The organism is Amycolatopsis taiwanensis DSM 45107 (assembly GCF_000519205.1).
Taxonomy (GTDB): Bacteria; Actinomycetota; Actinomycetes; order Mycobacteriales; family Pseudonocardiaceae; genus Amycolatopsis_E; species Amycolatopsis_E taiwanensis.
The window spans coordinates 1-55764 of record NZ_JAFB01000026.1; the positions used below are offsets into that span (position 1 = coordinate 1).

Genomic DNA, 55764 nt, shown 5'->3' on the forward strand with positions numbered 1-55764 from the left:
TAGTGCCGCGTCACGCAACGTTGGGTAGGTAATCTGGGCGGCGGATCTTCGAGCCGACTGCGAAGTGACGTTTCGGGTGGCAATGCCGGTTGCGCCACCGGAGATAGCCGGCGATGGCGGCTTCCTGGGCGGCATGGGAGGGGTAGTCGCTGCCATCGAGGGCGAAGTAGCGCAGCGCGGTGAATTCGCACTCGACCCAGTTCAGCCAGGACGCGTTGCTCGGTGTGTAGACCAGCTCGATCCCGTGGTCGGTGCACCAGGCGGTGACCTCGGCTTTGCCGTGGGGTTTGTAGTTGTCGCAGATCAGATAGAGCTTCCCGGTGGGGAAGCGGCGGCGGAGTTGTTTGCAGAAGTCGAGGAACTGCGGCCAGCGTTTGCGGTCACGGAATCGGTAGAACACCTGACCCGAGGTGAGATCGAGCGCGGCGAACATCTGCCGGATACCGGCGTGACGGTTGTATGTGGCGCGCAGGCGTGCCGGCTGGCCGCGGCGGAACCAGCCGTGGCCAGGGCGGGGTTGCAGGTTCAACGGCCCGAACTCGTCGACACAGATCACCCGCCCGTCGACGGGTGGATGGTCATACAGGTTCAGGATGCGAGCCATCTTGGCGGCGAAGTCCGGGTCGCGGCTGGCCTTCCACGTTTTCGTGCGCTGCCAACTGATGCCGGCCTTGTTCAGGATGCGTCGCGCGGTCTCGGCGGAGACGGCCAGCCGGTGGTGTTCGCGCAGGTAAGCGACGAGTTTGGTGAGGCTCCAGGTGGTGAACGGTTGCCCGAGTTCGCAGGGAGCGCTGCGGGCGATGCGGCAGAGGAGTTCGCGGGCGGCCGGACCGAATTTAGCTGGTCGACCGCCGCTCCATTTTGGGTCCAATGCCGCGAACCCCTGCTGGTTGAACGCGTGGATCACCTCCCGCACGTAGTTCTCGGTCGCGGCGAACATGACTGCGATCTCACCGGCGGACCGGCCCTGCACCGACGCGAGCACGATCCCGGCTCGACGCAACCGAACCCGGTCCCGTGTCGACCTGGTGATCTTCACCAAGCGCTGTGCTTGTTCGGGCTCCAACTCGTGCACAAACACCTCGGGCTGACGAGCCACAGGCACCACCTCCCCCGAGCAGCCTGCCAGGCCCGATCAGCGCGTCGAACTATGGGCCATTACCTCGCCAACCTTCTGAGGCGCGGCACTAGGGTCTCCCAGACCCCTGTGTTCCCGTTCCAGGAAGCTGAGTTCCCGTTCCAGGAAGCTGAGTTCCCGTTCCAGGAGGCTGAGTTCCTAGCTCAGGAGCCCGTGTCCCCGATCCAGGACGCGAGTTCGTCGCAGTCGCGGGAGTGGGATGGTCCTGGCGGCGTGCCTGGCAACGTTGCCGGGGTGATCCGGCCTTCGGCATCTGTGTTCCCAAGCCGGAACTCGGGTGCCTAAGCCGGGAACTCGGGTGCCTGAGCCGGGAACTCGGGTGCCTGAGCCGGGGACACGCCAGTGCGGGCGTGTCCCCGGCTGGGGAGGGTTCTGGGTTCAGGTCGGTGAGTTCTGGGTTCAGGTCGGTGAGTTCTGGGTTCAGGTCGGTGAGTTCTGGGGCGGGGAAGGTGAGTTCTGGGTTTGTGACGGGTTCCGGGGTTCGGGCAAGAACGCCAAGATCAGCGCAATCCAACCGACTTCGACCCTGGCCCTAACACGGCAGCCCGACATCGGCCCAGACCTCGTAGCGGATTCTTCTCACTCGTCCATTAAGGATGGTCGTCGTCGGTGAATCCTGCGCGGGGACGCCGCTACGCGGCGGCGGGTGGCGGGATGGCGCCCGCCGTGAGCCCGCGCCGGCGCCGGTAGTAGTGCACCGTCAGGATGCCGAGCAGCGGGCCCCAGGCCGCGAGGGGCGTGTACGAGACCCAGAATGCGATGGTCTGCCAGCCGTGCATGTTCACACCCGTGCCGGGCGTGCCGTTGATGGTCCGGCCCATGGCCAGCATGAACAGCGCATAGGGGAAGATCATCAGTGCCGCGGCACCCAGACCGGCGGGGATCACGGCGGCCCGGACCGGGACCGGCCGTCCGCCCAACCGGGGAATCCAGCGCGGGAAGACCTCGCCCCAGGTGCACACCAGCCCCATGGTCAGAAAGGCCAGCGCCTCGCTGACGATGCTCAGGATGATGACGTACCCCCAGCCGGAGAACACCTCGACACCGCGCCCAGGCGCGTCCGGCGGCGAGAGGGCGGGATCGAGGACCGGGGCGTCGAAGGCGAAGCCGGCGATACGCCAAACGCACGATGGCAGCACGATCAAGGTCGTGGCGTAGGCCGCCCACACGGCCCACCGGGGTGCCTCGGCGACCGGCCGGCCGTGCAGTTTCTCCATGATGCCGCCAGAAGTCATGCGCGCTCCCCGTCAAGAGGGTGCGCGACGGATCGGTAGGTACCCCGCCTCGCACTGACGTCGCCACTCCCACCAGCCATCGGTGGTGGCGTTCGATCCCACGGGCCGCGCCGAGACGGACTCATCTCATCAGGTGTCACGCCTGCAGAGTTTCAGACCAATGCTGAGAGTCTGCTGTGGATCGACCGGGAGGTGCACGCCTTCCCGGCGCCTGGATGAAGGTTCCGCCAGGACCTGTGTTGAAGTCGGCTGGGGTGGGTTGGGCTGATCTTGGCGTTCTTGCCCGAACCCCCGGAACTCGCCCCGAACCCAGAACTCACCTCCCCGAACCCAGAACTCACCCACCCGAACCCGGAACTCACCCACCCGAACCCAGAACTCGCCCACCCGAACCCGGAACTCGCCCACCCGAACCCGGAACTCGCCCTGCCCAGCCGGGGACACGCCAGCAGCTGGCGTGTCCCCGGCTCAGGCGCCCGAGTTCCCGGCTCAGGCGGGCGTGTCCCCGGTCCAGGCACTCGAGTTCCGGCTTCGGAACACAGGGGTCTGGAGCGGGAACACAGCGCCGGCGCCACCCGCTATGACAAACTCGCCACCGCTAGGAAGCCACCGTCCACCCCGCTGCGATCAACCAATGGCTCTGATTGACATTGATACAGACCCTAGGCCCCACCCTCCGAAATTAGTCCATTAAGTACAGTCACGGTCCGCGATCCGCGCCCGTGAACGGTCGGCTGGTCGAATTTGAAGCACCGGCCTCGCAGCCCCACTGGTTCGTTGCGCGTCTGTGGTCGCGATCAACTTGGGTCAATGCAATGTGCTCATGAGAAGGACCATCAGGCTTGACCAGGATGTCGCCACCGCCGCCGAGCAACTCCGTCGAGAGCGACACAGTGGGTTGAGCCAGGCAGTGAACGAACTCGCGAGAATCGGCATAGAGCGCAGCAGAGCTCCACGGCCGTTCCAGCAGCGCACTGACACCTCGGGTTGTGCGTCGACGTCACCAACGTGGCCGAGACACTCGAACTCCTCGACGAGTTGAACGACGCCCGGTGATCGTTGACGCCAACGTCCTGCTGTACGCGGTCGACCGCGATAGCGCCCGGCGAACATCCCGCCGAGTCATTGCTGAGTGATGGCGGTTTCGATGATGCCGACCGCGGTGATCGCGCCGTAAGCCAGCAGGCGCAGCAGGCAGTGATCGGTATATGGGCCGGTGGTCCGCCAGCGAGCGACGTCGTCGTCGGTGATCTCGCCCGGGGCGAGCCCGGCCAGGATCGCGAGCGCGGCGCCGGGCCGGTCGTCCGGTCCGAGCAAGACCAGGAGTTCCGCCAGCCACTAGTAGATCAGTAATGGGGATACGGAGCTTCGGTCAGCTGGCGATGGAGATCGCGGCGCCGGTCGGAGCGGCCGGGTCGGTGAGCGAGCGCAGGACGTAGTCGGCCAGGTCTGCCCGGGAGGTGCGGAGTCCGCCCCGCACATTGCGGTCGATCGCGGTGCGATAGGTGCCGCTGGCGGGTTGATCGGTGAGTCTGGCGGGACGCACGATCGTCCACTCCAGACCGCTGGCGCGGACGATCTCCTCCATCCGGCGCTTGTCGGCGGCGGTGTGCTCGAGCACCTTGCCGAGGATCGGCTTGAGCAGGAAGCGGCTGAACGGTCCGTCGCCGTCGGTGGTGACCACCCCCGCACTCAGCACGACGAGCCGTCGCACGCCTTCGGCTCGCATGGCCGTGATGATGCTTGTCGCACTGTCGGCGCAGACCGTGGTCGGCACCCGTCCCGCCCGGGAGCCCAGTGCCGACACGACGGCGGCGCTTCCGCGGATGGCCGGGGCGATCGCGGTGGGGTCCATGACATCTGCTCGCAGCACCGTCAGCCGGGGATGCGTCCAGTCCAGCCGGGCCGGGTCCCGGACCACCGCGGTGACCTCGTGGCCGGCTTCACAGGCTTGCTGGAGTATCTGGCGGCCGGTGCCGCCGGTGGCGCCGAAGAGCGTGATGCCACCCGATATATCTGACATTCTGTCAAACATAACCACTTTTACTATCCTTGACAACATGCCAGAGCTAACCGCTCCCCGGCGTCGGCGACGCCGCACCGATGCCGAACGCAGCGCCAACGCGATCCTGCACGCGGCCGTGGAGATCCTCGCCACCCAACCGAACGCGAGTGTCGAGGACATCGCCACCGCGGCCGGCGTGAGCCGTCAGACCGTCTATGCGCACTTCAAGACCCGCGAGGCACTCATCAATGCGGTGATCGACGCGATCACCCGCGAAGCGGTGGCCGAAATGGACGCCGCTCGGTTGGACGAGGGACCCGCCGCGGAGGCACTGCTCCGCCTGCTCGACGCCAGCTGGCGAACCCTCCGGCGCTACCCGCTGATCCTGGGCGTCGCCACCCAGTCCGCCGACGCCGAAGCCGATCATCACCGCCACCGGGCGGTGGCGGACCACCTCGACCGCGTGCTCACCCGAGGCCGGCAATCCGGCGAGTTCGCCGGCGATCTCAACGCCCGCTGGCTCGGCACCGCCATCATCAGCCTCGGCCACGCGGCGGGAGATGCGGTGCGCACGGAACAACTCCCCCTCGACGAGGCCACCACCGCCTTGGCCAGAAGTGTCCTGCGGATCTGCGGCGTCAACCCACGCACGATCACGAAACTCGTCGACGCCACGCCGCGCTGAGGTGACGATCGCCGTGCTACGGTCGGCGGCGATGCGCACCGCGGATTCCCGGTCATGGCGGGAGATCATTACCGAGCGCGCCGGCTGAGCCAGGAAGCCGGCGTGCCGCACGCCTGCGCTCTCCGGGACCTGGCCGGAGCTCCCTCTCGATCCCAGCCGAGGAGACCCGCCATGCCCCCTGCAGTTGTCACCTGCGCACGCACCTTCGTCGCCCATGTCACCGACCATCTCGATGGAGCAGCACGGGTACTGACCTTGGTACGCGGACGGCGCTACCCGGTACGGAGCTTCGCCGTCGACATCTGTTCCGAAGCAACCGTCAGCGAAGTACGCCTCACCGTCGTACTCACCGCGCCGGACGCCGAACTCCTCGTCCGGCGCCTTCGTCGCATGCCGGCAGTACTCTCGGCCACGGCCGTCGGATTGCCCTCCGAGGCTGCGCCGGCCCCAGGGCAGGAACCTGCTTCGCTGCCCGTACTGCCACAGGCGGTACCGATAGCGGGCGATACTCCCGAAGCCGTAGTGGCAAAGTAGCTTCTCGGCCGACGACAGCGCACCGACCGGAGGCGAGACTGGCGGGCGTGCTCGAATCTGGTCTGAACCGCAAGAAGCTCGCACGCGGAATCACTCGGCTGTCCTGGGTGTGGCTGCTCGGCAGAGCGTTCATCCGCCTTGTCCGGAACCGCAAGCGAAACCGGCGCCGTGTCGTCCTGAGCGCCTTGGCGCTCGTGGTCGTTCCCCTTGGGGCATCGATGGCCATGGCGGCGACCGACCCGGCGATCGTCGATACCGATGACGGTGCGTTGCGCGGGGCCGTCGCCAGCGATCACCGCACGTTCTCCGGAATCCCCTTCGCCGCACCGCCGGTCGACAACCTCCGCTGGCAAGCGCCACAACCAGCCGTGCCGTGGCCGGGAATCCGCGACGCGACCCGGCCCGGCAGCATGTGCGCGCAAGCGGGCTGGGTGGATGGCAAGGCTGCGCAGATCGGTAGCGAGGACTGCCTGTACCTCGATGTCACGACACCGAGCCGCGGAACCGGCCTGCCGGTCATGGTGTGGATTCCGGGCGGCGGCTTCGTGCAGGGGGCCGGTGACCAGTACGACCCGGCGAGACTGGCCGCCACCGGCAACGTCGTGGTCGTGACGATCAACTACCGGCTGGACGCATTGGGCTTCCTGGACGATCCGGACTTCGGCGATGACCCGGACGCCGGGAACTACGGCTTGGCCGACCAACAGGCGGCGCTGCGCTGGGTGCGGCACAACATCGCCTCGTTCGGCGGTGATCCAGGCAATGTCACGGTCTTCGGCCAGTCCGCGGGCGCCTTCAGTATCTGCGCGCACCTGGTGGCACCGGCCTCACGTGCCCTGTTCGACAAAGCCATCATCCAAAGTGGACCGTGTGGCAACTCGTTCGTCACCGCTGATGTGGCGCGGAAGCGTGGGAAAGAGGTGGCGGCGCGGCTGGGATGCGCCACCGGTGATGTCGCCACGTGCCTGCGCGCCAAGCCGGTGAACGAACTCGTCGGCATCGACGGAGATCACGTGTTCACCTCGACCGACAGGTTGCGCGACATGCCATGGACGCCGGTCGTGGGCACCCCGGTACTTCCCGAACAACCACTGCAGGCACTGCGCGACGGCCACGCTGCCCGGGTTCCACTCATCCAGGGTGCCACCCGGGACGAGATGCGACCGTTCGTGGCCTTGGACTACGACGTCAAGGGAACTCCGGTGACCGAGGCGGAATATCCGAACATCATCCGGCAGGTCTTCGGCGCGAAGGCGCGACTCGTCCTCGAGAAGTACCCGCCGTCGAACTACCCGAGTCCCGGCATCGCGCTCGCCACCGTGCTCACCGACGCCGGGCGCAAGGTCGGTGCCTGCACCACGCTCCCGGCCGACACGGCGGCGGCCGCTCGTATGCCGGTCTATGCCTACGAGTTCGCGCAGGACGACGGGTTGACGATCGGCGACTTCCCGATGGGAGCGGCGCATTCGGCCGAGTTGCCCTACCTGTTCGACGGGTCGTTCGGGTCCGCGCCGCTGCCCCCCACCCCGGATCGGCAGCTCCTTTCGCAACGCCTGATCTCGTACTGGGCCCAGTTCGCCAAGACGGGCGACCCCAACAACTCCGAGGCACCACCGTGGCCGGCCTACCACCCCGGTCAGCCCCTGCTGTCCATCAAAGCCGGTTCGGACGGCATCGGCCTGGTGGACCTGGCCCGCGAACATCAGTGCCCGTTGTGGTCCTGACGAGCCTCGGTCTTTGGACCGCCAGCCGCGTCGGCGCCTGGCGGTCCGGTCGGTCGTCGCCACCCGATCACGTCCGACGAGCTACCGGCCCAGCAGGCTGATGCCGTAGGCGACGATCCACGTGGCCCAGCCGAGCCAGCCGATCAGGCCGACCCGCGCGATCTTGTTGGTACCGCCGGTGTTGTAGGGGCTGGCTGCCGCGGAGACGAAAAGCAGGGCAGCACTGGCGTAGCCGAGCCACGTCTGCCAACCGGCGATCAGCCCGGCGTTCGCTCCGGCGGCGGTGAAGCCGATCAGTGCCGCGCTCAGGAACACCTGGTTGAATCCGAACAGCACATTGCTCAGGCTCCACAGTCCCGCCACCGATCCGCGATCGCGCGCGGCGGCCGAGGCGAGACCGAACCGGAGCGCCTCCACGACGGTGAAGGTGGCGTTCTGCATGAGCACTCCGGCGAAGCCCACCAGCGCCCATGCCCCCGGGCCCGCGTCGCCGTGCCAGAGCACCGACAGCAACCCGGAGGCGAACACCGTGAGGAACAGCCACGTGGCCGGCGCCAACACCGACGGCCTTTTCAAGGCGTCGCCGACGGAAGCCAAGGCGGCCGTGACCTCATCCAGGCTCTGGCCCGAGTTCGGGAGCGGCAGCCCGCCACGGATGTAGCCGGCGTTGACGACGATCGCCACCAGCACGAACCCGATGCCGCCCAGGCCCGCCAGATCAGTGAAGCTCACGAGAACACCTCCGCGTGTCGTTTTACGGGTGCTATATTCAATATAGGCACCGTAAGACAAGAGAGGTCGAGCAGTGACCAAGCCGGAGCAGGAAGGTCGCCGTCGCTACGACTCGCTGCGGCGGCTGACACAGGCGCACCAGACCCGCGCCGGGATCGCCGACGCCGCCCGCCGGTTGTTCGTCTCGCACGGGTGGGCGGCGACCACCGTGCGGGACATCGCGCGCGAGGCGGGAGTCTCCGTGCCCACCGTCTACGCGGCCTACCGGAACAAGACGGGACTGGTCCAGGCCCTGGCCGATGCCGCGGACCTCGCCGCCGACCTGCCGCGGATGCTTGACGAACTGGAAACGGCCCAGGACCCCAAGCGGCAACTGGCCGCCATGGCGGGCTACGACCGGCGGCTGTTCGAACGCGCCGGCGACCTCATCGCGCTGATACGCGAGGCCGGCCGCACCGAACCCGAACTCGCCGACCTCTACGCTCAAGCCCGGCGACAAGCCGACCAGACCCGCATCCAGGTGTTCTCCGCCTGGCCGCCGAACACCCTCCGTCGCGGACTGGACATGTCTACCGCCGTCGACATTTACGCCACCCTGTGCAGCATCGACGTCTACAACACGCTCACCGCCGAACGCGCCTGGCCTCCCGATCAGGTCGAGCAGTGGTGGGGCGAAGCACTTGCCCGCGAACTGCTCGGCCGATAGGCCCGGCCATCGTCAGTCGGTGGCGTCGAGTTCGGCGAAATAGGCGTTGAGCGCCTTCCAGCCGTGCCAGGCCCTCGTCACGCCGAACTGGGCGTTGAAGCGCAGGGCGGCACGGACGTCCTCCCGGGAGGCGCCGCCACGCAGGGCCCGGCCGACGTGCGCGTGAAACGTCTCGTCCAACGTCTGGTAGTGCACATCGATGCTCAGGCTCGCGAATCCGCGCTCCCGTTCGGACAGCGTGTCCGGGCCATGCCCGGACCGCATCCTGGATTGCAGGTCGAAATGCTCGAGGAAGTGGGCGTCGAGCTCCATCAGCTGGCCGCGGACCACGTCCGGCAACGGGCTCGGCGCCGCGCCGGGTCCCGTCGTAACCAGTTCTTCGGCCAGCGGTTCGACCTCGGCGGGCGCGATGCCGTGCCGCGCCTCGAACTCGGCGAGCCGTTCGAACCCCGCGGTGGCCGCGTGATATCCGCAGTCGTAGGAGATGAAACGCAACAACGCCCGAACGTCCGAAGTGGACACGCCCTGTGCCAGACCGGTCCGGACATGTGCCTCGAACGCGAAGCCGAGGCTCGGCTGGCAGACGTCGGCCACCACGCACAGGAAGGTCTTCTCGCGCTCGGTCAACTCGGCAATGGCCCGCGCGTGCCCGGCCGTGGCGCCGACCATCTGGGCGAACATCGGGTCCACCTCGGCCAGCCGCTCCAGGTTCGTCGCGGCGAACGTCTCGATCGAAGTGCTCAAGGAAACTCCTCATCAAGAGAAAACAAGCGTAGCGCTACGGCTGTAGCCTTTTGATTAGGCTACAGCCGTAGCGCAATGCTTGTCCAGCTACACTTGCGAGGACATGAACGAGACCCGGAAGCCCGCTGCCCGACGGCGACCCAACGCGCGCGGGAAAGGTGAGCAACTGCGCGAGGAGATCATCGTCGCCGCGGCGCAAATGCTCGATGAACTCGCCGACGACGAGGCCCTGTCCCTGCGTGCCGTCGCGCGTGCCGTGTCGATCGCCGCTACCTCGGTCTACCTGCATTTCCCGGATCGCGACACACTCGTACTGGCCGTCCTGCAACGCTGTCACGAGGACCTGGTCAAAGCAGGCGACGCGGCGGCCACGGCTTCTGACAACCCGGCAAGCGCGCTACGCGCGCGGATCCTGGCGCAGGCCGCGTGGGCGCAGCACCATCCCGGCCTCTACAAGGTGCTGCACGAAAGCAAGGTGCACCGCCGGCTCGGCATGCCGTTCAAGAAGGTGCTCGTCGAGCGCACCACGACCGCCGTGCAGGCTTGCATGGATGCCGCGCTCGCCCCGGTCGACGACGCTGCCGTCGTCACTATCGACCTCCGCACCGCCGTGAACGGCATGCTGGCGCAGCGCATCAACGAGCCCGACTTGCCCTGGCCACCCGCCGACGAGCAGATCGACCGGTTCCTCACCAAACTCGTCGGGCTCACCCCACCGAAACCTGGCGTCGCCCGGTTGTCGTGATACCCACGGACTGTCGTCGACCACGAGATCTGGAGTCGTGCTCGTGGTGGCCCGCATGGGAGGCCGCTTCGGCATGCTTGCTCTTGTTCCAATGGAACAGCCCTCCATGGCGCAGACCCGTTCCTCCGAGGACCACCTGCCTGCCCACAGCGATGACCTTCACCGCGATGAGAACCAGGACGATGTTGGTGCCCCAACTGGCCCACGCCGAGGACGCCAGCACGCCACCGAGCAACCCGGCACGGCGACGGCCAGCGCGACGATCCCCGCTAGGAGGAGTACGTGACCGCGCCGGCGCGGTCACGCGCCAGTGTTGCTCGGCGCGGCAGGAGCGCCGTACGTGCCACCCCGGGCGAACCGGATAGTCCCCGATGTATCGGACCAATCAACGTGTTCGACGGCCAGCTTGCCGCCTTGGAGCAGGTGCGGCATCCGGCTCATCTGCTTGACGTGCTGGCAAACCTGGCCGAGGTAGCGGCTGGCCCGGTCGGTCGGGATGTGGGCGTCGGCGGTCGGCATGGAAGTCCTTGTCCGGAGATTTCTGGAGGATTGGTCTGGAGCGGGAAACTCTGACGCGGTTTCAGCACCGGGTCAGCGTCGCGAGCCAGGCGCGAATGCCGTCCGGGTCGGTGGTGATTTCCATCGTGGCCGGTTGCAGGTGTCGATCCTGAGCCTGCGCAAGGGCGTTGCCGGCCAGTTCGATTCCGATGGCCGCCGAGCCCAGCCCGGCGGTCAGGAGGACATGCTCGCCGGTGCCACAGCCCACATCCAGCACCCGGCCGGATATCGCGCCGGCTTCGGCCAGCTCCCACCAGATCCGCCGCCTCCACGACACCGCGCTCTGGCGATTCCTGCACCGCGACGAGAACCTCGCCGACGCGCAGCAGCGACTCCACAACCTGATCGCCGGCCTCATCGCCGACGCCGCCCGAGCCGGAGACCTCCGCAGCGATACCCCGCCCGCCGAACTGGCCACCTATTGCCTGCACGCCCTCAACGCCGCGAGCAGCCTACCCGCCAAGACGGCCGTCAGCCGCCTGGTCACCCTCGTTCTCGACGCGCTGCGCCCAACATCCGCGAAACGGTCAGCGCGCGGAGCGTGAGGCGTTCCGGCATCGATCTCAGACGATCACAAGGGTGGCAACGGCTGGACCGAAGGCACCGCCGAGCTGGTAGCAAAGAGTAAACAGGCTCAGCGCGGTGGCTCGGTGCCGCTCCGGCGTGTCCCGACCGGCTCGCGGCGCATACCAGGCCATCCCGGCAGTCGCCGCGAACACCGCGAAGGCGGTCGCCGCCGCGTAAGCCGGCGGCCAGCCCGTCACCGGTAGAGCCACGGCGATGGCACCGGCGGTCAGCAGGGTGGCCCGGCCGGGCGACACGCCGAGCCGGGACGTGTACCTCGTGAACAGCAGCGAGGCCATGGAGCCGACCGCCAGGGCGATCAGCGTCGCCACCCCGATCTGTTCGGCCGGCCAATGATGGTCCAGGAGCCGGGGCACTGTGTAGAGCAATGCGAAGTAGGACGTTGACAGGGCGCACGCCACCGACGCCGAGGCGAGGAACGCCCGTGACCGCAGCAGCGGTTGTGGGACGAAACCATCGGCGTGCCAACGGATGTGGCGGGCCAAGAGGATGCTCGCCAGGACCGAGGCCACCAGCGCCTGCGGCGGGAACCGGGGAATGAGAACCAGGGCGCTGGCCAAGCCCAGCACCAGCATGATCCCCAGCGGGTCCACGGGTGTCGCGTCGTCCTGACCGCGATGGGCGGGCACCCGGCTCAAGACGACAGGGACCGCGAGCAGCGCGACCAGCGACAGACACAACGGCAGTCGCCAGGAGATCTCCGAGAGCGTCGAACCGGCCAGCGGACCGAACGCACCGACAAGACCGATCCCGGCGGTGACCGCACCGGTCCGCCGGGTCGTTCCGGCCAGGCCGATGGCGAGGGTGACCAGACCGCCGCCACCGGCGGCTTGGGCGGCACGTCCGGCGAGCAGGACCGGCAGGACGGGAGCAACGGCCACGAGCAAGGTTCCGAGCAGCACGAGCGCGGCATTCACCAGGACAGCGGTCCTGGTGCCCCGAGCTCGCAGCAGCCCGGCGGTCACCGGAGTGCCGATCACCACGGCCCAGCCGAAGGCGGTGGCGGTCCAGGTCGCGTCGGCGACGGTGATGCCCAGATCCCGCGCCAGGCCGGGAATCACCGTGGTGGTGCTGTTCGCACTGAGCGAGGTCGGGGTGGCGAGCAGCGCGAGAACGAGAACTGGAATGCGCCTGTCGCAGGAGGCCTGATTGATCACCTCGTCAATCTACACCGACTAGTGCAATAGATACACCAATCAGTTTACTTTGGCTTGGCAGCCAGCAAGGCGCGGCGGCACCCGTAGGCTGCACCGAGTAGGTCCCACGCGAAGGGGTTCCCGATGAGCGGTCGCCAGCACGAACTGTCCGGCAGGCCGGAGAAGCGGCGCGCCATCACGCAGGCTGCGCGCAAGATGTTCGGGCAGGACGGCTACACCCGCGCCGGCGTCGACGCGATCGCCGCCGAGGCCGGCGTGTCCAAACGGACCATCTACAACCACTTCGCCGACAAGGAGCAGCTGTTCCTGACGGTCGCGCTCGAAGGAGCCGAAGAAGTCACCGCCGCCATCGCGCAGATCATGGACCGGCACCTGCGCAAGATCGTGGACCTGGAACAGGATCTGATCGACTTCTCTCTCGATCGCATCGCCGCGGTCACCGCCTTCCCCGACCATTTCGCGCTGGTCCGGACGATCGAGGCGGAAGCGACCCACCTCCCCCGGCCGATCCTCAAGGCATGGATCGACGCCGGGCCACAGACCGCGCACCTGCGCCTCGCGCCCTACCTGCGCCGGATCGCCGACCGCGGCCTGCTCGACATCGACAACGCCGACCGGGCCGCCGCGCACCTCACCCTGCTGACCATCACGGACGTGAACCAGCAGACCTTCTACGGCGCCGTCCGGCTACCCGAGGACGAGATCACCAAGATCGTCACCGCTGGGGTGCGGGCATTTCTCCGCAGCTACGCCCCCAGCTCCACGCCTTCCTGATCGACGGGTCAGATGCCGCCCGGCCACAGGCGGGCAACGAGGTTGCGGGTCGCCAGGCCGAACCGAGTCTTCGGCACGAGCAGCGCCGCGGCCCGGTTGAAGCCGCGTTGTTTCGGCGTGACGAGGGCGCGGTGGGTGGTCTCGTACTGGCGGAAAGCGGCCGCGTGATCCGGCTGGCCGGTGAGCGCGGTGGCCAGGATGTGCGCACCGGCGATGGCAAGGCTCGAGCCGTCGCCGAGCAGTGACAACGAGGAAGAGGCGTCGCCGAGCAGCGTGATCCGGCCCCGTGACCACGTGGGCAGATCAACCTGGCTGACGGCGTCGAAGAAGAGGTCGTCAGCGGCCTGCACCTGGGCGAGCAGCTGCGGGACACGCCACCCGAGGTCGGCATGGGCCTCGGTGACGATCCGCTTGTGCTGGTCCAGGTCACGGTGGTCGAAGCCCTTGACCTCGCTGCGGAAGATGAAGGCGACCATGGCTTTGTCGCGGGACGGGTGGATGCAGACCAGCCGCCCGGGAGTGTTCTGGATCAGTACGTCGTGCGGGTGGTCGACGGGCTCGCCAAGCGGCGTCGTCGCGACGTAAATGCCGGTGGGGCGGACGAAGTCGTACTCGGGGCCGAAGACCAGGCGGCGGACCGCCGAGTGCAGCCCGTCCGCGCCGATCACCAGATCGAAGCGGCGGGGCGCGGCACGGTCGAACGTGACGTCCACGCCGTCTTCGTCCTGGCGCAACTCCGTGATCGTGTCATCGAAGAGAAATTCCGTGTCGTCGCGCGCAGCGCGGTACAAGACGTCGGCGAGATCGGCGCGCGGTATCTCGATCTCGTCGCCGCGGGCCGCACCCATGGCCACCGTCGCCACCCGACGGCCGGCGGCGTTGAGCAGCCGCATTCTCCTGGTCCGGGTGGCGACCGCGCGCAGGCTGGGCAGGACACCCATCGCTTCGGCCACCGGCAGGGCAGGACCACGAACATCGACGGGGCTTCCGCTGGAGCGCTGGCCCGCGGACCGCTCCACGACGGTGGGCCGGAACCCATTGCGCGCCAACCAGAAGGCGAGTGTCGAGCCGGCCACGCCGGCTCCGGAGATCAGCACGTTGCGAGTTGTCATACCGAAGACGTTAACAGCAGTGAATGCAAAGTTGCAATCACTGCATATTTGCCGTGAATGCTGCTTCGCAGTGAGTGTCGTAAGCTGCTGGCATGGCTATGTCTCTTCGTGACCGCAAACGCGCCCGCACACGCCAAGCACTGATCGACGCGGCGACGGAGTTGTTCACGCGCAACGGCTACGACGAAACGACAATCGCCGACATCGCGGCTGCGGCCGACATCGGCGCCAGGACGTTCTTCAGCTACTTCGCCAGCAAGGAAGAACTGCTCTTCCCGGAATCCGACGAACGCATACAGGCGGCCATCGACGCCATCGCCACGCGCACCCCGGACGAAGGCCCGGCCGACGTGCTCCTGCGGGCGCTGCGCGACACCGGCAACACCAGCGACGACCTGGTCAGCCCGCTGGCGGCGTTGCGCCTGCGGTTGACCCAGACCGTGCCGGCCGTGCGGGGGCGTGCGCTTCAGCTACAACTCGATGCCCAGCGCGAGATCGCCCGGCATCTGGCCGAGGCCTTCCCGGACCAACTCGATCAGGTCGGCGCGGCCGCGCTCACCGGCGCGTTCATCGGGGCCATCGCCGGCGCGCTCCAAGCCCTGCTCGACGAGCAGGGCCAGGCCACCGATCCCGCCGCCCTGCGAGCCGCGGCCCAGGCCGCCACCGATTCGGCACTGGCCCCGTGGCGGCGGCACCTGGGCCGAGACTGACGACGGCCGGATCCGGTAAGTGAAGGCGCAGGGCTTCGGTGAAGGCGTCGGGCGGCGCTGTCATTAGGCTGGTGATGATCATGGTCGCTTCGGGCGGGGCGGCGTAGCCGGGCACCGGAGTGCCGAACCAGGAGGAACCATGCGCAGTGCAGCCACCACCCACGACACCGCCCAGGTCCTGTGGGAGAAGTGGACCGCCCTGTGGAACGGCGACCTGTCCCAGGCAGAGCAGGTCCTGGCCACCGACTTCACCCTGCATGTCGCGGTCGTCGGCGCGGACGAAGGCACCGTCCAAGGCACGCAAGGCCTGGTCGACTGGATCAGCCTGCTTCGCACCCTGTTGGGCGGACCGACCTTCACCGTCCAGGTCGGCCCGCTCATCGATGGCGACCTGCTCTGTGGCCGCTGGCAGATCCAGGGCCACTACGCGGGCGGAATGCCAGGCGCGACCGCCGCCCCCGGAACGCCCATCGCCTTCACCGGAACCGACATCCTCCGCGTCGACAACGGCCTCCTCGCCGAGTACTGGCTCAACTCCGACGTCCACGTCATGTCCGCACAACTCGGAATCATCGCCTGACCTACGACATCGCGATCCCACTGCGGGCGGCGCGACGAACCGGCACGGGCCATGAGCTTGTGTTCCACGCCAGTCGATTCCACCGCCTCGCGGAGATCTGACAGGTGGTTTGCCACACTCACCTTGCTCGATCTTGGTGAAATTGTCGTTCAGTGGCCTGCACAATGTCCGCCTGCTGACATTTGTGCTGCGCGCGTCGGTGCCGGCTGGTGGGGTTGTGCGTCGGCACCTGATCACGGACCTCGACCTGGGAGCGGCTGATGGCAGAGCGGAAACGGGATCGCGAGGAGGTTTTCGTCGAGTACACCAAGAGCATCTGCCCGGTGTGCAAGGTCGTGCTCGACGCACAGGTCAACATTCGCCAGGACAAGGTCTACCTGCGCAAACGTTGTAAGACTCACGGCGAGTTCGAGGCACTGGTCTACGGCGACGCGCAGGCGTACCTGTCCTCGTCGCGGTTCAACAAGCCGGGCACGATCCCGCTGACCTTCCAGACCGAGGTCCGCGATGGCTGCCCGTCGGACTGCGGGTTGTGCCCGGAGCACAAGCAGCACGCGTGCCTGGGGATTATCGAGGTCAATACCAACTGCAACCTCGACTGCCCGATCTGCTTCGCGGATTCCGGTCACCATTCGGGCAGACAGGCGGGCGGGTATTCGATCACGCTGGAGCAGTGCGAGCGGATGCTGGACGTGTTCGTCGAGTCCGAGGGTGAGGCGGAGGTGGTGATGTTCTCCGGCGGAGAACCCACCATCCACAAGCACATCCTCGATTTCATCGACCTCGCGCAGGCGAAGCCGATCCGCAACGTCAACCTCAACACCAACGGCATCCGGCTGGCGACCGACAAGCGGTTCGTCGCGGCGCTCGGGGAGCGCAACGGCCGGGGCGGCAAGTCGATCAACATCTACCTGCAGTTCGACGGCTTCGACGAGCGCACCCACCTGGAGATCCGGGGCAAGGACCTGCGGGAGCGCAAGCGGCAGGCGCTGGACAACTGCGCCGAGGCCGGGCTGACCGTCACCCTGGTCGCCGCGGTCGAGCGCGGGCTGAACGAGCACGAGCTCGGCGACATCATCGAGTTCGGGCTCGCGCACGCGGCCGTGCGGTCGGTGTCGTTCCAGCCGGTCACGCACTCCGGGCGGCATGTCGAGTTCGACCCGCTGACCCGGCTGACCAACTCCGACGTCATCGGGCTGATCGCGGCGCAGCGCCCGGAGTGGTTCGGCAAGGACGACTTCTTCCCGGTGCCGTGCTGCTTCCCGACCTGCCGCTCGATCACCTACCTGCTCAGCGAAGGCACCCCGGGACAGCCGGACTTCGGGGTGGTGCCGATCCCGCGGCTGCTGCGGGTGGAGGACTACCTGGACTACGTGTCGAACCGGGTGGTGCCCGACTACGCGATTCGCGAGGCGCTCGAAAAGCTGTGGAGCGCCTCGGCGTTCATGGGCACCGACACCACTGAGGAGAAGTTGCGTGCTGCGGCGGAGGCGTTGGACTGCGCGGATGCGTGCGGGGTGAACCTGCCCGATGCGCTGGCGAATCTGACCGACCGGGCATTCATGATCGTGGTGCAGGACTTCCAGGACCCGTACACGCTCAACGTCAAGCAGCTCATGAAGTGCTGTGTCGAGGAGATCACTCCGGACGGACGGCTGATTCCCTTCTGTGCCTACAACTCCGTGGGCTATCGGGAACAAGTACGCGAACAGATGTCCGGAGTGAAGGTCGCCGACGTGGTGCCGAACTCGGTCGAACTGCAACCGTTGCTGGTCGACTCGCCCTACGGCTCCAAGATTGCCCGCAACGGCAATGGGAACCGGTCGGCGATCGCGCCGGATACCACCAATGTGGGCCAGCGGGCGGTGCGGGAATGAGCACGCCGGCCGAGATCAAGGCTTGCTGCGCCGCCTCTTACGGCAACGACGCCGTGGCGCTGGTGCTGGGTGAGTCCTACCATCCCGGCGGGCCGGCGCTTACTCGTCGGCTGGCCGAGCGGCTGCGGTTGCGCGGTGGCCAGCGGGTCGCCGACATTGCCTCCGGTCCCGGCGCGACCGCGCGGTTGCTCGCGACGGACTACGACGTCGCCGTCGATGGTGTCGACCTTGGCGAGTCCACAGTGGAGCATGCGCATGCGGTGACGGCCGAAGCTGGGCTGGCCACCAAGGTGCGCTTCCACCTCGGTGACGCCGAGCGGATTCCACTGCCGGACAACACTTTCGATGCCGTGTTGTGTGAGTGCGCCTTTTGTACCTTCCCGGACAAGGCCACCGCCGCAGCCGAGTTCGCGCGGATACTGCGGCCTTCAGGCCGGGTCGGCATCACCGACGTCACCATTGCCGAGTCCCGGTTACCGGAGGAACTGACCACGTTGGCCGCGTGGGTCGCCTGTATCGCCGATGCCCGTCCTCTGGCGGAGTACGCCACGATTCTGGAGCAGGCGGGGTTGCGTGTCGTGCACACCGAGGCTCACGACCCGGCGATCGCGCGGATGATCGACGAGATCGACGCCCGAGTACGAGTGCTACGGATGACCGCGTCCGCCCGGCTGGCCGAGGCCGGGGTGGATGTCGACGCCGTGCTGCGGTACGCGGCGCTGGCCAAGCAGGCGGTCGCCGACGGGCTCATCGGGTACGCCCTGCTCGTTGCCGAGAAGCCCGTTCCGTGACAACACTGCGGTAAACCACACCCCGATTGTGCGGTTTACCGTGTACCGGCTGGTCTTCGCCCCGCATAGCCTCGCCTCCGTGATCGAGAAGCTCATCGAAGTACCGCGCCGGGTAGTCACCGGAGTGGCTGTGCTGCTGGTCGTTGGGGCCGTGGTGGCGCTGACCGTGATGGCCGAGGGCAGCGGTCAGCAACCGGTCCCCGTGTCCTCGGCGGACCGGTTCAGCGCCGAGCGGGCCATGACTGATCTCGCGCGGTTCGCAACCGAGTCACGCCCGTTGGGCAGCCCGGCCGGCGACCGGGCGCGGGACTACCTCGCCGGCCAGTTGCGGTCGGCCGGCTTCTCCGTGGAGATCCAGCACGCGATCGGGGCCGAGGCGTCGACCGGACTCGCGAGCTTTGGCCGGGTCGACAATGTGGTGGCCACCCTACCCGGCCGGCACTCGACCGGAACGGTCCTGCTGGCCGCCCATTACGACTCCGCCGCGATGGGACCCGGCGCCTCCGATGACGGCGCTGCGGTCGCCGCGATGCTGGAGGTCGGGCGGATGGTCAGCCGGCAGGGCGGGCTCCGCAACGACCTGGTGCTGCTGTTCACCGATGGCGAAGAGGACGGGTTGCTCGGTGCGGAGGCGTTCGTCCGGGAACACCCGTTGGCCCGTCGGGGCGGCGTGGTGCTCAACTGGGAGGCACGTGGCGTCAGCGGACCGTCGCTGATGTTCGAGACGTCGAAGGACAACGCGGAGCTGGTCTCGCTGTTCGCCGGCGCCGTGCCGCATCCCCGGGGCGATTCGTCGATGGTCGAGGTCTATCGGCTGCTGCCCAACAACACCGACTTCACCGCGTTGTCGGGGGCGGGCTTCCTCGGGTTGAACTTCGCCAACATCGAGAACTCGTCGTACTACCACACCGCCGGCGACTCCATCGACAATCTCGACCGCGGCAGCTTGCAGCACCACGGCGAGAACATGCTCGACCTGACCCGGTCACTCGGCGAGGCCGACCTGCCCGGGCTGCGGTCCGACCATGACGCGACCTACTTCCGGCTCTCGGGCGTCATGATCACGTACTCGAACGCGCTGGTTTGGCCGATCGCGGTGCTGGCTGTGCTGCTGGTGGCCGCGTTGGCGTTGGTCGCGCGAGTCCGGCGGTTGGCGAGCGTGCCACGGATGCTGCTCGGTGCCGCGTCGGCGGTGCTGCCGCTGGCCGGGTCGGTGCTGCTCGGGCAGGTCTTGTGGTCGATCCTCGTCGGGCTGCGTCCCGGTTACGACCTGATGGGCGGGTTGCTGCACCGCCCGCTGGCCTACCAGGTCGCGCTCGCCGCACTGGCCGCGACGGCGTTGCTCGGCTGGTACCTGCTGCTGCGCCGCCGCCTCGGTCCGGCCGCGCTGGCGACCGGTGCGCTGGTCTGGCCGGCCGCGCTGGGGGTGGTGTGCGCGGCGATGGCACCGGGTGCGTCGTTCCTGTTCGCCCTGCCGGCGTTGTCCGTCGCGACGGGTGCCCTGCTGGCGACGCTGCCGGTGCGGTGGTCCGCGTGGCCGGCCGTGGCGCTGGCGCTGGGGTCGCTGGTGTCCGCGGCGTTGCTGCCCGCCCTGGTCCACAACCTGTTCAACGGGATGGGACTGGCGTTCGGCGGTGCCGACGCGGCCGTCCTGGCGCTGTTCGGCCTGACGTTGCTGCCCGTCGTCGAACTGTTGTTACCGGCCCCGACCATCCGTAGCCGGGCTACCGTCGCGGTTCCACTGACGGCGATGGTACTGGCGACAGCCATGGTGGCTGCGGGACTGGTGGTGGACGGCTTTGACGCGAAACACCCTCAGCGCGCCCACCTCGCGTACGTGCTCAACGCCGACACCGGCGAGGCAAGCTGGGTCAGCGGAGAGGCCGACCCGACCGACTGGACCCGGCAGCACGTGAAGGACCACGACGTGTCCCGGCTGCCACCCGGCTATGCCCGAGGCCAGTTGTGGACCGGCCCAGCCGACCCGATAACGGCCGAGGGCCCGAAGGTCGAGGTACGAGCGCGCGAAGGTGACACCGTCACGATGCACGTGACCTCCCTACGGTCGGCGACATCGCTGGTCCTGCGAATCGATCACGGAATCGACAGGGCAACCGCTACCGCTCCCGGCATGACACCGGTAACCCTGGACATCGCCGGTGTACGCGCTAACACCTGGCCGGGAGAAATCCGCTTCCGCGACCTGCCACCAGAGGGAGTCGACATCGCCCTGCGCAGCCCTGGCACAACCCGGATCCGGGTAACGGCGATCGATGAAACCCACAACCTCGCCGACGCCCCAGGCATTTCCCCCCGCCCCGAGGACACTGTGGCCTCAACCCGAGAAGACGGCAATCTGATAGCGGTAGCACGAACCTACGAACTCTGAACAACCCCCAGCCATCGCGACAGCCGTCATCGGCGGACGGATAGGGGTGGACCGGTCGACCGCGAACGTGACCTCAGGTTCGGCGGCTCCAGAAGCCGCCGCCGGGGCGGGGTTCGGGTTCACCCTCGATCGTCACCTCGCGGTAGAACGCGACATGGTTATTGATCCGCCGGGCCAGTGGGCTCCGATGCCGGTAGGACCAGGAGGACTACTCAAACGCAAGATCGGCACCCATGGTGACAGGCAACGATGCTGCACGTGGGCGGGGACGCAAGCCGCCGTCATGGCCGGCCATCGGCCGACGACGAGAAGTCACGGCCTGGCTACCCGAACACGTTCTCAAGAACGCTGTCATGTCGCTGACATTTGGACATCGGCAGACGGGCATTGCGGGCGTGGCGCTGCCAGGCTGGACGTATGGCGTTGTCGAAGCTGCCGGCCGCGGCGATGGAGCAGACGATGCGGTTGCTTGGTACCGGCGCCCCGGCCGATTTGGCGATCCGGCACGCCGCGTGGGTCGCCCGCTGTGTCGGCCATGGTGAGGCGGCGCCGCTGGGGCCCGCCGACATGGAGGCGCTCGCCGCGACCCTGCGCGCCCGGACCTACGAGCGCGGTGCGGCCCTCTTCCGCGGCGGCGCCACCGCAGAAGAGGTGTGGATCGTGCAACGCGGTCGCGTCGAACTGTCGGTGGGTGCCGGACGGCGCCGCGCCGTCGTCTACGTGCTGCAGCCCGGTAACGTCGAGGGCGACATCCAGCATCTGCTCGACATGCCGCTTGCCTACACCGCACGGGCGCTGGACGAGGTGACCGCACTGGCACTGGACGCGGCCTCCTTCGAGAAGCTGCTGGCCGACCATCCGTTGATCGCCCGGCGCTGGCTGTCCAGCGTCGCCCAGCGGCTCGCCGCGAGCCAGAGCCGCATCGTCGGGCTGCTCGGCCGGTCGCTGACCGAGCAGGTCGCCCGGCTGCTGCTCGACGAAGCGGTCGACGGCGAAGTCCCGCTGCCGCAGCGCACGCTCGCCGCCATGCTCGGCGTGCAGCGCCCCTCCCTGAACAAGATCCTCAAGGAATTCGAACGAGCCGGCCTGATCGAGGTGCGCTACGCCGCCATCCACGTCCTCGAGGAGGCCAAGCTGCTCGCCATCAGCGGCTAGGGAAGTGGGCGCACGCATGGGCTACCCCGCCGACCGCCGGACCCCGGCGGAAACCACGCCTTGGCCCGGTTATCTGGCGCGCTACCACGACGATCGACCCGGCATCACCGAACGCATCCTGGAGCAGGCCACGGATCGGCGGCGGGCGCGGCCCTACTCGTGGCTGGTGGAACATCTTCGCGGCAGACGTGCGGTGATCCTCGACCTCGCGTGCGGCTCGGCGCCCACCCGGGAAGAACTGCCGGACGAGCGGTGGCTCGGCGTCGATCTCTCCGCCGGGGAGCTGGCGCTCGCCGTGGCCGCCGGTCGTGGCCCGGTCCTGCGAGGCCGCGCCGATCAGCTGCCGATCGGTGAGAACGCCGTCGGCGCGGTGTGCGCGGCGATGTGCCTTCAGGTGCTGACCCCGCTTGATCAGGTGCTGGCCGAGCTGAAACGGGTGCTGCGGCCCGGTGGGGTGCTGGTGGCGCTGGTGCCGTCCGGGATGTGGTTCGGTCGCGGGCTGCTGGGGTGGTGGCGGGTGCTGCGGGCGTTGGGCATCCGGTCGCAGCCGTGGCCCAACCCCGACGCCCGCGACGGGCTGCCGAAAATCCTGCGCGCACACGGATTCGTCGTCGATGCCAGCGAGCGCCGCGTGTTCCGGCGCGAGATCAATGATTCCCGGGCGGCGGCCTTGCTCGTCGACGGGCTGTACCTGCCCGGCATCGCGTCTGACCGGGTCGAAGCCGCGAGCGCCGCGCTGGCCGCTTGGGCGCGGCCGGGCCGTCGATTACCGTTTCCGTTGCGCCGCATCGTCGCTCACCTCCCCGTTGCGGGATGAGAGGAGAACTTGCATGTCGTATTTGCCGTCGCTGCCTGCGGATGCCGCTCTGATCGATGTGTTCCGGTCCTATCCGGACACTTCCGGGCCGTTGCTCGACTATCACGAGGTGCTGTTGCGCGGGCCGTCGCCGCTGAGCGTGGCCGAACGTGAACTCATCGCCGCCTACGTGTCCGGTCTCAATTCCTGCGGCTACTGCCACGGCGTGCATACGGCCACCGCGGCCAGGTTCGGCATTGCGGAGGAAACGTTGACGGCGCTGCTCGCCGATGTCGACACCGCGCCGGTCGACGAGCGGCTCAAGCCGCTGTTGGCCTACGTCGGTAAGCTCACCGGCACCCCGAGCCGGATGACCGACGCGGACGCCGACGCGGTGTTCGCCGCGGGCTGGAACGAGCGTGCCCTGCATGACGCGGTCTCGGTGTGTGCGTTGTTCAACTTCATGAACCGCCTCGTGGAGGGGCTCGGCATCACGGCAAGCTCGGACTACTTCGCCGCCTCGGCGGGGCGGCTTGCCGAAGGCGGGTACACCGGGCTCAAGAAACTCTTCGACCAAGCCCGGTGACGGTCGGACCGGACAGCCGGGCGGCGACGAACGCGCTCCTGGATGGGCTACGGCAGGGACGGTGGCGACCACGGGCCTGGACACGCTTCCTGGCGCAGGCTTCGCGGCGCTCGATCCAGCAAGCCCGGCGCAGGCCTCGCGCCCTGGTCGAAATCACCGTGCTGCACCTGGTCTTTGCCGTCTGCGGGAACCCGAAGCGTCCTTTGTGGATATTCACGAGCTGGGCGCTGGCCGCGACTCACCTCGGCATGCTCGAACACCGGCGATCCATCGGCATCGCCAACGTGATCACCCTGACCCGAGCCAATCTGCCCGCACTCACCGGCAGGCGGGCCACCCCGGTTGCCGCACTCGCCAGCGACCTCGCCGACGGGTGGGTCACCCCTGCCGCCGCACTCGCCAGCGACCTCGCCGATGGATGCCTCGCCCGCCGGCTCGGCACCCGGACCCCGTTCGGAGCCGCCGCGGATTCACTGGCCGATGCGGCCTTCTGGGCCTGGTTCGCGCTCCGGCAGGAACGCGAATCACGCCCAATGCTCATCGCCGCACTGCTGGCCTGGCTGGCTCCTGTCATGGCTGTCACCGCCGTCAGCGTCCGCCGCGGCCGGATGGTCGACGCGCCTCGCCCGGTGATCGTCCGGCCGGCCGCGATGATGCAAGCGGTCCTGACCGTCCGCGCCCTGCTGCGCCGGCGTGCGGCCACCCGCGCCAGCAAGTAGCCCCCGCCCGCACCCCGCGTGTCCCCCACTCCCGTCGCGCGAGTCCCCCGTTCCAGTAGCGCGAGTCCCACACTCCCGTCGCGCGTGTCCCCCACTCCCGTTGCGCGTGTCCCACGTCCAGTAGCGCGAGTCCCACATTCCCGCAGACCAGAACGTGGGACTCAGACGACGGGAAAGTGGGACATGCACGACGGGAAAGTGGGACATGCACGACGCGGAGGTGGGACTCAGACGACGGGAGTGTGGGACTCGCACGACGCGGAGGTGGGACTCGCACGACGCGAAAGTGGGACTCGCAGGACGGGAAGGGGGGACACGCACGACGGGAAGGTGGGACACGCGCCGGTCTTGGGTCGGCGGGGCCGGCTTGCCGGGCGGGTCACCGGGCCCGGCGGAGGCGCAAGAGGGCGCCGGTGAGCCGGCGCGTGACGGGAGCCTGCAGCGCCGCACTCGACTCGGCGACGGCCGCGTTCCAGACGCCATCGGACCAGGCCGGGTAGGGGTGGACCACCGAGGCGAGATCCCGCAGTCGTCCGCCGCGGGCGAGCAGGCCAGTGAGTTCGGCGATCATCTCCCCGGCTCGTGGCGCGACGATCGTCGCGCCGAGCATCCGGCCCTTGGCGTCGAGCACGACGTGGGTGAAGCCGTCGGTGTCGTCCTCGACGATCGCGCGGTCGACGTGCTCGTGCCGCAGCAGCCGGACCCGGACCGCGTCGCCGTGACGGTGGCGTGCCTGGCCTTCGGTGAGACCGACGTGGGCGATCTCAGGATCAGTGAAGGTCACCCAGGGGATTCGCTCGTGGTCGATGCGGCGCACCGGGGCCAGCAGCGCGTTGGTGGCGGCGATGTTGCCGTGCATGCCGGCGACGTGGGCGAACGCGGGTGCGCCGGTGACGTCGCCGGCAGCGTAGATGCGGCGGTTGCTGGTGCGTAGCTTGGCGTCCACGGCCACGTAGCCATGTGCGTCCAGACGCACCCGGGCGGCGTCCAACCCGAGCCCGGTGGTGCGCGGGCTGCGTCCGGTCGCGACGAGGACCCGGTCGACGTCGAGCATGACGTTGCCGTCGCGGCCGAGGAGGTCCAGCCGCACGCCGTCGGCCTGCTGGGCCGCCCTGGTCACCGTGGTGGAGGTCAGCACGCGGATTCCTTCTGCGGACAGCGCCGCGGACAGGGCGATGCTGGCCTGGGGTTCTTCCCTGGGCACCAGCCGGTCGCTGCCTTCGATGAGCGTTACCTGGGCGCCGAGGCGGGCGAACGCCTGCCCCAGCTCGCAACCGATCGGCCCGCCGCCCAGCACGGCCAGCCGCGCGGGCAGTTCGGCCAGATTCCACACGCTGTCGCTGGTCAACGGCTCCACCTCGGCCAGTCCGGGCACCGGCGGGAGCGCCGGGGTGGACCCGGTGGCGATCAGGGCGTGCCGGAACCGCAACGACATCCGACCCTCAACCCGCAATTGGTCCGAACCTATGAACACCGCTGCGCCCGCGATGACCTCGGCACCGGCCTCGGCCAGCGCCGCGGGTGAGTCGACCGGCTCGATCCGCTCGATCGCCCTACGGACGTTGGACATTACGGCCGTAAAGTCCACCTGCGGCTCGACGGGGGCGATGCCGAACCGTCCCGCCGTGCGCATGTTCTGCGCGGCATGGGCGGCGGCGATCAGCGATTTGCTCGGCACGCACCCGGTCCACAGGCAGTCGCCACCGGTGCGCCGGCGCTCCACCAGTACCACCCGCGCGCCGAGGCCGCCCGCGGTCTTGGCGGCGATGATGCCGGCGGTTCCGCCGCCGACAACGGCCAGGTCATACCCTCGCATCAAGCTGTCCCCTCCCTGCCGAGCTCCGCATTCATCACCGGCATCGGCCGCCGCGGAACCTCCCCTCACCGGCATCGTCCACACTGGACGGTTGTCCACACTGGACGGTTGTCCGCTCCCTCGGAAGTGCCTGCTCAGCGAAACGGAGCGGGTCGTGGGTCGGCCTTGCCGGACCGATCGCAGGCCCAACCATTACTTTAGGCCGAGGACCAGGCGAAGGTGCCCAACCAGGTCGTCAGCCCGAACAACGCGGCGTACGTGCCCACGGCAATGCCGACGACGGCGAGAAGACGCCACCGCCGCGTCCCGGCGACGCTGCACTGGTTACGGCGCCGCAGCGACATTCCAACCAACCCGACCAGTACGGCCAATCCACCGAGCCGGAACCACCACGCGTAGCCGTCGTAGCGGTCCGTCGCCCCCGCGAAAGCGGTTCCGGCGCTGACGAGGCCAGCAGCGCCAGCACGGTGGGGCCGACGCAGCACAGGATGCCCACCAGCCCGCCGTCAGGCCGATCCGCCACCTCGGCAGCCGGCCGGTCCTGACTTTGCCCGCCGTCTCACGGCTGGACGTGGTCATGGTGCTCCGTTCGCCGATCCTGCCAACCAACTCAACCCGGCCGTTCCGCGGTTGGCCACGAAACTGTCAGCCGGGCGACACACCTCGACAAGTCTTGCGCAAACCGGTCAGGTGCCGAGGAGTCGGTGCAGCGCGCGGCGAGCGCGGTCCGGGGCGGACCGATCATGGTTCAGCTGCAGGAAGTGGTTGAGGGCGAGCATGACGGCCCAAAGCTCGTAGACCAGTTGGTCGGGGTCCGTGTCCGGCGGCAGGTCGCCGAGGCTGACGGCGCGCCGGATGTGGATACGCAGGTCGCGTTGCCATAGCGCCTCCATTCCGGCTATGGCATCGCGTACCGGACCGCCTCGTCCGTCGAACTCCGCTGCCGCAGCGGTGAAGAAGCAGCCGCCGGGCAGGATGTTCCGCTCCAGATATGACACCCACGCCTCGCACACCGCACGTAGATGAGGCAGGCCGGGGGGCACGTCCCGGACGCGTTGCGGCACCTCTTGGGCGAACATCTCCGCCGCCGCGTCGACGACGGCGAGTTGGATGCTCTCTTTCGTGCCGAAGTGTCCGAGCACGCCGGCCTTGCTCATCTCCATCTCGGTAGCGAGCCGGCCGATGGTCAGACCCTCGAGCCCGTCCACCGAGGCGATCGCCAAACCGCGATCGATGATGCGCTGCCGAGTCTGGCGGGCCTCGACGACGGATTTCCGGGGGCTCATGCTTCCATATTTTAGATTACGACCGATCGGTTGCTATATTCGCCTCGGCACGTATCGCCTGACTGAAGGAGAGACCGTTGTCCGGATCCCGCCTCGTCGCTCTGGGGCACCACCAACCGGCCCGTGTGCTGGCCAACGCCGACCTGGAACGCATGGTGGACACCAGCGATGCGTGGATCCGGCAGCGCACGGGAATCGCGACCCGCCGGATCGCGGGCGAGGACGAGTCGGTCACCGACATGGCCGCCGAAGCGGCGGCCAAGGCGCTTGCCGACTCCGGTGTGGAGCCGGCCGAGATCGGCCTGATCACCGTCGCCACCTGCTCCGCAATCGACCGTTGCCCGTCGATCGCCGCGCAGGTCGCCGCCCGCCTCGGTGTTCCCGCCGCCGTGTGTTTCGACCTGAACAACGGCTGCGCCGGCTTCTGTACCGCCCTCGCCTGCGCCGATCACTCGGTGCGGGCCGGGGCCGCCCGGCATGCGTTGGTCATCGGCGCCGAGAAGATGTCGGATGTCACGGACTGGACCGATCGAAGCACCTGCGTGCTGCTGGCCGACGGTGCCGGCGCCGCGGTGATCAGCGGAACGGACGACCGCGACGCCGCGATCGGCCCGGTCGTGTGGGGAGCCGACCCGGCACGGGGCCATCTGGTGCGGATCGCGGACTCCTGGCAGCCGCGGTTCGCGCAGGAAGGCCAGGCCGTATTCCGGTGGGCCACCGGCGAACTGCCCGCCGTTGCCGAAGAGGCGTGTCACCGCGCGGGAATCGCCACCACCGACCTCGCGGGCATAGTCACGCATCAGGCGAACCTCCGGATCATCGAGTCGCTGACCCGGCGGCTTGCCCTGCGAGACGACGTGGTGATCGCCCGGGACGTCGTCGACTCCGGCAACACCTCCGCCGCGTCCGTGCCGCTCGCACTGTCCAAAATGGTCGAACGTGGCGAGTTGCCTTCCGGGGCGCCGGTGCTGCTGTTCGCCTTCGGCGGCGGCCTGTCCTGGGCCGGCCAAGTCGTTACCTGCCCCTGACTAGAGCCGGGGCGGGAGCGGTCAGCGGGCGGTGTACGCGGCCGTAACCGCCTTGTTCATCAGGTACTCGAGCAGGGTTTGCAGCACCCGCTTGGTCGATTCGCGGTCACGCACGTCGCACAGCTGTATCGGTACCTCCGGGTTGAGGTCCAGCGCCGCGCGTACCTCCTCCGGCTCGTAGATGTCCGCGCCGGCGAAGCAGTTCACCGCGACGATGAAGTCGATGCCGCGCGACTCGAAGAAGTCCACCGCCGGGAAGCAGTCCTCCATCCGCCGGGTGTCGGCGAGCACCACCGCGCCCAGCGCGCCGACCGACAGCTCCTTCCACATGAACCAGAACCGGTCCTGTCCCGGGGTCCCGAAGAGGTAGAGCACGACCTTCGAGTTGATGGTGATCCGCCCGAAGTCCAGTGCCACCGTGGTGGTGGTCTTGTTCTCCACCCCCGTCAGGTTGTCCACCGCCGCGCCGAGTTCGGTGAGCCGTTCTTCGGTGCGCAGCGGCTTGATCTCGCTGACCGAGGAGACCAGGGTGGTCTTGCCGACCCCGAACCCGCCCGCGATCAGGAGCTTGACGGCCTGCACGCCGTTGAGCTCGGGGTCGCCGACCGGATCAGAGTTTCCGTATGCCATCAAGTACCGCCTGCAACAGTTCGAGGTTGGGCCGCCGGCTGTTTTCGGAGGTGGCAGGCGGCGACCGGAAGATGAGATGCCCCGACTCGATCAGGTCGCTGATCAAGACCTTGACCGCGGCCAGCAGAAGGTTCAGCTGGGCCGCGATCTCCGCGACGGACATCGGTCTGCCCTGGCACATCCGCAGGATGTCGCCGTACTCCCGGTCCAGCGTCGCCACGTCCGACGCCGGCCGGACGGCCACCACGAGCGTGATGAGGTCGAGGTTGTGCAGATCCCTCCCGGCGCGGCCACGGGTGACCGCGAACGGCCGGACCAGCGGACCCGGATCGTCGTCCTGGAGCCAGGAGGTGTCGTCGTATTTCACGGCGTCAGTGGGCTCGAAGCCTCACTGTGGTGCACGCGCGGTGAGGCCGACAGGTTTGACCCGACCTGTTGCACGATCACATTCATTTGGTAGGCGACCATGCCCAGGTCGGCGTTGACCCCGGCGAGCAACGCCAGGCAGGCCCCCACTCCCGCCTCGGTCACCACCAGGTAGCCGTGCTCCATTTCGACCACGGTCTGGTGCACCACGCCCTTGTCGAACTGGCTGCCCACACCGCGGGCGAGACTGCGGAAGGCCGACGCCATCGCCGAGAGGTGCTCGGCGCCTTCGCGGTCCAGACCACTCGACCGGCCAAGGGTCAGGCCGTCGGCGGAGAGCACCACTGCCTTCTCGGCCCCGGAAAGCCGCTTGACCAGATCGTCCAGCAGCCAGTCCAGCCCGGCCCCATGGGGTTTGACTACCAAGTCTTCGTTCATCGGCAGACCATCCGTGTTCATCGATCTCATTTGAAGCTACTGCGCATTCTCGCGACTTTTCCGAGCTTGCCAGGTCCCCCGTTGGAACGCGGTCATGGCGGTGCGCGCCTGGTCCGGACTACGCAGCTGGGCGGGCGCGCCGGCCGCGGAGTCCGGTGTGGACGGTGGCTCGGCCTGGAGCTGTGGGGCCAGGTGCTCCTGGCGTCGCCGGCGAGGAAGCGGTTTCCGGCCGGACGAGGCGACGGCCACTCCGGCCCGGCTTGCGGACGGGGAGCGTTCCTCAACGGCCCGCTCGCGCGGAGCGGGCGGGAGACGGTCCGCCGACGGCTCCTCCTGCGGCCACAGCCGCGGGTCGTCGCTGGGTCGCGACATCCCGGGCGTCGGGTCCTGCGCCGGCCCCGGTACGAACAACGGAACCCGGGCATGGCGGCCCGGCCGGGCCGGGGTCGGCTCGGCCGAGGCGTCGTCCGCCGATGGCTCGTCCTTCTGCAGCTCGCCGGTGTCGAGGACCTTGGTCGGGATCAGCACGATGGCCTTGATCCCGCCGTAGGCCGAGTCCACCAGGTTGACCACGATCCCGTGCTTGCGCGCCAGTTGACCGATCACGAACAGGCCCAGGCTGCGCTGGCCGGCCAGCGCCATCTCCTGGAAGTCCGGTGGGTTGATCAGCCGCTCGTTGAGCCGCTCACGCTCTTCGAACGCGATGCCGAGGCCCTGGTCCTCGATCTCCACCGCGACGCCCTTGCCGACCACGTTGCCCCGCACCGCCACCGGCGAGTCCGGCGGGGAGAACGACGTCGCGTTGTCCACCAACTCGGCCAGCAGGTGCACGATGTCGGCGACCGCGGACCCGATCACCTTCGCCTCCGGCAGCCGGACCGCGCTGACCCGCGCGAAGTCCTCGGTCTCGGAGATCGCGCTGCGCACGATCTCCTCCAGGGCGACCGGCTTGCGCCATTTACGGCCCGGCTGACCACCGCCGAGGATCACCAGGTTCTCCGCGTTGCGGCGGGCCGCGGTGGTCAGGTGGTCGAGCTGGAACAGCAACTCCAGGTGCTCCGGGTCGTTCTGCTTGGCCTCGGCGACGTCCAGCAACTCCAGTTGCCGGTGTACCACGATTTGGCTGCGATGCGCGATGTCCAAAAAGACCTTGTTGAAGCCACCGCGCGTCTTGGCCTCCGCGGTGGCCGCCGCGATCGCCGTTCGCTCCGCGGCGTTGAACGCCTCGGCGACCTGTCCGATCTCGTCGCGGCCGCGGTCGATCGGCGTCACCTCGGTGTTGACGTCCACCTGCTCACCCGCATGCAACCGCTCCACCAGCGCGGGAAGTTTCACCTCGGCCAGCTCCAGGGTCTTCGAGCGCAGCCGTCGCAGCCGGCGCACCAGGGCGTTGGCCAGCCGGATCGATACCAGGAAACCGCCGATGGCCGCGACCAGCGCGATCGCGCCGGCCACGATCGATTGCCACAGCGTGGTGTTGGCGGCGTCCGCGGCGAGGTCCGTGCCGTAGTTGAACTGATCGTGCCACATCCGGAGCAGTTCATCCGCCACCTGGCTTTCCGCGTCGCGGAAGCTGGCCACCGTCATCGGCAGCGTGCCGGTCGTGCTCAGCGCGTCCTCCGCGGTGGTGGCCGTTCGCCAGGCGTCGCTGCTGATGAGCCGGTTGTAGATGGCCAACTCGCCGTCCGGGAGGCGGCTGACCTGGTTTTCGAGCTGTTGACGGTAAGAGCCGACGAACCGGGCGAGGGAGACCCGCTCCGCGAGCGTCAGCTGAGGGCGGGTGACCAGCACGGTGGCCACGCTGTTCGCGGAGCTGTGCGCCTCCATCACCCGGAACAGGTCGACGGTGGTGATGTGCTCGCGCGCGGCGCCCGGGTCGTAGGCGGTGCGGGCCGAGTCGGCGATGCCGTTCATCGGGGCCCGGCCGAGTCCGGCGAACTCCGCGTCCACCTCATCGGCGGAGATCTGGGATTTGTCGATGCCATCGCGGACCGCCGGCATCCGGAGGATCAGCGCACCGAACTCGGCGTTGGTCTTGGCCACGCTCTCGGGGTTGAGCTGTCCGGCGGTATCGGCCAGCCCTTTCATCTGGGAGAGCCCGATGTCGGTGTTCTGGCGTACACGCGGCAGATCGGCGCGCGCCTGGCGATCGCCGGCCACCGCACGCAAGCTCACGTCGCGTTCCTGCCGGAGCGTGGACTGCCAGGCGACGATCGGTTCGATCCCACTCTTGAGCAGGTGGGCCCAGTTCCGTGCGGCCAGACCGGAGGAGACCAGTGAACCGGCCACCACGGCGCCGGTGATCAGCAGCAACACACTGGGGATGAGCGCGATGGCCAGCACCCGGGTCCGGATGCTGCGCCCTCCGCCGATGCCTGTCAGATTCTTGAGTCGCGTGCCCGCGCGAGGCTGTGCGGGTGTCGATTCGCGCAAGTTACCGCCCTGTCCTGGCTTGAAACTCTGGTGTCAGCGGAGGCCGGACGTACGCGCCGAAATGGTTTTCCCTTGTCGTGCACGGGTTCTCCTCCCCGCGGCTGTGCGGGCGTGGCGTCCACAGGCACTCGCTCATCGCGGATTTGTTTGCGGGACAAGCAGATCCGAGGTAAAGTGATGGTGTCCGGCCCTCCGGGCTGATCGCTCAACGAAGTCTCGCAACTCTAACCGCGATGTCAAGACCGGCGATCATCGACCCCCGGAAAAATGGTTCGAGTGCCCTCAACTTGGTTTGTGCTTCCTTGACAGACCAATATTACGCACGTCTATCCAACGTATGATCCAGGTATGTCATGAGTCATGACGGGTACGTGCAACGGGTTACCTCACCGATTGGCCGAATCCGCTGTTATGTGTTGCGACCCAGGGATTTCCCGGCGCAGCGATCACGCAGTTGCTCGCCACGAAGGGCGTCAAGGTCGTGCCCGTCAAATGAGAACGATGGCCAGAAGAGGACGGCCTGGATCATCCAGGTACAACGGGGGAAGCGCGGTTTTTCCGCACCGACGTCGCGTCGGCGAACGGCCTCTGAACAATGGTCCAGGAAACCTTCTCTCAGCGCATTGACGTCGGGGCGCCTGCCGCAACTTGGTCGCCCTGGTCCGAAGTGGATCTACGCCCACGAAGCACGTTGGTCCTGTCAAGTTCTCCTTTTTGTTGAGACGAGTACGCGGGTGTTCACTCCCGATTGGCAGGCGCGGAAGCGGCCGACCACGTGGAAGGATTCATCCGGTTCCCCGTTCACGTACGTATTTTCGTTTGCAGAGCCTGAAGTCCGCCGGTCAGAGGAGATCGGTGATCGGTGGGAGCCCGACGAGTGCGCCCCCGTGGACCTCGTAGTTGACGTTGGTGGCGAAGGTCGCGTGCCTGCTGCCGGTGTTGGCATCCCGCCACATCCGCTGGAGCGGGTTCACCTCCGCGAAGGCCGACGATCCGTGCAGGTTCATCAACTGGTTGAAGGCGAGGCAGATCTCGTTCATCGCGTGTCCGACGTCCCCACGGACCTTCCGGCGTTCGTCCAGGGTCAGTTCGCGTGCCTCGGCCGCCGCCGCATCGATCATGCGAGTGGTCCGCGCGAGATGCAGTTCGGCACTGTCGATTTGCATCGCCGCTTCGCCGATTCCCTTGACGAAGACCTGCGACTCGATCTGGGTGGGGTAAGAGGTGTAGCTGATGGCCCGCTTGGGCGCCTTCGCGGTCACGAAGGCCAGGGCGACCTGAGCGACACCGACCATCGGCGCTGCCAGGCTGCTGACGAGCCCCGCCACTGGGGACGTGCGCAACATCTGAGGTGCGCTGGGATCCGTCTGCTTCGGCGACGCGAGGATGTTCTGCGGAGCGAGCATCCGGTGGTGGGGCACGAAGACGTCCTCCGCCACCATCGTGTTACTCCCGGTGCCGCGCATGCCGACCGTGTACCAGGTGTCCTCGATCGAGAGGTCTTCCGTCGGCATCAGTGCGAATCCGGCTCCTACCGGGGTGCCGCCGTCGTCCACGATCGGAGTCACCCCCATGCCCCACTTGGCATGCAGGATCCCGGACGCCCACGGCCAGCGACCAGAGACGCGGTACCCGCCGGCAACCCGCCTGGCCACGCCGCTGGGAGCGAAGATCGACGCCATGCCGGCGTCGGGGTCCGTCGCGAAAACCTCCTGGCGTGCCTCTTCGGAGAAGTGCGCGGCGAGCATCTTGGTGCCGTTGTAGATAACCGTGATCCAGGCCGAGGAGGCACAGGAACGAGCCAGGACCTTGGCCACTTCGGACAAGGTGCTGACGTCGACGCCGTAACCGCCGAACTCGACGGGTGTCATGAGCCGGAACATGCCCGCCTCGGTGAGCGCACGGATCGCTTCGCCGGTCAGCCTGCGCTGCGCGTCGACCTCGTTGGCCTGCGCCGCCAGGACTTCGGCGACGCTCGCCGCTCGCGCGACAACGTCCGCTGTGCCGGGCGCCAGCTGTCCGGTGCTCGTCATAAAAGTCCTCCATGTGGTTGGGTTTCGGCCGGCCATGTGCAAGGAAGCCGGACCTGCCGTGCGGCCGGCCAAAGAACGCAGGCGAGTAGATCCGCACGGTGCGATGTGGTCGAGGTCCAGGTCGGTTTCAAGTGGCCGGGTGCGCGACATCGCGCACTGGACCAGTCTCGGTCCGAACCAATCCGCAGCTTGAAGTCGCTGAAGTCATGACACCGTGCCGATGAGACCGTCGTGTCCATTTGAGACAGTGGGGTCCATCCCACCGGTGATCATTCCGGTCCTCCCGATCGTGGCCTACCGGCGAGCCCCACGGGAGATGGCGAAGCCGTCCGGCACCGTACCGTCAGGTAGGTGGTGCACGACCCCGGCCCCGCGATCAAACTCCCGGTGCTCGCTGGATATACCGTACGGGTCAGCGGCTTGGCGCACTCTGGTGTGCAACACAGACTCCGCGCGTGATCTTGGGCTCTGGCACAAAAGAGGTACACACCATGTCTGGTTCGTGGCTGACTAAGCTCTCCCCAGCGCATACGTCCGTCGATGTCGCTGTGACCATCGGCACCGACGCCGAGTCCGTCGTTTCACGCCTTGGCGAAGACGCCCTCCGGTGGGCGGATTTCGTGGGTTGCGAGGCTGCCGCGAGGGTCATCGACACCGTGCCCGACCTCGGGAGCAATGCGGCGCATCTTCGGCTGATCCGCCGCGCGATCGTGTCCACCGTCCTGCGGGGCCTGCTGCTTTTCGAGGAAGCGCAGATCGAGCTCATCACCGAAGAGGCCCGTGAGGCGGTTCGCGATTTCGCGCGCCGCGGTCTGCAGTTCACCGGGGTCTTCCGCGCCATCCGGGTGGGGCAGGCGTGCATCATCGAGCACTTCGTCCAAGCTGTCGCGGCTGCGGATCTTCCCCACACGGCAACCGAGATGCAACGGGTGCTTCACGTCCTGCTCCGCGCATTCGACTCGTTCGCCGGTGCCATCGAGGCCGAGTTCTGGAACGAGTACGAGAACGGGCTGGCCGCCACCGCCGCGGCACGTATTCAGACGATCAAGAAAGTCCTCTCCGGAGCCGTCGAAGGCCATGCGGCGAGCGAAGAACTCGGCTATCCGCTTGACCAGAGCCAGCTCGCCATCGTCGCCTGGAGCAGCGGGGAGCCCGGAGCCGCTACCGATGCGACAGTTCGGCGGGCCGTATCGGAACTGCTCGCTGCGCTGGGAGCACATCGCACCCTGCTCGTGCCAGTCGGCGCCGGCGCGGTTTGGGCCTGGGGCACGGTAACGGCCGCAGGCCGGCTCAAGACAGCGTCGGTGCCGGCGATCCCCCCGGACGTGGACATCGCCGTCGGCGAGCCCGCGGAGGGCACGGCCGGGTTCCGCGCGTCACACGCGGAAGCCCGCGCCGTCGAACGTCTGTTGCGGCTCGCCGCACGTCCGAACGGCAGCGGCGTGACGTTCCATCACGACACCGCCCTGGCGATTCTCATGGCAGCCGACCTCGACTCCGCACGGGTCTTCCTCCGGCGAACTCTCGGTGAGCTGCTGGAGGAGGACCCCCGTACGCAGGAGATCCGCGCGACGACCCGGTGCTACCTGGACGAGGGACGAAGCCTCGCCAGGACGGCCAAGCGGCTGCAGATCGCCCGGAACACCGTCACCTACCGGGTGCACCGAGCCGAGGAGCTGTCGGGGACCTCGCTCAGTACGCACCACCTGCTCGTGCACGCGGCTCTCGTGCTGAACGACTACATCGACACCTCAGCTGAGTAGCGGGGTGCGGATCGATGTCAGTGCGTACGCAGTGCGCGTAGGTACTCGCGATTCATGTTGGCGATGCTGAAGAACGGGATCTCCTTCGGACAGGCTGCCACGCATTCGCCGGTGTTGGTGCAGCCGCCGAAGTCCTCGGCGTCCATGGCAGCGACCATGCCAAGTACCCTCGACTCGCGCTCGGGCTGCCCCTGCGGTAGCAGATTCAGATGCGTGACTTTCGCCGCGGTGAACAGCATCGCCGAGCCATTGGGGCAGGCCGCCACGCAGGCGCCGCAGCCGATGCAGGTCGCGTTTTCGAAGGCGGCGTCGGCATCCGGCTTTGGCACGGGCGTCGAGTGTGCGTCGGGAGCCGCACCGGTGGGCGCGGTTATGTAGCCGCCGGCCTGGATGACGCGGTCGAATGCGGAGCGGTCGACCACCAGGTCCTTGATCACCGGGAACGCCTTGGCACGCCAGGGTTCCACGTCGATCACGTCACCGTCGTGGAAGGTGCGCATGTGCAGTTGACAGGTGGTCGTCTGCTCGGGGCCATGGGCACGTCCGTTGATGACCACACCGCACATTCCGCAGATCCCCTCACGGCAGTCATGGTCGAACGCAACCGGTTCTTCACCGGCGAGGATCAGCGACTCGTTGAGGACGTCGAGCATCTCCAGAAACGACATTTCCGGGGTGATGCCCTCGACCGGATACTCGACCATCTTCCCCGGCGCAGCGGGATTCGCCTGGCGCCAGATACGCAGGGTCAGTTTCATGCATAGCTCCGCTGGGTTTGGTGAACGTGATCGAACTGGAGGGCTTCCTTGTGCAGGATGGGGGTGTTCGAGATTCCGCCGTCGCCGTTGTACTGCCAAGCCGAGACATGGCTGAAGTGTTCGTCGTCGCGCTGCGCCTCACCGTTCGGCGTCTGGTGCTCCTCACGGAAGTGGCCACCGCACGATTCTTCGCGCACGAGCGCGTCGAGGACCATGAGTTCGGCGAACTCGAAGAAATCCGCCACCCGGTTCGCCTTTTCGAGTTCCTTGTTCAGCTCATCGCCGGAACCAGGCACCCTGACCGAACGCCAGAACTCGTCGCGCAGCTGGGGAATCCGCTCCAGCGCCTTGCGGAGACCGCTTTCGTTGCGGGTCATGCCGCAGTGGTCCCAGAGCAGCATGCCCAGTTCGCGGTGGAACGAGTCGACGGTGCGGTCGCCGTTGATCGACAGCAGCCGCTGGATACGTTCCTGCGCTTCGCTCCGTACCTTCGTCACTTCGGGACTCGCCGCGTCGACGACGTCGAGTTCGGCGCCGGCGAGGTAATGATTCAGCGTGGTCGGCAACACGAAATATCCGTCGGCCAGACCTTGCATCAACGCCGAGGCACCAAGACGGTTGGCGCCGTGGTCGCTGAAGTTCGCCTCGCCGATCACGAACAGCCCCGGGATCGTGCTCTGCAGGTCGTAGTCCACCCAGAGCCCACCCATCGTGTAGTGGACGGCGGGGTAGATCCGCATGGGTACCTGGTACGGGTCCTCCGCGGTGATCCGCGCGTACATGTCGAAGAGGTTGCCGTACTTGGCCTCGACCGCGGGGCGTCCCATGCGTGCGATGGCGTCGGCGAAGTCGAGGTAGACACCGAGACCACCCGGGCCGACACCGCGTCCGGCGTCGCACTGGTTCTTCGCCGCCCGCGAGGCGATGTCGCGGGGCACCAGGTTGCCGAACGACGGGTAGCTCCGCTCGAGGTAATAGTCGCGCTCGTCCTCGGGGATCTGGTTCGGCGGGCGGGTGTCGCCGGCCCGTTCGGGCACCCAGATTCGCCCGTCGTTGCGCAGCGACTCGGACATCAGGGTGAGCTTCGACTGGTGCTCACCCGACCGGGGAATACAAGTCGGGTGGATCTGTGTGTAACAGGGGTTGGCGAGATACGCACCACGCTTGTGCGCGCGCCAGATCGCCGAGGCGTTGCTGCCCTTGGCGTTGGTCGAAAGGTAGAAGACGTTTCCATAGCCGCCGGTAGCCAGAACCACCGCGTCCGCGAGATGGGTTTCGATTTTGCCGGTGATCAGATCGCGGGCGACGATGCCGCGGGCCCGCCCGTCGATGACGATCAGATCGAGCATCTCGGTGCGTGGGTGAATCTCGACGTTCCCGGCGTCGATCTGGCGCGACAGTGCCTGGTAGGCACCCATGAGCAGTTGCTGTCCCGTTTGGCCGCGGGCGTAGAAGGTGCGCTGAACCTGCACGCCGCCGAACGAACGGGTGTCGAGCAGGCCGCCGTACTCGCGGGCGAACGGCACACCCTGCGCGACACACTGGTCGATTATCTGCACCGACACCTGCGCCAATCGGTAGACATTCGACTCACGCGAGCGGAAATCCCCACCCTTTACCGTGTCATAGAACAGGCGGTACACCGAGTCGCCGTCATTGCGATAATTCTTCGCGGCGTTGATACCGCCCTGCGCCGCGACCGAATGGGCACGACGTGGTGAGTCCTGGAAGCAGAACTGAATGACGTGGTATCCCTGTTCGGCCAGGGTGGCACCCGCCGATCCGCCGGCGAGACCCGTGCCCACCACGATGATCCGGTGCTTACGGCGGTTCGCGGGATTGACCAGCTTGGCGTTGAATTTGCGCTCGTCCCATCGGTGCTCGATGGGACCGGCGGGGGCGGCCGTATCGGCGATCGGGTCGCCCAGCAGGTAATCGATCAAGTCAGTTCACCAATCCGATCATGACGCCGACGGGAACGAGCACGAACCCCACGGTGATGGCGACCGCCAGCGTCGAGCCGATCGCCTTGATGGCTTTGTCGCGGGCGGGGCGGTTGATGCCCAGGGTCTGCGAAGCGCTCCAGAAGCCGTGATTGATGTGGATGCCGAGCAGCACCACCGCCACGATGTAGATCAGGTTGAGCCACCAGACCTGGAAGTTCTGGACAACGTTGCGGTAGGGGCTGTTCGGATCGAAACCCGGGTGCACCACGCCCACCGTCAGGTCGAGCAGATGCCAGACGATGAAGAGCGCCAGAATGGTTCCGCCATAGCGCATGGTCCGGGTGGCAAAAGTCGCTTTAGGACGTTGCCCGTGCGCATAGCCGACCGGCCGGGCCCGCCGGTCGCGTAAGGACAACTGCGCAGCGGCCGCGATGTGCAACGCCACCGCAATCAGCAATACCGTTCGCTGGATCCACAGATACCAGGAGTCGTGGAGGACGGGCTCGCCGATGGTCCGCAGCCAGGCCCCATAACGGTCGAAATCGGCGGAGCCGAAGAATATCTTCAGGTTGCCGAGCATGTGCGCGATCAGGAAAAGCACCATGATCAGGCCGGTGACCGCCATGGCGGTCTTCTTTCCGATCGTGGTGCTCCACAACGAGCGCACGGCCCGGGTACGCAGCACGGTGCTGGTCATGCTATTTCCTCTGATTGCCGCGAGTTGACACAAGTGCCATGCCCGCACGCTAGATCGTCAGACAGCATTGGTCAAAGCTAAGGAACCTCTTATCACGATAGGCTTTGGCTATCATCCCTCCATGCAGTTCCACCAGTTGCAATCCTTCGTGGCGCTATGTGACACGCGGCACTTCACGCGGGCAGCGGCTCAGGTGGGCGTTGCCCAGCCGTCGCTGTCCCAGCAGATTCGCGCGCTCGAACAGAGCGTCGGTGCCCGCCTGTTCCATCGGGCCCGCGGCAACATCGCACTCACCGATGCCGGCGAGACATTGCTACCCATCGCCCGGCGCATCCTGGCCGACGCCGACACGGCCCGGCAGGAGATCCGCGCGCTGGACGAGTTGCACGCCGGCCGGGTGCGCCTGGGAGCGCCTCCGTCCCTGTGCACCGGACTACTGCCGCCGATCCTGGTGGCGTTCCGGCGCCGGCATCCGGTCATCCAGCTCATCATCCACGAGGGAGGTTCGCGCGACTTGCAGACCGAACTGTCCGAGGGCGCCCTCGACCTGGCACTGGTGATCGACTCGCGCCGCACCAACGACCCGGTGCTGGAAACCACGCCACTCTTCGTCGAAGAACTGGTCGTGGTGTCGCCGCTCGGCGCGCCACGACCGGTGCGCCGAGCCCAGATCGGCATCCGGGAACTTCAAGGACGACCGCTGGTGATGTTCCGGCCGGGCTACGACCTCCGTGAGTCGACCATCGCCGCCTGCCGCGCCGCGGGTTTCGAGCCCACCCTCGCCATCGAGGGCGGCGAGATGGACGCCGTGCTCGAATTCGTCAATGCCGGCATGGGCTTGGCGGTGGTGCCGGCGACCGTGGTCCGAGACCGGTTCCGTCGAACGCCGATCGCCGCCCCTGGCCTGACCCGCACCGTGTACCTGGCGCACCGGCGCGGCATGGCGCCGCCACGAGCAGCACGCGCCCTGCAGGAGGAGATCATTCGTTCTCTCGGCGAGGCCTCCGCGGCCGGACAGTTGCCGCCCGGAGTTCGCATGTCGGTGGTCAGTGCAGAAACCCCATAGACGGCCGTTTACCGCTCCACCACCTTGGCCGGTCGGCCCGTGCCGACCTGCTAGAGCCGTGGCTGACTCGCCCGAGCGCGGAGTAAATCGGTTTGCCGAGTTCGGGCCATGGCTTCAAGATCGCGGCGTGGTGACCACATATGAATGGCGGGGCAAGTTCGACCTTTCATCCTCGACACCATGGTGGCCGGACGGGCGCGGCACCGCGGTATCGGCACCGGGTTGATCGCGACCGCTGTGCACCATGCCCGTGCCGCCGGCTGTGATTGGCTACACGTCGACTTCGAGGATCACCTGAGCGGGTTCTACTTCCAGTCCTGCGGGTTCTCCCCGACCAACACCGGACTCATCGCCCTTTCGTGACGGGCCTTCAGCACCCCAGCGGTGAAACACGGAGCGCTGAAGACTTCAGGGCTGCGCCTGCTTCGGCAAGGTGAGGATTTCGGCTCCGTCGTCGGTGATAGCGATCGTGTGCTCACTGTGTGCCGTCCGGCAGCCTGTCGCACTTCGGAGCGTCCATCCGTCGGCATCGGTGACGAGTTCGGCGGTGTCCGCCATGACCCACGGCTCCAGTGCCAGCAGCAGCCCCGGACGCAGCTTGTAGCCGCGGCCAGGCCGTCCGGTGTTCGAGACGTGCGGGTCCTGGTGCATCGTCGATCCGATGCCATGACCTCCGAACTCGGTGTTGATCGGGTATCCTGCCTCGCTGAGGACCGTGCCGATGGCATAGGAGATGTCGCCGATGCGAGCCCCGGGCCCGGCAGCGGCGATCCCCGCGGCCAGCGCGCGTTCGGTTGCACTGATCATCGCGACGCTCTCCGGGGGCTTCGCGTCGCCCACGATGAAACTGATGGCAGCGTCCGCGGCGACTCCGCCTTTGGAGACGGCGAGGTCGAGTGTCAGCAGATCGCCGTCGGCAAGCGTGTAGTCGTATGGCCGTCCGTGGAGCACTGCGTCGTTGACAGCCGTGCAGATGTAGTGGCCGAACGGGCCGCGTCCGAAGGATGGCGCGTAGTCGACGTAACAGGACAGGGCTCCCGCCTCGACGATCATGGTCTCGGCCCACCGGTCGATGTCCAGCAGGTTCGTGCCGATCGTGCTACGGCTCTTCAGCGTCTGCAGGATGTCAGCGACCAGGGCGCCGGTATCCTTTGCTCGAGCCAGCAGGGTCGGGTTCAGGATCTCGATCATGCGGTGTCCTTCTCACACAGCCAATAACTATACCGGTCTTACTATACCGGTACTCGTGAAGCTCGATCCCGCGGCCGCGTTGGAGGAGTCGACAAGAGAGCAAGCCCCCGGCCAGTACGGTTAGGACGCCGCCCATGTCACGGGCAGGGTGGTGAGACCGCGAAACACCCAGCCGTACCACTGTTCCTCGCGGTTCGGATCGGTGCACAGGCCCGGAAGCCGGTCGTAAAGCAGGGGCACGGCGACCTCGCCGATGGAGATGCGGGCGGCCCAGTGGCCGGCGCACAGGTGCACGCCGCTGCCGAAACCGAGGTGCGGTTGTTTGGGCCTGGCGATGTCGAAGTCGTGTGGGCGTTCGAACACGGCGGGGTCGCGGTTGCCCGCGCCGACCACCACGCCCAAGGTTGCCCCGGCGGGAAGTTCGACGCCCTGCAGCACGGTGGCCCTGGTGGTCTCCCGGGGGTACATGCCGATCGGAGAGAGCCAGCGGACGGCCTCGTCGAAGACAGCACTCCACGTCGACGGGTTGGCCAGGACGCGCTCGCACTGCTCGGGGTGGCGGCTCAGCGCCCAGACGATGTTGGTGATCATGTGCTGGGGTTCGTTCATGCCACCGGAAATGGTGAGCTTGACGTTCGCACGGACGGCGGCATCGGACAAACCGCCATTGGACCACGCGGAGGTCATCGAGCCGTCCGGATTCCTGCGGTAGTACGGAACAAGCTCGTCGAGCAGGCCGTTGACCTCGTGCTGGGCGGCGTCGCACCGCGCCCAGATTTCGGGGTCGTCGTGGAGGTTTCCGATACCGGCGATGAACGCGTGCGACCACCGTCGCATGTCCTCGGGGCTTGCTCCGCGCAGGCCGAGCATATCGACCAGGTTGTGCGCGGCCAGTGGAGCGGCGTAGTCGCGGTTGAGGTCGGCGTCGCCGGGGCCACGCTCGATGAGCGCATCGAGGTAGGTCTCCGCGTTGCACCGGAACAAGGGAACCCACGCCTCTCGGATCCTTTTCGGACGCATGGCCGGGTTGACCGGCGCCCGCTCGGTGGCGTGCTCGGGGTCGTCCTTGCGCAGCATCGGTTGGGCGCCGAGCGCCCGCGCCATGGTCGCACCGCTGCCCGTCACACTGGCCGAGTAGGTCTCCTGGTCGGCTTCGATGGCCCGGCAGGCTTCAAAGGTGGTCGCGAGATAGCGGTTGAGCGCCGGGACCCACACCACCGGGCCCAGTTCGCGCAGCCGGTCGTAGGTCTCATGCGGGTCGCGAAGCATCGCAGCGGGGTCGACCCAGTCCGCGGTGGCCGCCGGGGAGGGTGAGGTCGTTGTCATCGGGAACTCCTGGTGTCAGCGCGGTGAGGTGAGTCGCTTGGCGTGGTCTTTGAGGCTGAACGCGGGATCGGCGACCTGCTCCGGCGTCGGGCACGCGCCCGCGGCGAGCAGGCGTCGGGCAGCCAGGTAGTCGGCGGGACGGTTCACTGATTCGACGGCGACCAGGCGGCCGTCGCGGAAGCAGCAGACCGAAAACCGTCCACTGTGGACATCACCGGAGATCACGGTATCGTCCCCGAGCCGCGTGAGGCCGGCGATCTGTAGCCGCAGCGGGCCCTGGTGGCTCCAGAACCAGGGCACCTCCGTGTAGGCCGACTCCGTACCGAGGATCATGTCCGCGACGTGCCGGCCCCCCTCGGTGGCGTTCTGCACGGACTCCAGGCGAACTCGGGTACCCGCCGAGGCATTCGGGAAGGCCGCGCAGTCGCCGATCGCGTAGACGGCGTGGTCGGCCGTCCGCAGGTGCTCGTCGACGACGATCCCGTTGTCCACCTCCAGCCCGGCCGCCCGGGCCAGTTCGTCGCGTGGCTGGATGCCCACGCCGACCAGCACCAGGTCGGCGGGATACTCGCGGCCGCTGGTGCCCACCGCGGCGGCCACGGAGCCGCGGTGCTCGACGAGCGCCCCCAAGCCCTCGCCCAGCCGCAGGTCGGTGCCCATGCGCCGGTGCGCACCGGCGAAGAAGTCCCCCGTCTCCGGCGAGACCGCACGGCCCATCGGCCGTTCGGCGGCCTCGATGACGGTGACGTCGACGCCGCGTTTGCGGGCCGCGGCCGCGAACTCCAACCCGATGAAGCCCGCGCCGACCACGACGACCGAGCGGGCGGTGCCCAGCGCCGCCCGGAGCTTTCCCGCATCGGAGAGAGTCCGAAGCTCGTGCACACCCGCGAGGTCGATGCCGGGGACGGCGAGGGTTCGAGTGGTGGCACCGGTGGCCAGCACCAGGGCCGTGTAGGGCAGTTCCTCGCCGCCATCGAGCACCACGACCTGCCGCGCACGATCGAGCGCGGTCACGGTCGCGTCGGTGCGGAGGTTGATCCGGTTCTCCACGAAGAACCGCTGTGCCCGCAGCGGCAGGGGTTGCGGATCTGATGTCTCGGCAAGGAAGTCCTTCGACAGCGGCGGCCGTTGGTAAGGCAGCGCACTCTCCTCGCCGATCACGGTGACAGCACCAGGAAAGCCCTTGTGGCGCAACGAATCGGCGACCTGTACCCCGCCGTGGCCTGCTCCGACGATGACGACCTGGTCCATCAGACCTGCCCGGCCGGCACGTCGACCTCGATCTCGTCGAGGTCCCCGCCAAGTGCGATCTGGCAGCCGAGGCGGCTGCGGCGGTCGTCGCGGGGTGCGACGGTGCAGTCGAGCATCTCGTCCTCGTCCTCGCTCATCCCGGGGAGCGCGTCAAGATGGGGCTCGCGGACGTAGACGTGGCAGGTGGCACACATCGCCTGCCCGCCGCACTCGCCGATGATGCCGCGTACTCCATTGTGGACGGCGGCCCGCATCAGGCTGGTGCCGGGCTCGGCCTCGACGACTTCGGCGAGTCCGCCGTCGTGGTGGAATGTCACCTTTGACATTGCGAGTACCTCCTTCATGAACAGCCTCAGCGACGCCAGAGCTTCTGTAAAGCCTGAGTTGCGGGATACGAACTTGAGTAAAACTGGGATTAGCCTGGCGCCATGACCGGGATCGGTTCGAAGTTCACCCTCCGGCAACTGGAGTACCTCGTCACGGTCGCCGACGAGGGGACACTGGCCGCGGCCGCCGGGCGCCACCACATCTCCCAGTCCGCCATCTCGCTGGCGATCACGGAACTGGAGCGTGCGCTCGGCGTCCAACTGCTGATGCGCCGCAAGGCCCGGGGCATCGAACTCACCCAGGCCGCCCGGCAGGTGCTGCCGGAGATCCGGAACCTGCTGGCGCACGCCGGTGAGGTGCGGTCCTCCGCGCGAAGCCTCGGCCAGTCACTCAGTGGCGACCTGGTAATCGGCTGTTTCCCGACGCTGACGCCGTTCCTCATGCCGGAGATCCTCCGGCACTTCCCCGCGCGCCACCCCGGGGTGACCGTGCGGCTGTTCGAGGGCTCGATGGCGGAGGTGCAAGGCCGGCTGCTCGACGGCACCTGCGAAATCGCAGTGGTGTACGACCTCGCGATCGGCATCGACATCACGACGCACGTGCTCTACCAGGTCCGGCCGTACGTCCTGTTGTCGGCCGATCACCGGCTCGCCGGCCCGGAACCGATCTCGCTGGCCGACCTGCGCGACGAGCCGATGGTGATGCTCGACATGCCGCCCAGCGCCGCGATGTTCCGGGAAGTGCTCGCCGTGGGCGGGATCGAGCCGAACGTGCGGTTCACAACCACGCATTTCGAGTCCGTACGTTCGCTTGTCGCGAGCGGTGCCGGTTATTCGCTGCTGTTGCAACGCCCGGCGCCGGACACGACCTATGCCGGGCCACCGCTTGTCTATCGAGAGATCATCGAGGAGGTACGGACGGTTGACGTCGTGCTGGCTCACGCGCGCGACGCGCGACTCACCCGTCGCGCCCACGCCTTCGCGGACTTCTGCCGCGCGACGTTCACCCGCGGACGGCCGGGGTGCCCAGGACCTCGTTGAACGGGTGCGTGTAGATCGAGTTACGCAGTTCGCAACACGCCCCCGGCATGGTGACCGTGATTTCCCCTACCTCCACCACACTGACGACGCCCACGTCTGCCCAGCCTTCTCAGGCGGCCACGGCCTCGGGCAACGTCTGCAAGGTCGGCGATCGAAAGGTGCCCCACCGGCGCTGAAGCGCGACCGGGACCCGATTCAGGGCTGCATCCTCGGGTCCTCGGTCGGATCCGCATACATCGGCGGGCAACCGTCCTCGACAGCGTTGGGACGCAGCTCGTAATGCCAAGGCTCATTGCCATAGATCTGACACAGCCCGTACGCGGCACCATGCTCGGACAGCCAAGCCGCGGCCTTCGGCGGGCCGATATCGACCGCCTCACCCTTCACATGAGCAGACCTCTCCGGAGTGGCCACCCACCGCGCGGCCTCCTCCTGCGAGCCGTACCTGACCACAGCGTCCTGCCACAACCGCTGCTGATACTCAGGCGACCGCCAGCCACTGTTGACCCGAAGCCCGACGCCGTCGGCTTTTGCGTCCTTCGCCGCCCGGCGCAACGCATCGAGGAGACCCGGGTCGAGCTTGCCCACCGCCGGTATCTCCTCGTCGAACACCGAGACCGCCGCCCCGTCGGGAACGACACCGTCACTCTCGTCCAGCGCGGCCCGCGTACCGGCCGACCGGCCTCTTCTGGCCGACGAACTCGACGGAGCCGACACCACGAGCGGCCGCTGCACGACGAACGCAGCGATCGCGACACCGATGATCGCCAGGCTGCCGAGCACGGTCCGGTGTGTACGACGGGCTGGCGCTGGCAATGATGCGCTCTGGTCCATACCTCCACTGAAGACGGAAAACCGTTGCCGTCGCGTATGCAGTTTTCGATACACAGGCGATACACGCCGATTCCCGGCCGGCTCCTCGATCCGCTTCTATTGCGAGGACGCCAACGCCGACGACGCACCCGCCGAGCCGAGCACGTTCCCCCTCGGCTTGGCGGGCTTTGGGGACGACTTCTCCGGCGTCCGGCGCTTCGCCGACCGCGACCACAAGAACATCACCCAGTGGCACGTCTACGACGCCCCGGCGGCACTACGCCGCGCACCTGGAACCGGAGCTGGTGACCTCCGACATCCAGGGCTTCTTCCGCCCCCTGCGTTGAGGAGATGCTCGCGGTGGCCGGTTGACCAGGCCACCGCGAGACCGGGCGGCTACGTCGACCCGAGTCGCGCGGGCACTAACTGAGCCGCGCTCGATAACACTTTGTCACGTAAGGCATTTCCACCGGATGCTTCGCGTCCAAGAGCGCGCGGACGCGCCCCAGCAGTTCTTCTCGGGTTTCGGGCTTCAGAGTGATCACATAGCTGCGGGAGGCGACCATGTCCAGGATCTGTCCAGGTGTCATCAAATGCTTCCAGCGAAAGTCCCGCGACTGAACGGGTTCGAAAGGCCTGCCCAGACGGTCCGCTTGGCGATCCTCCGTCGGCGCCTCGGCATAGCCGCGCAGGATCTGGTCCAGCTCGGCGACCCAAGGCTCTGAAACGTCACGATCGTTCCACACCAGGCCGAGCCACCCACCCGGACGCAGCACGCGGGCGGCCTCAGCGACCGCCCGCTCCGGATCAACCCAGTGCCATGCCTGGGCGCACACCAGGGCATCCGCGCTCGTGTCCGGCAACGGGATCGATTCCGCTGTCCCAGGCAACAGTGGCACCTCCGGGAGCACCCGCGCGAACTGCGCCCGCATCTCAGCCGAAGGCTCCACCGCTACGACCTTCCGGCCCGGCCGCCGCAACGCACGGGTCAGCTTGCCGGTACCCGCTCCGAGATCGACCACGGTTCGCGCGCCCACGGGTACCAGCCAGGTGACGGCATCCGTTGGGTAGGGCGGACGGCCACGCTCGTAGGCATCTGCCACAACTCCGAACGAGCCCGCCTGACGGTTTCTCTCGTCCTCGGCTTTGCTCATTGCCGCTATTATCCCTGCGCGGACGACGGGAGCGAGTGGCGAGCCTCGGCCACGGCTCGCTCCGGATGAAACACCTTGTCTGCACGGGGTAACCGTCAACAGACCCGTCAGCGCATTGAGGAGAGTTACGCCAGGACGCCTGGCAGACCACACGAGACTCCATAAAGCGCCCAGGAGACAGCCAACCCGCCTCAAAGATCACAAACCAGGCCTTCGACCGATCAGCCCACGAACCACAACCTGGCGCTGGTCACCAGCAAACCACACCACGCCGGGTCAGGAGGAACTCGCACCGTGGGGTTTGGGGGGCTCGGCCCCCAAACTAATGACGGAGGACCCGGTCCGCACTTTCCGCGAACACGGGTCCCCTGACGACGTGGGCCTAACGTGCCAGCATACGAACCGGACCAGCGAAACCAACCCAGCCATAGTGATGGGGGTCCGGGGGCTTGCCCCCTGCTGGGGGTGTGGGGGCTCGGCCCCCACAGGACAAGACGATGATCGCCAAGGGGGAAGGCGTGCCCGCCGAACAGGCGGGCCCCAAGATCGGGTGGAGCTGAGGGGAATCGAACCCCTGACCTTCTCGATGCGAACTGTCGGCATCCGGGTTTTCCCCTGGTCACTGGGGACATCGTGACTGCGATAACGGGCGTTGACGGTCACTGCTGGCCGGTGCCGTTGCTGTACTTTGCTGCTGTACAGCAACCGAACACGTTCTCAGCTTGGGAACCAAGGGTGACGTGCCTGAAAACCGACGCTGACCTGCGGTTGGGGATGTGCGCTGGGTATCTCCGTTGACCGTGGTTGACCGAGGCATGGTGTTGGGATGTTGCTGGGGCTTGCCCCCAGTCGGCTCGGACTGCGGGCCGAAAGCGAGCTAGGACGGCGAGTTTGTGGGACCGAAGAACTGTGCCACCTGGTTGAAGATCCCCGTTGCCTTCTGGATGGTTTGGTTGTCACCAATCTTCATGGGTTCGCCGAGCTGCGGATCGTAGGCGGTCAGCCCGGTCGCGGCCTCGACGATCGACGCGAGCGCGTGGACCTGCCTGACGACCTCTTCGGCCCCGTCGCCATCGCTCCAGTAGGGAACGGTCATCGACCACTCGCCTTGCAGGTAGCTCACGTCGATACCGGTCGGCGGGTGGGTCAGGCTCCAACTCGGCGGCCCGTCGACGATCGAGATCTCTCCTCGAAACAACTTCCGTGCACTGGCCGTGATCACGTCCCATCCGACCGGGAGGTCCTGGTTTGCAGGTTGGTTCTCCAGCGCCTCCATCGCGTCCTCCCAGGACTGGCCAGGCGAACGTTGAAGGAAATAGATGTCGTAGCTCATGCAGCGAGGGTACTTGCGTCGCGGGCTCTCACCTGCATGGTTCGGGCTGAAGTGATCTCCTCGCGGCGCGGGTTCATCCCTGCCGGGCCGGGTGGTGCCGGTCAAGGGTCTGCCGGAGGCCGCGAAGCGCCCTTGACCGGTGCCACCCGGTCTGGCAGCCCTCGGGCGCGCCGTGAGGAGGTCACCGGACGCTAGTCCGTTTCGCCACGCGCCAGGTCCTTTGTGGACCCCGACACTCGCGAACCGCTGACCGAGTGGGACCAGGCTGTAGAGGAGGTTGAGGAACCCGCGCACGTGGCCACCTTCGGACGGCAGGTCCATTCCAAGGGCATTCTCGGCGGCACCGAAGAAGCCGGGCGCCACATCGGCTATCTGACCAAGTACCTCACCAAATCCACGGGAGAGGTCGTCGAGGCCGATTCGGCACGGCAACGGGAGCACCACGACCGGCTACACGCCGAGCTGGCTGTGACGCCCTGCTCGCCAAGGTGCGCGGTCTGGCTGCTGTACGGCATCCAACCCCAAGGCGTCACCTCGCGAACCACGCCGGGGCACTGCAAGGGGCGGGCACATCGGCGGACCACGCTCCGCCTACCAGGGCGGCGGGTGCTGGTCTCGCGCAAATGGTCCGGCAAGACACTCGCCGACCACAAGACAGATCGCAAAGCCTTCGTGCGAGACATGCTCGCCGGAGTCGGCATCGTCAAACCCGAACAAGACAAGGCACGGCTCGTCTGGCGGAAGGTCCAGCCCGGCGACCGGGACGCCCCACCACGCGCGCATCTGCTCATGCGTGCGATCGCCGAACGAATCACCTGGCGGGCCGAGTACGACCGAGCGCTACTTGCGGCTTCCGGGCCGCCTGGCGGGGTTCCAGAAACTTCGGCAATTCCACAAGCAGCCTGACTACCTGGGAGACTAATGGAACAGATCTTCATCAAGCGGAAGTGGCACACCGTCGCCGAAGTAGCAGCGATGCTCGGCTACGGGCTCTCGAAAACCAAGATGCTCGTGGCGACCGGGCAGATTCGATCCATAAAGTATGGTCGAAACCGGCGCATCCTGCCGGAATGGGTTGACCAGTACATCAACGATCGCGTGTCAGAGGCGGCTTGACGTGACTGGGAAGGCTCGTGCGAACGGGGAAGGGTCCATCTTCCCTTACCGACAGGGATTCGCGGCCTACGTGTGGGTGCGTACGCCGATGGGTGAGCGGAAACGCAAGTACGTGTACGGCAAGACGCGCGAAGAGGTGCACGAGAAGCGGGTGAAGCTGCATCAAGCGGCCAAGGATGGCCCGGTCGCTTCCCGTGTGCCTCGCCTCGATGAGTACTTGCAGTACTGGCTTCATGAGGTGATCAAGCCTAACCGGGCACCACTGACGTTCGTGAACTACGAGTTGTTCGTGCGGCTCTACATCGCGCCCGGCCTGGGCGACCGGCGGCTTGACCGGCTCCAGGTCCGGGACGTGCAGAAGTGGGTGAACAGGATCCCGGACACCTGCCAGTGCTGCGCCCAGGGCAAGGATGCCCGGCGTGACAAGAAGCGTCAGCGGTGCTGTGCCCGCGGAGTGTGCTGCAAGGAAGCACCCTCGGCGCGCACAGTGTCCGACATCCGGGCGTGTCTGCGGTCCGCGCTGTCGAACGCTGTCCGGGAGGAGCTGATCAGCAAGAACGTGGCAGCGAACATCGTCTTGCCAGCGGTCCGTAAGCGAAAGGGCAAGGCATGGTCGAGTGAGGAAGCCCACCAGTTCCTGGAGTCCGCACGCCGCGATCGTGACCCGCTGTACGCGGCGTACGTGCTGATCCTGGTCCTGGGGCGACGTGGACTTCGAGGCTGAAGAGCTATCGGTGGCTCTCCAACTGCAGCGTGTTCAAAAGCGGTTGCTCCATCGAGAGACCAAGACGGAGGCGTCCGACGACGAGCTGCCGCTGGTCGGCATCTGTGCGGCAGCCCTGCGCGAACGGAAGCAGGAACAGCAACATCACATCAAGGCGGCCGGCGCGGCGTGGCAGCGATCGAAACTGATCTCCACCACCCGGTCGGGGACCCCGGTTGAACCTAGGAACTTCAACCGGTCCTGGGGCCCCGCGTGGCGCGGTCCGGGGTACGAAAGATCACCGTGCACGACGGCCGCCGAACCTGCGCGACCCTGCTCGTAGACCTCGACGTGCACCCGCGTCAGGTTATGCAGATCCTCCGTCACGCCGAGTTCTCGGTGACGATGGAGATCTATGCCAAGGCGTCGAGCAAGGCCACCAAGGACGCTCTGAAGCGGTTGGGGGACAGCCTCGACGGCTGAGGCCCGTTGCTGTACTTCGCTGCTGTACGAACGTCAAAGGCCCGGTTCGAAGATCGCGAACCGGGCCTTTGACCTGCTGTGGAGCTGAGGGGAATCGAACCCCTGACCTTCTCGATGCGAACGAGACGCGCTACCAACTGCGCTACAGCCCCTCGGTGAAGCCTGCGAAAGCATAGCAACCGGCTGGCGCACGATCAGATAGGGGGTCTACTCACCCACGGCACGGCGGAACGGGAGCTGGCCCGGGTCGTCCAGCTCGTGGAACTCCGGGTCCTCGTCGTCCACGTCGACGACCACGGCAGTCTCCCGAACCGGGGCGGGCGGGGCGGGTGCGCGCTCGACTCCGATCGGTTCGCGCCAGCCGTCGTCGGCCTCAGGCTCGGTGTACTCCTCGTCGATCGGGTGAGGAGCCGGGCCGCGCGCGCGGGTGTTGAACCGGGCGAGCCGCCGCTGGCGGATCTCGTTCTCGATGCGCACCTGCCGGCGCAGGTAGCCGAGGTAGCAGACCAGAACGAGGTCGATCGCGCCGTGCGCCCACCACAGCTTGGTGAACAGGACACCCGCACCGACCGCGGTCAGCACGGCCAGGATGATCAGGCTCAGCACCACACGCTGCCGGAACGCGTACTTCGCACGCGCCGCTATCTCGGCCGCCTCCGGGTCGAAGCCGCCACGGCCCGGCCGGTAGCGACGTTCGGAGGCCGGTTCAGGGCGGGACGGTGGACGCGCGGAGGGCGGCTCAGAGCGGGAAGGCGCGGGTTCGTCCGCGAGGGGCTCGTCGGGCTCGGCAACGTCTTCGTCCTCACCCACGGGGAACTCGTCCTCGGCGCTTCGGACCACGCGCGCGGCGAGTTCCGTGTCCGCGGTCCTCGCGACCGCCTGGCGCTTGCGCACGACCATGGGTACGAGCACGGCGAGCCACGCCGCCGCGAGCGCGACAATGATCAGCGAGCTGGGCATCCCCTCGTGTCACCTCCCCCGTTCCTGGCTACATACCGTCACGCTAGTCACACCAGTAACAGTTCAGGCGGAGCCACGCCGCTTCGGATCGGAAAAAGGCGTCACCAGTTTTGGTGAAACCGGCCCTTGTGTGCTAGGCGACCTCAGGCCCACTCGGCCCGGCGTTCGGCGATCAGCCGGTTCACCAGCCCGTCGCCGATCTCCTCGACCGTGATCGCGAAGCACAGGTGGTCCCGCCAGTCCCCGGCGACGTCGAGATAGCGTCGGAAGAGGCCTTCCTTGCGGAAACCGGACTTCGTGAGTACCCGCACGCTCGCCACGTTCTCCGGGCGCACGGTCGCTTCGATGCGATGTAGGCCGGCGGAGGCGAAGACGTGGTCGACGACCAGCGCAACGGAGGCGGTGGCCACGCCTCCGCCGACAACCGTCGAGGACACCCAGTAGCCCACCCACGCCGAACGAAGTGAGGCGCGGATCACGTTACCGATCGTGATCTGCCCCGCGAACTGCCCGTCCACGATGATCGCGAACGGCAGGCACTGCCCACGCCGGGCCAGCGACCGCAGCCCCATCCACTGCGGCGGCCAGGACCAGAACCCGTTGCGGTCCTGCCACGGACCGGGCGCGGTCGGCTCCCATCGCTCCAGATGTTCCCGGTCCCGCAGCCGGATCCGACTCCAGTCACCGGCATCTCGCAGCCGGATCGGACGAACCGAAACCTCGCCCGCGGCGACCCGCAGTGGTCCCAGCCTGGCCGGCCAGCCGGGATGGCGGGTCTCCAGGTTGTATGTCGCTGCCTGCACCGGACGTATTTACACCCGTTGGGCCAGAAAGGTCACGCGCACCATCTCACCGGCCGGCACCTCGGTGCTGTCCTCGTCCACGTTCACCAGGCAGTTCGCCTCGGCCAGCGAGGCCAGCAGGTGCGAGCCGGAGGTGCCGAGGGGCTGCACCAGGTACTCGCCGTTCCCCTCGTCACGCAGCAGTTGGCCACGCAGGAAGCCCTTGCGTCCCTGGACCGACGTGATCGGCGACAGCAGCCGCGCGCTGACCATGCGGCGGTACGGATTGCGGGAGCCGCGGGCCGCCCTGATCAGCGGCCGGATCAACACCTCGAACGCCACCAGCGCGCTCATCGGATTCCCCGGAATGAGGAAGGTCGGCACCAGGTCCGGGCCGAGCCGCCCGAAACCCTGCGCCGAACCGGGGTGCATCGCGACACGGGTGATGTCGAGCTGCCCCAGTTCCGACAGAGCCGTTCGCACCTCTTCACCGGCGGTACCCCCGGCCCCGCCCGCGACCACGACGACCTCGGACATCAGCAGCCTGCCCTCAACCACCTCACGCAGCCGTTTCGGCTCGCCCGGCACGATGCCGACCCGGCTGACCTCGGCGCCGGCGTCCCGAGCCGCGGCGGCCAGCGCGTAGGAGTTGACGTCGTAGACCTGCCCGGTCGAGGGGACGCGGTCGATGTCGACCAGTTCGTCCCCCACGGAAATGATCGACACCCGGGGTCGCGGATAGACCAGCACCTTCGACCGCCCCACCGCGGCGAGCAGGCCGACCTGAGCGGCCCCGATGGTGTCGCCGTGACGGACCGCGATGTCCCCGACCTGCACGTCCTCACCGGTTCGGCGCACATAGGCCGCCGAGGGCACCGACTGGCGCACCACGACGTTCGCCGGATGCCCGTCGGTGAATGCGGTGGGCACGACCGCGTCGGCGAGCGTCGGCAGCGGCGCTCCGGTCGCGACCCGCACCGCCTGCCCCGGCTGCAACCGGCGTGGCTGCCGGGAACCCGCCGGGATCTCCCCGACCACGGGCAGCTGCACCGGCTCGTCGCCCGCCGGGCGCAGGTCCACGCTGCGCACCGCATACCCGTCCACCGCCGCCTGGTCGAAGCCGGGCAGGGCGCGTTCCGCGACGACCTCTTCCGCGCAGAGCAGGCCCTGTGCCTCGGAGATCGCTACCCGCACCGGACGCGGGCGCACCGCGGCCTGCAGCACGAGTGCGAGTTGTTCGTCGACGGAGCGGAGCTCCTGCTCGGCCGCAGCCGGCTCGGACGTGGCGCGAGTCATCGGCTCTGGTTCTCGATTCGCTCGGCAAGCCAGGCGCGCAGCGACGGACCGTAATCGGGGTGGTCCAGGGCGAAGTCGACGGCGGCCCGCAGGAACCCGCCCGGGTTTCCCAGGTCGTGCCGGCCGCCCCGGTGCACGACGATATGCACCGGATGGCCCTCCTCGATCAGCAGCGCCACCGCGTCGGTGAGCTGCAGTTCGCCCCCGGCGCCCGGCTTGATGCGGCGCAACGCGTCGAAGATCGCCCGGTCGAGCAGGTACCGCCCGGCCGCCGCGTAGGTGGAGGGCGCCTCTTCCGGCTTGGGTTTCTCGACCATGCCGTGGACCCGCTTGACGTCGGCATCCGCGGTGTCGGTGACGTCGAAGACCCCGTAGGGCGAAATCTGTTCTTTCGGGATGTCGAATGCACAGAGCACGCTGCCGCCGTGACGCGACCGCACCTCGGACATCCTCTCCAGCACACCGACGGGCAGTACGAGGTCGTCGGGCAGCAGCACGGCCACGGCCTGGTCGTCGTCGGCCAGGTTGGGCTCGGCCTGCTGCACGGCGTGCCCGAGACCGAGTGCCTCGTGCTGGATCGCGACTTCGACGTCAAGCAGCGTGGGTCCCCGGCGGACCTTCTCCAACAGCTCGAGTTTGCCCTTGCGTTCCAGGGTTTCCTCGAGCTGGGGTGCCGGCCGGAAGTAGTCGACCACCGATTCCTTGCCGGGTGAGGTGACGATCACCAGGCGCTTGGCGCCGGCGTGTGCCGCTTCCTCCGCGACGAGTTCGATGCCAGGTGTGTCCACGACTGGCAGCAGTTCCTTGGGCACCGCTTTTGTCGCAGGTAGGAAGCGTGTCCCCAGACCCGCTGCTGGGACAATGGCGGTTCGGAACGAGTGGTTGTCAGCGACGCCCGTCATGTCGGTAGAGCCTAACCTGCGCATATGGCTTATCGCTGCAACGACCAGTGGGACAAGGTGACGTGGCGAAGCCACCTTGCCGGTGCACGCTCGGCTGTTCCGGCACAGCAACGCATTGCGGAAGCACGTGCACTGGCCGGCGTGGCGGCGTCTCTTCCGCTGCCGGAAACCGTCTGCTGTTACGTCCCGTTCGGCACCGAGCCGGGTTCGGTCGCGCTGGTTGACATGTTGCGCAACACGGGCGCCCGTGTCCTGCTACCCGTGATCCCGCCCCGGCCGGACGCGCTGGACTGGGCCGAATACACCGGCACCGCCGCGCTCGTTCCGGGCAGGTTGCGCGGCGTCCTCGAACCCTCGGGACCGCGGCTGGGCGTGTCGGCCGTGCGCTCGGCCGGCCTGGTGTTGCTGCCGGCGCTGGCCGTCGACCACCTGGGCGTGCGCCTGGGCCGGGGCGCCGGCTACTACGACCGGACGCTGGCCCACGTCGCCCCCGACACCGCGCTGGTGGCGATCGTCCGGGACGACGAACTGGTGGAGAGGCTGCCTGCCGAGCCCCATGACATACGCATGACCGGCGCGCTCACGCCTTCTCGCGGGCTCGTCCGCCTGCCCGTGTAGACAAGGATGTTATTCGCGCCACACCGACGCCGGCGATCTCGCGGCTGGATTGATCGTCGTCGCGGTTCACCAGGGCTACCCGCGAGTAGCCGCGGCCACTCGTGGGCTGGGCCCCGGCCGGAATCCGTATGCTCACGACGTGGCAAAACCGGGTAGCGCTGGACGCGCCGCG

At 67.6% G+C, this 55764-nt stretch carries 57 protein-coding genes, 1 tRNA gene and 1 pseudogene; 26 read left to right on the plus strand and 33 right to left on the minus strand.

Annotation, left to right across the window (positions count from 1 at the left end):
* Positions 1–10: 10 nt before the first annotated feature.
* The 4 genes from A3CU_RS0120630 to A3CU_RS0120650 form a co-directional block, all read right to left on the minus strand.
* Positions 11–1099, minus strand: a complete 1089-nt coding sequence (locus A3CU_RS0120630; RefSeq protein ID WP_027943136.1) for an IS630 family transposase — start codon at positions 1097–1099, stop codon at positions 11–13.
* A 671-nt stretch (positions 1100–1770) separates the two neighbouring features.
* Entirely contained in the window at positions 1771–2373 is a 603-nt protein-coding gene (locus A3CU_RS0120640) for a hypothetical protein (RefSeq protein WP_052371920.1), read from the minus strand.
* A 1122-nt stretch (positions 2374–3495) separates the two neighbouring features.
* Positions 3496–3690 (minus strand): hypothetical protein, encoded by a 195-nt coding sequence (locus A3CU_RS0120645; protein WP_027943916.1) that lies wholly within the window; start codon positions 3688–3690, stop codon positions 3496–3498.
* A gap of 55 nt (positions 3691–3745) precedes the next feature.
* Entirely contained in the window at positions 3746–4396 is a 651-nt protein-coding gene (locus A3CU_RS0120650) for an NAD(P)-dependent oxidoreductase (RefSeq protein ID WP_043841923.1), read from the minus strand.
* 37 nt (positions 4397–4433) lie between these two features.
* On the opposite strand from A3CU_RS0120650, the gene A3CU_RS45780 reads away from it, so the two are divergent.
* The 3 genes from A3CU_RS45780 (at position 4434) to A3CU_RS0120660 (ending at position 7321) form a co-directional block, all read left to right on the plus strand.
* Entirely contained in the window at positions 4434–5063 is a 630-nt protein-coding gene (locus A3CU_RS45780; protein WP_043841925.1) for a TetR/AcrR family transcriptional regulator, read from the plus strand.
* Positions 5064–5234: 171 nt separating this feature from the next.
* Positions 5235–5597 carry a hypothetical protein gene (locus A3CU_RS52535; RefSeq protein WP_156960450.1) on the plus strand — a complete coding sequence of 121 codons (363 nt, stop codon included), beginning with the start codon at positions 5235–5237 and terminating at the stop codon, positions 5595–5597.
* A gap of 47 nt (positions 5598–5644) precedes the next feature.
* Entirely contained in the window at positions 5645–7321 is a 1677-nt protein-coding gene (locus A3CU_RS0120660; RefSeq protein WP_211246471.1) for a carboxylesterase/lipase family protein, read from the plus strand.
* 81 nt (positions 7322–7402) lie between these two features.
* On the opposite strand, the gene A3CU_RS0120665 is transcribed toward A3CU_RS0120660, so the two are convergent.
* Complete coding sequence (locus A3CU_RS0120665) at positions 7403–8053, minus strand: hypothetical protein (protein WP_027943919.1); 651 nt, start codon at positions 8051–8053, stop codon at positions 7403–7405.
* A 73-nt stretch (positions 8054–8126) separates the two neighbouring features.
* On the opposite strand from A3CU_RS0120665, the gene A3CU_RS0120670 reads away from it, so the two are divergent.
* Positions 8127–8759 carry a TetR/AcrR family transcriptional regulator gene (locus tag A3CU_RS0120670; RefSeq protein ID WP_027943920.1) on the plus strand — a complete coding sequence of 211 codons (633 nt, stop codon included), beginning with the start codon at positions 8127–8129 and terminating at the stop codon, positions 8757–8759.
* 12 nt (positions 8760–8771) lie between these two features.
* Here the strand turns inward: A3CU_RS0120670 and A3CU_RS0120675 are convergent, their stop codons facing one another.
* Positions 8772–9503, minus strand: coding sequence for a carboxymuconolactone decarboxylase family protein (locus tag A3CU_RS0120675; RefSeq protein ID WP_043841928.1), 732 nt, complete (start codon positions 9501–9503; stop codon positions 8772–8774).
* 103 nt (positions 9504–9606) lie between these two features.
* Between A3CU_RS0120675 and A3CU_RS0120680 the strand changes: the two genes are divergently transcribed.
* A complete protein-coding gene (locus tag A3CU_RS0120680) occupies positions 9607–10248 on the plus strand; it encodes a TetR/AcrR family transcriptional regulator (RefSeq protein ID WP_027943922.1) in 642 nt (213 codons plus the stop codon).
* 300 nt (positions 10249–10548) lie between these two features.
* On the opposite strand, the gene A3CU_RS0120685 is transcribed toward A3CU_RS0120680, so the two are convergent.
* Both A3CU_RS0120685 and A3CU_RS0120690 read right to left on the minus strand, forming a co-directional pair.
* Positions 10549–10767 (minus strand): hypothetical protein, encoded by a 219-nt coding sequence (locus tag A3CU_RS0120685; RefSeq protein ID WP_027943923.1) that lies wholly within the window; start codon positions 10765–10767, stop codon positions 10549–10551.
* A 61-nt stretch (positions 10768–10828) separates the two neighbouring features.
* Positions 10829–11014 carry a class I SAM-dependent methyltransferase gene (locus A3CU_RS0120690; RefSeq protein WP_027943924.1) on the minus strand — a complete coding sequence of 62 codons (186 nt, stop codon included), beginning with the start codon at positions 11012–11014 and terminating at the stop codon, positions 10829–10831.
* On the opposite strand from A3CU_RS0120690, the gene A3CU_RS45785 reads away from it, so the two are divergent.
* Positions 11001–11351, plus strand: coding sequence for an SbtR family transcriptional regulator (locus tag A3CU_RS45785; protein ID WP_052371921.1), 351 nt, complete (start codon positions 11001–11003; stop codon positions 11349–11351). The genes A3CU_RS0120690 and A3CU_RS45785 overlap by 14 nt on opposite strands.
* Before the next feature lie 18 nt (positions 11352–11369).
* Here A3CU_RS45785 and A3CU_RS0120700 read toward each other — a convergent pair whose 3' ends face one another.
* On the minus strand, positions 11370–12548 hold the full coding sequence (locus A3CU_RS0120700) for an MFS transporter (protein WP_052371922.1): 1179 nt from the start codon (positions 12546–12548) through the stop codon (positions 11370–11372).
* A 123-nt stretch (positions 12549–12671) separates the two neighbouring features.
* On the opposite strand from A3CU_RS0120700, the gene A3CU_RS0120705 reads away from it, so the two are divergent.
* Entirely contained in the window at positions 12672–13322 is a 651-nt protein-coding gene (locus tag A3CU_RS0120705; RefSeq protein WP_027943926.1) for a TetR/AcrR family transcriptional regulator, read from the plus strand.
* A gap of 8 nt (positions 13323–13330) precedes the next feature.
* Here A3CU_RS0120705 and A3CU_RS0120710 read toward each other — a convergent pair whose 3' ends face one another.
* Positions 13331–14434 carry an FAD-dependent monooxygenase gene (locus A3CU_RS0120710; protein ID WP_027943927.1) on the minus strand — a complete coding sequence of 368 codons (1104 nt, stop codon included), beginning with the start codon at positions 14432–14434 and terminating at the stop codon, positions 13331–13333.
* A 92-nt stretch (positions 14435–14526) separates the two neighbouring features.
* Here A3CU_RS0120710 and A3CU_RS0120715 point away from each other — a divergent pair, with 92 nt between their 5' ends.
* The 9 genes from A3CU_RS0120715 to A3CU_RS0120755 all read left to right on the plus strand — a co-directional run bounded on the left by A3CU_RS0120715 (position 14527) and on the right by A3CU_RS0120755 (position 24037).
* Positions 14527–15144, plus strand: coding sequence for a TetR/AcrR family transcriptional regulator (locus A3CU_RS0120715; protein ID WP_245617233.1), 618 nt, complete (start codon positions 14527–14529; stop codon positions 15142–15144).
* Positions 15145–15283: 139 nt separating this feature from the next.
* The gene (locus A3CU_RS0120720; RefSeq protein ID WP_027943929.1) at positions 15284–15724 is read left to right on the plus strand and encodes an ester cyclase; all 441 of its coding nucleotides are present in this window, start codon (positions 15284–15286) and stop codon (positions 15722–15724) included.
* Positions 15725–15984: 260 nt separating this feature from the next.
* Positions 15985–17601 carry a radical SAM protein gene (locus tag A3CU_RS0120725; RefSeq protein ID WP_043841932.1) on the plus strand — a complete coding sequence of 539 codons (1617 nt, stop codon included), beginning with the start codon at positions 15985–15987 and terminating at the stop codon, positions 17599–17601.
* Positions 17598–18392: a class I SAM-dependent methyltransferase gene (locus A3CU_RS53535; RefSeq protein ID WP_027943931.1), complete on the plus strand. Its 795-nt coding sequence runs from the start codon at positions 17598–17600 to the stop codon at positions 18390–18392. The genes A3CU_RS0120725 and A3CU_RS53535 overlap by 4 nt, the downstream gene beginning before the upstream one ends.
* A gap of 79 nt (positions 18393–18471) precedes the next feature.
* Positions 18472–20781: a M28 family peptidase gene (locus A3CU_RS0120735; protein WP_027943932.1), complete on the plus strand. Its 2310-nt coding sequence runs from the start codon at positions 18472–18474 to the stop codon at positions 20779–20781.
* Between the two features lie 417 nt (positions 20782–21198).
* Complete coding sequence (locus A3CU_RS0120740) at positions 21199–21936, plus strand: Crp/Fnr family transcriptional regulator (protein WP_084143482.1); 738 nt, start codon at positions 21199–21201, stop codon at positions 21934–21936.
* A gap of 16 nt (positions 21937–21952) precedes the next feature.
* Positions 21953–22753: a class I SAM-dependent methyltransferase gene (locus A3CU_RS45790; RefSeq protein ID WP_052371923.1), complete on the plus strand. Its 801-nt coding sequence runs from the start codon at positions 21953–21955 to the stop codon at positions 22751–22753.
* 13 nt (positions 22754–22766) lie between these two features.
* Positions 22767–23318: a carboxymuconolactone decarboxylase family protein gene (locus A3CU_RS0120750; RefSeq protein ID WP_027943934.1), complete on the plus strand. Its 552-nt coding sequence runs from the start codon at positions 22767–22769 to the stop codon at positions 23316–23318.
* Complete coding sequence (locus A3CU_RS0120755) at positions 23315–24037, plus strand: CDP-alcohol phosphatidyltransferase family protein (protein WP_027943935.1); 723 nt, start codon at positions 23315–23317, stop codon at positions 24035–24037. The genes A3CU_RS0120750 and A3CU_RS0120755 overlap by 4 nt, the downstream gene beginning before the upstream one ends.
* Before the next feature lie 379 nt (positions 24038–24416).
* Here the strand turns inward: A3CU_RS0120755 and A3CU_RS0120760 are convergent, their stop codons facing one another.
* The 3 genes from A3CU_RS0120760 to A3CU_RS0120770 all read right to left on the minus strand — a co-directional run bounded on the left by A3CU_RS0120760 (position 24417) and on the right by A3CU_RS0120770 (position 27139).
* Positions 24417–25853, minus strand: a complete 1437-nt coding sequence (locus tag A3CU_RS0120760; protein WP_027943936.1) for a dihydrolipoyl dehydrogenase family protein — start codon at positions 25851–25853, stop codon at positions 24417–24419.
* A 197-nt stretch (positions 25854–26050) separates the two neighbouring features.
* Positions 26051–26338, minus strand: a complete 288-nt coding sequence (locus A3CU_RS45795) for a hypothetical protein (protein ID WP_211246472.1) — start codon at positions 26336–26338, stop codon at positions 26051–26053.
* 201 nt (positions 26339–26539) lie between these two features.
* The gene (locus A3CU_RS0120770) at positions 26540–27139 is read right to left on the minus strand and encodes a TetR/AcrR family transcriptional regulator (RefSeq protein ID WP_027943937.1); all 600 of its coding nucleotides are present in this window, start codon (positions 27137–27139) and stop codon (positions 26540–26542) included.
* Between the two features lie 77 nt (positions 27140–27216).
* On the opposite strand from A3CU_RS0120770, the gene A3CU_RS0120775 reads away from it, so the two are divergent.
* The gene (locus A3CU_RS0120775) at positions 27217–28167 is read left to right on the plus strand and encodes a beta-ketoacyl-ACP synthase III (protein WP_027943938.1); all 951 of its coding nucleotides are present in this window, start codon (positions 27217–27219) and stop codon (positions 28165–28167) included.
* Positions 28168–28188: 21 nt separating this feature from the next.
* On the opposite strand, the gene A3CU_RS0120780 is transcribed toward A3CU_RS0120775, so the two are convergent.
* The 5 genes from A3CU_RS0120780 to A3CU_RS0120800 all read right to left on the minus strand — a co-directional run bounded on the left by A3CU_RS0120780 (position 28189) and on the right by A3CU_RS0120800 (position 34067).
* Positions 28189–28797, minus strand: coding sequence for a GTP-binding protein (locus tag A3CU_RS0120780; RefSeq protein WP_052371924.1), 609 nt, complete (start codon positions 28795–28797; stop codon positions 28189–28191).
* A complete protein-coding gene (locus A3CU_RS0120785) occupies positions 28778–29164 on the minus strand; it encodes a DUF742 domain-containing protein (protein WP_027943940.1) in 387 nt (128 codons plus the stop codon). Before A3CU_RS0120785 ends, A3CU_RS0120780 begins: the two co-directional genes overlap by 20 nt.
* Positions 29161–29601 carry a roadblock/LC7 domain-containing protein gene (locus A3CU_RS0120790; protein WP_043841966.1) on the minus strand — a complete coding sequence of 147 codons (441 nt, stop codon included), beginning with the start codon at positions 29599–29601 and terminating at the stop codon, positions 29161–29163. Before A3CU_RS0120790 ends, A3CU_RS0120785 begins: the two co-directional genes overlap by 4 nt.
* Positions 29602–29637: 36 nt before the next feature.
* Positions 29638–32034, minus strand: coding sequence for a sensor histidine kinase (locus tag A3CU_RS0120795; protein ID WP_084143484.1), 2397 nt, complete (start codon positions 32032–32034; stop codon positions 29638–29640).
* Between the two features lie 842 nt (positions 32035–32876).
* Positions 32877–34067, minus strand: coding sequence for an acyl-CoA dehydrogenase family protein (locus A3CU_RS0120800; RefSeq protein WP_027943943.1), 1191 nt, complete (start codon positions 34065–34067; stop codon positions 32877–32879).
* Between the two features lie 548 nt (positions 34068–34615).
* Between A3CU_RS0120800 and A3CU_RS0120805 the strand changes: the two genes are divergently transcribed.
* On the plus strand, positions 34616–35830 hold the full coding sequence (locus A3CU_RS0120805) for a PucR family transcriptional regulator (RefSeq protein ID WP_027943944.1): 1215 nt from the start codon (positions 34616–34618) through the stop codon (positions 35828–35830).
* A 17-nt stretch (positions 35831–35847) separates the two neighbouring features.
* Here A3CU_RS0120805 and A3CU_RS0120810 read toward each other — a convergent pair whose 3' ends face one another.
* Genes A3CU_RS0120810 through A3CU_RS0120820 form a run of 3 tightly spaced genes read right to left on the minus strand, consistent with a single transcriptional unit; the run spans position 35848 to position 39231 of the window.
* Complete coding sequence (locus A3CU_RS0120810; protein ID WP_027943945.1) at positions 35848–36588, minus strand: succinate dehydrogenase/fumarate reductase iron-sulfur subunit; 741 nt, start codon at positions 36586–36588, stop codon at positions 35848–35850.
* Positions 36585–38531 carry a fumarate reductase/succinate dehydrogenase flavoprotein subunit gene (locus A3CU_RS0120815; protein WP_027943946.1) on the minus strand — a complete coding sequence of 649 codons (1947 nt, stop codon included), beginning with the start codon at positions 38529–38531 and terminating at the stop codon, positions 36585–36587. Before A3CU_RS0120815 ends, A3CU_RS0120810 begins: the two co-directional genes overlap by 4 nt.
* A 1-nt stretch (position 38532) precedes the next feature.
* Entirely contained in the window at positions 38533–39231 is a 699-nt protein-coding gene (locus tag A3CU_RS0120820) for a succinate dehydrogenase cytochrome b subunit (protein WP_027943947.1), read from the minus strand.
* Between the two features lie 121 nt (positions 39232–39352).
* On the opposite strand from A3CU_RS0120820, the gene A3CU_RS0120825 reads away from it, so the two are divergent.
* Together A3CU_RS0120825 and A3CU_RS45800 are read left to right on the plus strand one after the other, a co-directional pair.
* Entirely contained in the window at positions 39353–40297 is a 945-nt protein-coding gene (locus tag A3CU_RS0120825; RefSeq protein WP_027943948.1) for a LysR family transcriptional regulator, read from the plus strand.
* Between the two features lie 144 nt (positions 40298–40441).
* A complete protein-coding gene (locus A3CU_RS45800) occupies positions 40442–40660 on the plus strand; it encodes a GNAT family N-acetyltransferase (protein ID WP_052371926.1) in 219 nt (72 codons plus the stop codon).
* Between the two features lie 45 nt (positions 40661–40705).
* Here the strand turns inward: A3CU_RS45800 and map are convergent, their stop codons facing one another.
* From map to A3CU_RS0120850, 4 genes are all read right to left on the minus strand, one after another.
* Complete coding sequence (gene map / locus A3CU_RS0120835; protein WP_027943949.1) at positions 40706–41488, minus strand: type I methionyl aminopeptidase; 783 nt, start codon at positions 41486–41488, stop codon at positions 40706–40708.
* Positions 41489–41608: 120 nt separating this feature from the next.
* Positions 41609–42814: a cytochrome P450 gene (locus A3CU_RS0120840; RefSeq protein ID WP_027943950.1), complete on the minus strand. Its 1206-nt coding sequence runs from the start codon at positions 42812–42814 to the stop codon at positions 41609–41611.
* Positions 42815–42829: 15 nt separating this feature from the next.
* Positions 42830–44065, minus strand: coding sequence for an NAD(P)/FAD-dependent oxidoreductase (locus A3CU_RS0120845; protein WP_043841935.1), 1236 nt, complete (start codon positions 44063–44065; stop codon positions 42830–42832).
* Entirely contained in the window at positions 44065–44391 is a 327-nt protein-coding gene (locus A3CU_RS0120850; RefSeq protein ID WP_027943952.1) for a 2Fe-2S iron-sulfur cluster-binding protein, read from the minus strand. Before A3CU_RS0120850 ends, A3CU_RS0120845 begins: the two co-directional genes overlap by 1 nt.
* Before the next feature lie 102 nt (positions 44392–44493).
* On the opposite strand from A3CU_RS0120850, the gene A3CU_RS45805 reads away from it, so the two are divergent.
* The gene (locus A3CU_RS45805; protein WP_043841937.1) at positions 44494–45432 is read left to right on the plus strand and encodes a LysR family transcriptional regulator; all 939 of its coding nucleotides are present in this window, start codon (positions 44494–44496) and stop codon (positions 45430–45432) included.
* 195 nt (positions 45433–45627) lie between these two features.
* On the opposite strand, the gene A3CU_RS0120860 is transcribed toward A3CU_RS45805, so the two are convergent.
* The 3 genes from A3CU_RS0120860 to A3CU_RS0120870 form a co-directional block, all read right to left on the minus strand.
* A complete protein-coding gene (locus A3CU_RS0120860) occupies positions 45628–46215 on the minus strand; it encodes a M15 family metallopeptidase (RefSeq protein ID WP_245617235.1) in 588 nt (195 codons plus the stop codon).
* A 452-nt stretch (positions 46216–46667) separates the two neighbouring features.
* Positions 46668–47399: a class I SAM-dependent methyltransferase gene (locus A3CU_RS0120865; protein WP_027943954.1), complete on the minus strand. Its 732-nt coding sequence runs from the start codon at positions 47397–47399 to the stop codon at positions 46668–46670.
* Between the two features lie 877 nt (positions 47400–48276).
* On the minus strand, positions 48277–48732 hold the full coding sequence (locus tag A3CU_RS0120870) for a hypothetical protein (protein ID WP_027943955.1): 456 nt from the start codon (positions 48730–48732) through the stop codon (positions 48277–48279).
* Between the two features lie 213 nt (positions 48733–48945).
* On the opposite strand from A3CU_RS0120870, the pseudogene A3CU_RS45810 reads away from it, so the two are divergent.
* The 4 genes and pseudogenes from A3CU_RS45810 to A3CU_RS53990 form a co-directional block, all read left to right on the plus strand.
* Positions 48946–49638: pseudogene (locus tag A3CU_RS45810) on the plus strand (replication initiator); the annotation flags it as partial.
* A gap of 15 nt (positions 49639–49653) precedes the next feature.
* Positions 49654–49848 (plus strand): excisionase family DNA-binding protein, encoded by a 195-nt coding sequence (locus A3CU_RS0120880; protein WP_027943956.1) that lies wholly within the window; start codon positions 49654–49656, stop codon positions 49846–49848.
* Between the two features lies 1 nt (position 49849).
* Entirely contained in the window at positions 49850–50572 is a 723-nt protein-coding gene (locus A3CU_RS53985) for an N-terminal phage integrase SAM-like domain-containing protein (protein ID WP_211246473.1), read from the plus strand.
* A 252-nt stretch (positions 50573–50824) separates the two neighbouring features.
* Positions 50825–51034: a site-specific integrase gene (locus A3CU_RS53990; protein ID WP_211246474.1), complete on the plus strand. Its 210-nt coding sequence runs from the start codon at positions 50825–50827 to the stop codon at positions 51032–51034.
* 79 nt (positions 51035–51113) lie between these two features.
* On the opposite strand, the gene A3CU_RS0120890 is transcribed toward A3CU_RS53990, so the two are convergent.
* From A3CU_RS0120890 to A3CU_RS0120910, 5 genes are all read right to left on the minus strand, one after another.
* Positions 51114–51186, minus strand: a tRNA-Ala gene (locus A3CU_RS0120890).
* 55 nt (positions 51187–51241) lie between these two features.
* Positions 51242–51994: a divisome protein SepX/GlpR gene (gene sepX / locus A3CU_RS0120895; protein WP_027943957.1), complete on the minus strand. Its 753-nt coding sequence runs from the start codon at positions 51992–51994 to the stop codon at positions 51242–51244.
* 143 nt (positions 51995–52137) lie between these two features.
* A complete protein-coding gene (locus A3CU_RS0120900; protein ID WP_043841939.1) occupies positions 52138–52797 on the minus strand; it encodes a GNAT family N-acetyltransferase in 660 nt (219 codons plus the stop codon).
* Positions 52798–52806: 9 nt separating this feature from the next.
* On the minus strand, positions 52807–54072 hold the full coding sequence (gene glp / locus A3CU_RS0120905; protein ID WP_027943959.1) for a molybdotransferase-like divisome protein Glp: 1266 nt from the start codon (positions 54070–54072) through the stop codon (positions 52807–52809).
* Positions 54069–54974: a UTP--glucose-1-phosphate uridylyltransferase gene (locus A3CU_RS0120910; protein ID WP_027943960.1), complete on the minus strand. Its 906-nt coding sequence runs from the start codon at positions 54972–54974 to the stop codon at positions 54069–54071. The genes glp and A3CU_RS0120910 overlap by 4 nt, the downstream gene beginning before the upstream one ends.
* Before the next feature lie 24 nt (positions 54975–54998).
* Here A3CU_RS0120910 and A3CU_RS0120915 point away from each other — a divergent pair, with 24 nt between their 5' ends.
* Complete coding sequence (locus tag A3CU_RS0120915; protein ID WP_027943961.1) at positions 54999–55592, plus strand: 5-formyltetrahydrofolate cyclo-ligase; 594 nt, start codon at positions 54999–55001, stop codon at positions 55590–55592.
* Positions 55593–55764 lie beyond the last annotated feature (172 nt).

Coding starts and splice junctions, on each gene's coding strand:
- A3CU_RS0120640 (WP_052371920.1), bottom strand. CDS start 2,373: ATGACTTCTGGCGGCATCATGGAGAAACTGCACGGCCGGCCGGTCGCC.
- A3CU_RS0120650 (WP_043841923.1), bottom strand. CDS start 4,396: ATGTCAGATATATCGGGTGGCATCACGCTCTTCGGCGCCACCGGCGGC.
- A3CU_RS45780 (WP_043841925.1), top strand. CDS start 4,434: ATGCCAGAGCTAACCGCTCCCCGGCGTCGGCGACGCCGCACCGATGCC.
- A3CU_RS52535 (WP_156960450.1), top strand. CDS start 5,235: ATGCCCCCTGCAGTTGTCACCTGCGCACGCACCTTCGTCGCCCATGTC.
- A3CU_RS0120680 (WP_027943922.1), top strand. CDS start 9,607: ATGAACGAGACCCGGAAGCCCGCTGCCCGACGGCGACCCAACGCGCGC.
- A3CU_RS0120685 (WP_027943923.1), bottom strand. CDS start 10,767: ATGCCGACCGCCGACGCCCACATCCCGACCGACCGGGCCAGCCGCTAC.
- A3CU_RS0120705 (WP_027943926.1), top strand. CDS start 12,672: ATGAGCGGTCGCCAGCACGAACTGTCCGGCAGGCCGGAGAAGCGGCGC.
- A3CU_RS0120710 (WP_027943927.1), bottom strand. CDS start 14,434: ATGACAACTCGCAACGTGCTGATCTCCGGAGCCGGCGTGGCCGGCTCG.
- A3CU_RS0120715 (WP_245617233.1), top strand. CDS start 14,527: ATGGCTATGTCTCTTCGTGACCGCAAACGCGCCCGCACACGCCAAGCA.
- A3CU_RS0120720 (WP_027943929.1), top strand. CDS start 15,284: ATGCGCAGTGCAGCCACCACCCACGACACCGCCCAGGTCCTGTGGGAG.
- A3CU_RS0120725 (WP_043841932.1), top strand. CDS start 15,985: ATGGCAGAGCGGAAACGGGATCGCGAGGAGGTTTTCGTCGAGTACACC.
- A3CU_RS53535 (WP_027943931.1), top strand. CDS start 17,598: ATGAGCACGCCGGCCGAGATCAAGGCTTGCTGCGCCGCCTCTTACGGC.
- A3CU_RS0120740 (WP_084143482.1), top strand. CDS start 21,199: ATGGCGTTGTCGAAGCTGCCGGCCGCGGCGATGGAGCAGACGATGCGG.
- A3CU_RS45790 (WP_052371923.1), top strand. CDS start 21,953: ATGGGCTACCCCGCCGACCGCCGGACCCCGGCGGAAACCACGCCTTGG.
- A3CU_RS0120750 (WP_027943934.1), top strand. CDS start 22,767: ATGTCGTATTTGCCGTCGCTGCCTGCGGATGCCGCTCTGATCGATGTG.
- A3CU_RS0120760 (WP_027943936.1), bottom strand. CDS start 25,853: ATGCGAGGGTATGACCTGGCCGTTGTCGGCGGCGGAACCGCCGGCATC.
- A3CU_RS0120770 (WP_027943937.1), bottom strand. CDS start 27,139: ATGAGCCCCCGGAAATCCGTCGTCGAGGCCCGCCAGACTCGGCAGCGC.
- A3CU_RS0120780 (WP_052371924.1), bottom strand. CDS start 28,797: ATGGCATACGGAAACTCTGATCCGGTCGGCGACCCCGAGCTCAACGGC.
- A3CU_RS0120790 (WP_043841966.1), bottom strand. CDS start 29,601: ATGAACGAAGACTTGGTAGTCAAACCCCATGGGGCCGGGCTGGACTGG.
- A3CU_RS0120800 (WP_027943943.1), bottom strand. CDS start 34,067: ATGACGAGCACCGGACAGCTGGCGCCCGGCACAGCGGACGTTGTCGCG.
- A3CU_RS0120810 (WP_027943945.1), bottom strand. CDS start 36,588: ATGAAACTGACCCTGCGTATCTGGCGCCAGGCGAATCCCGCTGCGCCG.
- A3CU_RS0120820 (WP_027943947.1), bottom strand. CDS start 39,231: ATGACCAGCACCGTGCTGCGTACCCGGGCCGTGCGCTCGTTGTGGAGC.
- A3CU_RS0120825 (WP_027943948.1), top strand. CDS start 39,353: ATGCAGTTCCACCAGTTGCAATCCTTCGTGGCGCTATGTGACACGCGG.
- A3CU_RS45800 (WP_052371926.1), top strand. CDS start 40,442: ATGGCGGGGCAAGTTCGACCTTTCATCCTCGACACCATGGTGGCCGGA.
- map (WP_027943949.1), bottom strand. CDS start 41,488: ATGATCGAGATCCTGAACCCGACCCTGCTGGCTCGAGCAAAGGATACC.
- A3CU_RS0120840 (WP_027943950.1), bottom strand. CDS start 42,814: ATGACAACGACCTCACCCTCCCCGGCGGCCACCGCGGACTGGGTCGAC.
- A3CU_RS0120845 (WP_043841935.1), bottom strand. CDS start 44,065: ATGGACCAGGTCGTCATCGTCGGAGCAGGCCACGGCGGGGTACAGGTC.
- A3CU_RS0120850 (WP_027943952.1), bottom strand. CDS start 44,391: ATGTCAAAGGTGACATTCCACCACGACGGCGGACTCGCCGAAGTCGTC.
- A3CU_RS45805 (WP_043841937.1), top strand. CDS start 44,494: ATGACCGGGATCGGTTCGAAGTTCACCCTCCGGCAACTGGAGTACCTC.
- A3CU_RS0120865 (WP_027943954.1), bottom strand. CDS start 47,399: ATGAGCAAAGCCGAGGACGAGAGAAACCGTCAGGCGGGCTCGTTCGGA.
- A3CU_RS0120870 (WP_027943955.1), bottom strand. CDS start 48,732: ATGAGCTACGACATCTATTTCCTTCAACGTTCGCCTGGCCAGTCCTGG.
- A3CU_RS0120880 (WP_027943956.1), top strand. CDS start 49,654: ATGGAACAGATCTTCATCAAGCGGAAGTGGCACACCGTCGCCGAAGTA.
- sepX (WP_027943957.1), bottom strand. CDS start 51,994: ATGCCCAGCTCGCTGATCATTGTCGCGCTCGCGGCGGCGTGGCTCGCC.
- glp (WP_027943959.1), bottom strand. CDS start 54,072: ATGACTCGCGCCACGTCCGAGCCGGCTGCGGCCGAGCAGGAGCTCCGC.
- A3CU_RS0120910 (WP_027943960.1), bottom strand. CDS start 54,974: ATGACGGGCGTCGCTGACAACCACTCGTTCCGAACCGCCATTGTCCCA.
- A3CU_RS0120915 (WP_027943961.1), top strand. CDS start 54,999: ATGGCTTATCGCTGCAACGACCAGTGGGACAAGGTGACGTGGCGAAGC.